General features: G+C 43.0%; 43 protein-coding genes, 3 tRNA genes, 3 rRNA genes and 4 pseudogenes (1 of these 53 running past the window's edge). 38 read left to right on the top strand and 15 right to left on the bottom strand.

All coding sequences use genetic code 11. From position 1 onward, the window contains the following. From gspD to ACRWSG_RS07375, 12 genes are all read left to right on the top strand, one after another. Nucleotides 1–1054: the 3' portion of a type II secretion system secretin GspD gene (gspD, locus tag ACRWSG_RS07430; RefSeq protein WP_054554840.1), read on the top strand. The gene continues 1010 nt to the left of window position 1, outside the view; the window shows 1054 of its 2064 coding nt (coding positions 1011–2064); its start codon lies off the left edge, out of view; it ends in the stop codon at nt 1052–1054. Beyond that, nucleotides 1047–2612, top strand: coding sequence for a type II secretion system ATPase GspE (gene gspE, locus ACRWSG_RS07425; RefSeq protein WP_054554841.1), 1566 nt, complete (start codon nt 1047–1049; stop codon nt 2610–2612). The genes gspD and gspE overlap by 8 nt, the downstream gene beginning before the upstream one ends. A 2-nt stretch (nt 2613–2614) precedes the next feature. Beyond that, a complete protein-coding gene (gene gspF / locus ACRWSG_RS07420) occupies nt 2615–3850 on the top strand; it encodes a type II secretion system inner membrane protein GspF (protein WP_054554842.1) in 1236 nt (411 codons plus the stop codon). Nucleotides 3851–3928: 78 nt separating this feature from the next. Beyond that, complete coding sequence (gspG, locus tag ACRWSG_RS07415) at nt 3929–4348, top strand: type II secretion system major pseudopilin GspG (protein ID WP_054554843.1); 420 nt, start codon at nt 3929–3931, stop codon at nt 4346–4348. Between the two features lie 55 nt (nt 4349–4403). Further along, the gene (locus tag ACRWSG_RS07410) at nt 4404–5003 is read left to right on the top strand and encodes a prepilin-type N-terminal cleavage/methylation domain-containing protein (RefSeq protein WP_054554844.1); all 600 of its coding nucleotides are present in this window, start codon (nt 4404–4406) and stop codon (nt 5001–5003) included. After that, nucleotides 5003–5377 carry a type II secretion system minor pseudopilin GspI gene (gene gspI, locus ACRWSG_RS07405; protein WP_462165988.1) on the top strand — a complete coding sequence of 125 codons (375 nt, stop codon included), beginning with the start codon at nt 5003–5005 and terminating at the stop codon, nt 5375–5377. The genes ACRWSG_RS07410 and gspI overlap by 1 nt, the downstream gene beginning before the upstream one ends. Beyond that, the gene (gspJ, locus tag ACRWSG_RS07400; protein WP_138601245.1) at nt 5377–6051 is read left to right on the top strand and encodes a type II secretion system minor pseudopilin GspJ; all 675 of its coding nucleotides are present in this window, start codon (nt 5377–5379) and stop codon (nt 6049–6051) included. Before gspI ends, gspJ begins: the two co-directional genes overlap by 1 nt. A gap of 11 nt (nt 6052–6062) precedes the next feature. Further along, nucleotides 6063–7049: a type II secretion system minor pseudopilin GspK gene (gene gspK / locus ACRWSG_RS07395; RefSeq protein ID WP_462166909.1), complete on the top strand. Its 987-nt coding sequence runs from the start codon at nt 6063–6065 to the stop codon at nt 7047–7049. Then, nucleotides 7046–8257 carry a type II secretion system protein GspL gene (gspL, locus tag ACRWSG_RS07390; protein WP_462165987.1) on the top strand — a complete coding sequence of 404 codons (1212 nt, stop codon included), beginning with the start codon at nt 7046–7048 and terminating at the stop codon, nt 8255–8257. Before gspK ends, gspL begins: the two co-directional genes overlap by 4 nt. Continuing rightward, nucleotides 8254–8727, top strand: a complete 474-nt coding sequence (gspM, locus tag ACRWSG_RS07385) for a type II secretion system protein GspM (RefSeq protein WP_462165986.1) — start codon at nt 8254–8256, stop codon at nt 8725–8727. Before gspL ends, gspM begins: the two co-directional genes overlap by 4 nt. Nucleotides 8728–8730: 3 nt before the next feature. After that, nucleotides 8731–9489: a type II secretion system protein N gene (locus ACRWSG_RS07380; protein ID WP_138601242.1), complete on the top strand. Its 759-nt coding sequence runs from the start codon at nt 8731–8733 to the stop codon at nt 9487–9489. A 19-nt stretch (nt 9490–9508) separates the two neighbouring features. Further along, nucleotides 9509–10123: a YecA/YgfB family protein gene (locus ACRWSG_RS07375; RefSeq protein ID WP_166339812.1), complete on the top strand. Its 615-nt coding sequence runs from the start codon at nt 9509–9511 to the stop codon at nt 10121–10123. Here the strand turns inward: ACRWSG_RS07375 and ACRWSG_RS07370 are convergent. Both ACRWSG_RS07370 and ACRWSG_RS07365 read right to left on the bottom strand, forming a co-directional pair. Next, nucleotides 10120–10323: a hypothetical protein gene (locus ACRWSG_RS07370; RefSeq protein WP_054554851.1), complete on the bottom strand. Its 204-nt coding sequence runs from the start codon at nt 10321–10323 to the stop codon at nt 10120–10122. The two genes, ACRWSG_RS07375 and ACRWSG_RS07370, sit on opposite strands and share 4 nt — an antisense overlap. Then, nucleotides 10323–10682: a hypothetical protein gene (locus ACRWSG_RS07365; RefSeq protein ID WP_054554852.1), complete on the bottom strand. Its 360-nt coding sequence runs from the start codon at nt 10680–10682 to the stop codon at nt 10323–10325. The genes ACRWSG_RS07370 and ACRWSG_RS07365 overlap by 1 nt, the downstream gene beginning before the upstream one ends. A gap of 278 nt (nt 10683–10960) precedes the next feature. On the opposite strand from ACRWSG_RS07365, the gene ccoG reads away from it, so the two are divergent. From ccoG to ACRWSG_RS07340, 5 genes are all read left to right on the top strand, one after another. Then, a complete protein-coding gene (ccoG, locus tag ACRWSG_RS07360) occupies nt 10961–12391 on the top strand; it encodes a cytochrome c oxidase accessory protein CcoG (RefSeq protein ID WP_462165985.1) in 1431 nt (476 codons plus the stop codon). Between the two features lie 65 nt (nt 12392–12456). Beyond that, nucleotides 12457–13431 (top strand): serine/threonine protein kinase, encoded by a 975-nt coding sequence (locus tag ACRWSG_RS07355; RefSeq protein WP_199529357.1) that lies wholly within the window; start codon nt 12457–12459, stop codon nt 13429–13431. Nucleotides 13432–13461: 30 nt separating this feature from the next. Continuing rightward, on the top strand, nt 13462–14085 hold the full coding sequence (locus ACRWSG_RS07350; RefSeq protein ID WP_339982972.1) for a thiol:disulfide interchange protein DsbA/DsbL: 624 nt from the start codon (nt 13462–13464) through the stop codon (nt 14083–14085). 18 nt (nt 14086–14103) lie between these two features. Continuing rightward, complete coding sequence (locus ACRWSG_RS07345; protein WP_138601230.1) at nt 14104–14742, top strand: thiol:disulfide interchange protein DsbA/DsbL; 639 nt, start codon at nt 14104–14106, stop codon at nt 14740–14742. Nucleotides 14743–14802: 60 nt separating this feature from the next. Beyond that, complete coding sequence (locus ACRWSG_RS07340; protein ID WP_462165983.1) at nt 14803–15255, top strand: 2-thiouracil desulfurase family protein; 453 nt, start codon at nt 14803–14805, stop codon at nt 15253–15255. A gap of 2 nt (nt 15256–15257) precedes the next feature. Here the strand turns inward: ACRWSG_RS07340 and trmA are convergent, their stop codons facing one another. Next, on the bottom strand, nt 15258–16355 hold the full coding sequence (gene trmA / locus ACRWSG_RS07335; RefSeq protein ID WP_138601224.1) for a tRNA (uridine(54)-C5)-methyltransferase TrmA: 1098 nt from the start codon (nt 16353–16355) through the stop codon (nt 15258–15260). Nucleotides 16356–16519: 164 nt separating this feature from the next. On the opposite strand from trmA, the gene ACRWSG_RS07330 reads away from it, so the two are divergent. Both ACRWSG_RS07330 and murI read left to right on the top strand, forming a co-directional pair. Further along, a complete protein-coding gene (locus ACRWSG_RS07330; RefSeq protein ID WP_235378215.1) occupies nt 16520–17638 on the top strand; it encodes a DUF5610 domain-containing protein in 1119 nt (372 codons plus the stop codon). Between the two features lie 66 nt (nt 17639–17704). Beyond that, the gene (gene murI, locus ACRWSG_RS07325) at nt 17705–18499 is read left to right on the top strand and encodes a glutamate racemase (RefSeq protein ID WP_462165981.1); all 795 of its coding nucleotides are present in this window, start codon (nt 17705–17707) and stop codon (nt 18497–18499) included. Here the strand turns inward: murI and ACRWSG_RS07320 are convergent. Continuing rightward, nucleotides 18462–18939 (bottom strand): annotated as a pseudogene (locus ACRWSG_RS07320) (RNA recognition motif domain-containing protein). The gene murI and the pseudogene ACRWSG_RS07320 sit on opposite strands and share 38 nt — an antisense overlap. 574 nt (nt 18940–19513) lie before the next feature. Here ACRWSG_RS07320 and ACRWSG_RS07315 point away from each other — a divergent pair. The 5 genes from ACRWSG_RS07315 (at nt 19514) to rrf (ending at nt 24809) form a co-directional block, all read left to right on the top strand. Further along, nucleotides 19514–21054 (top strand): 16S ribosomal RNA (locus ACRWSG_RS07315). 76 nt (nt 21055–21130) lie between these two features. After that, nucleotides 21131–21207 (top strand) — tRNA-Ile (locus tag ACRWSG_RS07310). A 111-nt stretch (nt 21208–21318) separates the two neighbouring features. After that, a tRNA-Ala gene (locus ACRWSG_RS07305) sits at nt 21319–21394 on the top strand. 290 nt (nt 21395–21684) lie between these two features. Beyond that, nucleotides 21685–24567, top strand: a 23S ribosomal RNA gene (locus ACRWSG_RS07300). A 127-nt stretch (nt 24568–24694) separates the two neighbouring features. Next, a 5S ribosomal RNA gene (gene rrf, locus ACRWSG_RS07295) occupies nt 24695–24809 on the top strand. The 16S, 23S and 5S rRNA genes sit together here with 2 tRNA genes alongside, the layout of an rRNA operon. 121 nt (nt 24810–24930) lie before the next feature. Here the strand turns inward: rrf and ACRWSG_RS07290 are convergent. The 9 genes and pseudogenes from ACRWSG_RS07290 to cysG all read right to left on the bottom strand — a co-directional run bounded on the left by ACRWSG_RS07290 (nt 24931) and on the right by cysG (nt 35128). After that, nucleotides 24931–25897, bottom strand: a protein-coding gene (locus ACRWSG_RS07290) for an IS630 family transposase (protein ID WP_442961853.1) whose coding sequence is annotated in 2 segments (ribosomal slippage) — nt 24931–25497 and nt 25499–25897 — 966 coding nt in all. Because the reading frame shifts where the segments join, the coding sequence is not laid out codon by codon here. 522 nt (nt 25898–26419) lie between these two features. Next, the gene (locus ACRWSG_RS07285) at nt 26420–27682 is read right to left on the bottom strand and encodes an aromatic amino acid transport family protein (protein ID WP_138618656.1); all 1263 of its coding nucleotides are present in this window, start codon (nt 27680–27682) and stop codon (nt 26420–26422) included. 153 nt (nt 27683–27835) lie between these two features. Further along, nucleotides 27836–28027 carry a hypothetical protein gene (locus tag ACRWSG_RS07280; RefSeq protein ID WP_138600937.1) on the bottom strand — a complete coding sequence of 64 codons (192 nt, stop codon included), beginning with the start codon at nt 28025–28027 and terminating at the stop codon, nt 27836–27838. A gap of 176 nt (nt 28028–28203) precedes the next feature. Continuing rightward, nucleotides 28204–28974, bottom strand: coding sequence for a 3'(2'),5'-bisphosphate nucleotidase CysQ (gene cysQ, locus ACRWSG_RS07275; protein WP_462165979.1), 771 nt, complete (start codon nt 28972–28974; stop codon nt 28204–28206). A gap of 3 nt (nt 28975–28977) precedes the next feature. After that, nucleotides 28978–29574, bottom strand: a complete 597-nt coding sequence (gene cysC, locus ACRWSG_RS07270; RefSeq protein ID WP_058586654.1) for an adenylyl-sulfate kinase — start codon at nt 29572–29574, stop codon at nt 28978–28980. Nucleotides 29575–29588: 14 nt separating this feature from the next. Then, on the bottom strand, nt 29589–31316 hold the full coding sequence (locus ACRWSG_RS07265; RefSeq protein ID WP_462165977.1) for an SLC13 family permease: 1728 nt from the start codon (nt 31314–31316) through the stop codon (nt 29589–29591). A 32-nt stretch (nt 31317–31348) separates the two neighbouring features. Continuing rightward, nucleotides 31349–32773 carry a sulfate adenylyltransferase subunit CysN gene (gene cysN / locus ACRWSG_RS07260; protein WP_462165976.1) on the bottom strand — a complete coding sequence of 475 codons (1425 nt, stop codon included), beginning with the start codon at nt 32771–32773 and terminating at the stop codon, nt 31349–31351. Then, nucleotides 32773–33672 (bottom strand): sulfate adenylyltransferase subunit CysD, encoded by a 900-nt coding sequence (gene cysD, locus ACRWSG_RS07255; protein WP_054554821.1) that lies wholly within the window; start codon nt 33670–33672, stop codon nt 32773–32775. Before cysD ends, cysN begins: the two co-directional genes overlap by 1 nt. 35 nt (nt 33673–33707) lie before the next feature. Further along, nucleotides 33708–35128, bottom strand: a pseudogene (gene cysG, locus ACRWSG_RS07250) (siroheme synthase CysG). 271 nt (nt 35129–35399) lie between these two features. Between cysG and deoC the strand changes: the two are divergent. Further along, entirely contained in the window at nt 35400–36143 is a 744-nt protein-coding gene (deoC, locus tag ACRWSG_RS07245) for a deoxyribose-phosphate aldolase (protein WP_462165975.1), read from the top strand. Then, a complete protein-coding gene (locus ACRWSG_RS07240) occupies nt 36133–36633 on the top strand; it encodes a hypothetical protein (RefSeq protein ID WP_462165974.1) in 501 nt (166 codons plus the stop codon). Before deoC ends, ACRWSG_RS07240 begins: the two co-directional genes overlap by 11 nt. 44 nt (nt 36634–36677) lie before the next feature. On the opposite strand, the gene ACRWSG_RS07235 is transcribed toward ACRWSG_RS07240, so the two are convergent. Together ACRWSG_RS07235 and ACRWSG_RS07230 are read right to left on the bottom strand one after the other, a co-directional pair. Continuing rightward, the gene (locus tag ACRWSG_RS07235; RefSeq protein ID WP_462165973.1) at nt 36678–37808 is read right to left on the bottom strand and encodes a CsgG/HfaB family protein; all 1131 of its coding nucleotides are present in this window, start codon (nt 37806–37808) and stop codon (nt 36678–36680) included. 125 nt (nt 37809–37933) lie between these two features. After that, nucleotides 37934–41818 carry a hybrid sensor histidine kinase/response regulator transcription factor gene (locus ACRWSG_RS07230; protein WP_462165972.1) on the bottom strand — a complete coding sequence of 1295 codons (3885 nt, stop codon included), beginning with the start codon at nt 41816–41818 and terminating at the stop codon, nt 37934–37936. Between the two features lie 216 nt (nt 41819–42034). Between ACRWSG_RS07230 and ACRWSG_RS07225 the strand changes: the two genes are divergently transcribed. The 12 genes and pseudogenes from ACRWSG_RS07225 to fusA all read left to right on the top strand — a co-directional run bounded on the left by ACRWSG_RS07225 (nt 42035) and on the right by fusA (nt 57638). After that, nucleotides 42035–42111, top strand: a tRNA-Trp gene (locus ACRWSG_RS07225). 132 nt (nt 42112–42243) lie between these two features. After that, on the top strand, nt 42244–42621 hold the full coding sequence (gene secE / locus ACRWSG_RS07220; protein ID WP_036971579.1) for a preprotein translocase subunit SecE: 378 nt from the start codon (nt 42244–42246) through the stop codon (nt 42619–42621). A 4-nt stretch (nt 42622–42625) separates the two neighbouring features. Continuing rightward, nucleotides 42626–43183, top strand: a complete 558-nt coding sequence (gene nusG, locus ACRWSG_RS07215) for a transcription termination/antitermination protein NusG (RefSeq protein ID WP_054554826.1) — start codon at nt 42626–42628, stop codon at nt 43181–43183. Between the two features lie 214 nt (nt 43184–43397). Beyond that, the gene (rplK, locus tag ACRWSG_RS07210; protein WP_462165970.1) at nt 43398–43826 is read left to right on the top strand and encodes a 50S ribosomal protein L11; all 429 of its coding nucleotides are present in this window, start codon (nt 43398–43400) and stop codon (nt 43824–43826) included. Nucleotides 43827–43830: 4 nt separating this feature from the next. Continuing rightward, nucleotides 43831–44535: a 50S ribosomal protein L1 gene (rplA, locus tag ACRWSG_RS07205; protein ID WP_054554828.1), complete on the top strand. Its 705-nt coding sequence runs from the start codon at nt 43831–43833 to the stop codon at nt 44533–44535. A gap of 319 nt (nt 44536–44854) precedes the next feature. Further along, entirely contained in the window at nt 44855–45349 is a 495-nt protein-coding gene (gene rplJ / locus ACRWSG_RS07200) for a 50S ribosomal protein L10 (protein WP_054554829.1), read from the top strand. An 81-nt stretch (nt 45350–45430) separates the two neighbouring features. Next, nucleotides 45431–45794: pseudogene (gene rplL, locus ACRWSG_RS07195) on the top strand (50S ribosomal protein L7/L12). A 272-nt stretch (nt 45795–46066) separates the two neighbouring features. Then, complete coding sequence (gene rpoB, locus ACRWSG_RS07190) at nt 46067–50092, top strand: DNA-directed RNA polymerase subunit beta (protein WP_462165969.1); 4026 nt, start codon at nt 46067–46069, stop codon at nt 50090–50092. Between the two features lie 97 nt (nt 50093–50189). Further along, nucleotides 50190–54361 (top strand): annotated as a pseudogene (rpoC, locus tag ACRWSG_RS07185) (DNA-directed RNA polymerase subunit beta'). 192 nt (nt 54362–54553) lie between these two features. Next, nucleotides 54554–54928, top strand: coding sequence for a 30S ribosomal protein S12 (rpsL, locus tag ACRWSG_RS07180; RefSeq protein ID WP_002958885.1), 375 nt, complete (start codon nt 54554–54556; stop codon nt 54926–54928). 97 nt (nt 54929–55025) lie between these two features. Continuing rightward, complete coding sequence (rpsG, locus tag ACRWSG_RS07175; RefSeq protein WP_054554834.1) at nt 55026–55496, top strand: 30S ribosomal protein S7; 471 nt, start codon at nt 55026–55028, stop codon at nt 55494–55496. Nucleotides 55497–55523: 27 nt separating this feature from the next. Then, nucleotides 55524–57638: an elongation factor G gene (fusA, locus tag ACRWSG_RS07170; RefSeq protein WP_462165968.1), complete on the top strand. Its 2115-nt coding sequence runs from the start codon at nt 55524–55526 to the stop codon at nt 57636–57638. Nucleotides 57639–57671: the final 33 nt, after the last annotated feature.

Raw genomic sequence — 57671 nt, 5'->3', positions numbered from 1 at the left:
GCGCTCGCTTGAGCAAGTAATTGAGCGTCTTGATGTGCGTCGTGCGCAAGTTTTAGTTGAAGCTATCATTGTTGAAGTTTTAGAAGCTGATGGTATCAACTTAGGCTTACAGTGGATTTCAGAGCAAGGCGGAATGATGCAGTTTAACAACGGCACAACAGTACCAGTTGGTTCGTTAGCCGTTGCAGCTGAGCAAGCACGCGATAAAACGATTGAAGGTACGGTTGTAGGTACCGAAACTGGTACAGTCACCAAGACTTCTGAAACACAAGAAGGTGACTTAACGGCACTTGCCTCATTACTAGGTGGTATCAATGGTTTAGCCATGGGGATTGTTAAAAACGATTGGGGTGCAATTATCCAAGCTGTTTCAACCGATACAAACTCTAATATTCTTGCTACGCCGTCTGTGACAACTATGGATAATGAAGAAGCATCGATGATTGTAGGTCAAGAGGTACCTATTATCACAGGTTCGCAAACAGGCTCAAATAATGCGAATCCATTCCAAACAGTTGAACGTCAAGAAGTAGGTGTAAAACTTAAAGTGACACCACAAATCAATGACGGTTCAGCAGTTCAGTTAACGATTGAGCAAGAAGTGTCAAGTGTGAGTGGTGCTACTGCGGTTGATATCTCAGTAAACAAACGTGCCATTAAAACCACGGTTATGGCTGATGATGGTGGTATGGTTGTACTGGGCGGCTTGATTGATGAAGATGTGCAAGAAAGTGTCTCTAAGGTGCCATTATTAGGTGATATCCCAGTACTTGGCCATTTATTCCGCTCAACCAGCACCAGTAAGCGTAAACGTAACCTGATTGTATTTATTCGCCCGACCATTGTACGTGATGGCATCAGCATGAATAAATTAAGCCACTCAAAATATAACTTTATCCGTGGCGAACAACACAAACAAAAAGAAGATGGTATTGATTTAATGCCATTAGAAGATGCGCCAATTCTTCCAGAGTGGGATGATGCCTTAGTATTACCACCAACTTACGAAGAATATCTAAAACAACAAAACGCGAATGAGCGCAACGATGACTAATGCAATTTCTGAAATCAATGACGAGCTAGCATCAGACGTATCAGCTAATCATGATGAGCTGCTAACAAGTGATGATCTTGTTAGCTTGCCAACTAAGCGGTTGCCATTTTCGTATGCGCGTCGCACAGGTGTGCTGTTGGGTAAAGATCAAGACAACTGGACAGTTTATTACCGCGGTGAGTTGGATGTTAACGCTTTACTTGAGGTGCGTCGTATTGCGGGTCATGGTTTTTCGCTAGAACAATTACCTGATGATAAATTTGAGCTGTTGCTTGAGGCTTCTTATCAGCGTGATAGTTCTGAAACACAGCAAATGATGGAAGATATCGGCAACGAGGTTGATTTATTCTCGCTTGCAGATGAGTTACCGCAAACTGAAGATCTCCTTGCTGGTGATGATGATGCGCCAATCATCAAGCTGATAAACGCGATGCTCAGCGAAGCAATTAAAGAAGGTGCTTCAGATATTCATATCGAAACCTTTGAGCAAGAGCTGGTAATCCGCTTCAGGGTTGATGGCGTATTAAAAGAAGTTTTAAAGCCGAACCGTAAACTCGCTTCACTGTTGGTGTCGCGTATTAAGGTTATGGCAAAGCTAGATATTGCTGAAAAGCGTATTCCGCAAGATGGTCGTATTAGTTTGCGTATTGCAGGTCGTGCCGTAGATGTGCGTGTATCGACTATGCCATCAAGCTTTGGTGAGCGTGTCGTGCTACGTCTACTTGATAAAAACAACGCACGCCTGAACCTAGAAGATTTAGGTATGACTGAGCGTAACCGTGAATTGTTTGCTGATTTAATCAGTAAGCCGCACGGTATTATCTTAGTAACCGGTCCCACGGGTTCTGGTAAAAGTACCACCTTGTATGCGGGTATGAGCCAAATTAATTCACGGGACCGTAATATTCTTACCGTTGAAGATCCAATTGAGTACGAGATCCCAGGCATTGGTCAAACTCAGGTTAATACCAAAGTTGATATGACCTTTGCACGTGGCTTACGTGCTATTCTTCGTCAAGACCCTGACGTAGTGATGGTGGGTGAGATCCGTGACCTTGAAACAGCACAAATTGGTGTGCAAGCGTCATTAACCGGTCACTTGGTGATGTCAACACTGCATACTAACACGGCTGCTGGTGCTATCACGCGTATGGAAGACATGGGCGTAGAGCCTTTCTTACTGTCATCATCGTTACTCGGTGTATTGTCACAACGCTTAGTGCGTACTTTGTGTAATAGCTGTAAAGAAGGTCACATTGCTGATGAGCGCGAGTGTCAGTTACTAGGTGTTAATCCTGCTGAGCCGCCAACAATTTATCGTGCAGTTGGTTGTGAAGAGTGTAACTTTAATGGTTATCGCGGTCGTACGGGTATTCATGAATTGCTGGTTGTTGATGAAACAATTCGTGAAATGATCCACAGCGGTAAAGGCGAACAAAGTGTTGAAAAGTATATTCGTAAACATAGCCCAAGTATTCGCCAAGATGGTTGTAATCGCGTGCTTGCAGGTCGCACTACCTTAGAAGAAGTCTTGCGTGTAACACGTGAGGAAGGTTAATCATGGCAGCATTTGAATACCGTGCCCTCGACGGCAGAGGTAAAGAGAAAAAAGGCATTCTTGAAGCCGATACGGTAAAGCAAATCCGCCAAACTTTGCGCGATCAAGGTTTAATGCCTTTAGAGGTCGTTGCTGCTGCAGAAGGTGAAAAGCAAGCTACTGGGGCAAAGGGCTCTTTATTTGGGAGTTTCTTTAAACCAAAAATTTCGACTTCAGATTTAGCATTAATCACCCGTCAGCTTGCAACCTTAATCCAGTCAGCATTACCTGTTGAAGGGGCTGTCATGGCGGTGGCTGAGCAATGTGAAAAGCCGCGTTTAAAGCGCATGCTTATGGCCGTGCGCTCAAAGGTTGTTGAAGGTTATACCTTAGCTGATGGCATGAGCGAGTTTCCGCATGTCTTTGATGATTTGTATCGTGCTATGGTGGCAGCTGGTGAAAAATCGGGTCACCTAGACCAAGTTTTAAATCGTTTAGCAGATTACACGGAACAACGTCAGCATATGCGTAGTCAAATCACACAGGCGATGGTGTATCCAACCATTCTTGTGGTATTTGCTATTGCGATTGTCTCTGTATTATTAGGTACCGTGGTACCAAAAATCTTGAAGACCTTCGAAAAATCAAAACAAGTATTACCCTGGACTACCGAGTGGGTGATGGCCGCCAGTAATTTTGTGCAAAACTACTGGTTTATTAGTTTAGTCATTATAACCGTGTTAGCTGTGGCCATTAAGCAAGCGCTTAAACAGCCGCATATTCGTTACTGGTATGACGAAAAAGTGCTGCATTTACCGGGCATTGGTAAGGTAGCTCGCGGTGTTAATACGGCGCGTTTTGCCCGAACTTTAAGTATTTTATCGTCAAGCTCAGTGCCGCTACTTGAAGGAATGCGTATCTCAGGTGGTGTACTGGCTAACGAAAAAATGAAAAAGTCAGTGCAAGATGCTGCAACACGTGTAAGTGAAGGGGCGAGTCTTCGTGCTTCACTTCAGCAAACCAAGCTTTTTCCACCTATGATGCTACACATGATAGCCAGTGGTGAAAAATCAGGTGAACTTGAGCAAATGCTGGAACGTGCTGCAAATAACCAAGATCGTGAGTTTGAGAGCATGGTAAACGTGTCTCTGAAACTATTAGAGCCCGCGATGATTGCTTCAATGGCGGTAATTGTATTGTTTATTGTTATGGCAATACTACAGCCGATTATGGCAATGAATAAGGCTGTAGGTCTTTAAATTAGGGAACACTAGAGCAATTAGCAGCTAACACTGCAGCTCTATAATAAATTTTTGAAGAAAGTTAGAGGTATTTTTGTGAACAAACAGTCAGGTTTCTCATTACTAGAAGTCATGGTAGTACTGGTTATCATCGGTATGATCATGTCAATTGTGGCGCCAAATATCATGGGTCAGCAAGAAGAAGCTGCAATCGATAAAGCACACCTAGATATTCAACAAATTGAAGATGCGTTAAGCCTATACAAGCTTAAAAACAAAGCGTATCCAACCACAGAGCAAGGCTTAGAAGCGCTAGTGAATAAAACAAGCATTGAGCCAATTCCAAAGCGTTTTCCTGATGGCGGTTTCCTTGAGAAGTTACCAGAAGATCCATGGGGTAACCCTTACCAACTAATCAGCCCAGGAGAAATCGGTAAAATTGATATCTTCTCAATGGGTCCTGATGGTGAAGCAGGTACTGATGATGATATCGGTAACTGGGATGAAGAAAAGTAATAATGCCTAAATTCAGCCAACTGAATAAAGCTTATACACAGCAAGGCTTACTATTATGGTAAGCCTTGGTCGTTTGCGTTTGGCTGGCCGTGCTAAGCACGCGAAGGGTTTTAGCCTCATCGAAATATTAATGGTGCTCGTGGTGATAGGTTTTGTCACCAAAATGGTTGCCTACAGTTTTGATGGTGGTGCTGAAGAAGAACTCGAAAAACAAGCGCTCAGATTACATACCACGATTAATATGGCGTCTGAGTTTGCGATTTTAAATCAGGTTGAGCTGGGCTTTCATCTTGACCAAGATACATTTGAATTTTTAGTTTTTGACGGTGATAAGTGGGTTACTTTTGACCGTGAAAAATTGTTTGCCCCAATTAAGGTTGATGAGCGCTTTGAACTCACTCTTAACCTTGATGATTTAGCCTGGGCACAAGATAACTTACTAGAGCAGTCCAACTGGCGTGAATTAATGAGCGGTGGTGACGAAGACAGCTTACTTGAGCTGCAAAAGCTCAAAATACCGCAAGTCCTTATTTTATCTTCTGGCGAAGTCAGTGCGTTTCAATTGATTTACGAGCTTAAAGATGAGCGTGAACCACAATATTTTATCGAAGGCGAATTTATGGCCCCGGTAAAGTTTCGTATGGAGCCTGAGTAATGAATAAGTCAGCAGGTTTTACCTTACTCGAAGTGATGGTTGCCTTGGCTATTTGTGCAATGACCGGTATTGCCGCAATGCAGGCAACCGGTGAGCACATTAATCACCTATCGTCGATTGAAGAACAAACTTATGCTTCTTGGGTTGCCGAGAACGTAATGGTTGAGCAGCGCGCTAAAGGCGATAAATGGACAGGCAAAAGTGGCGTCAAAGGCACTGAAACACTCGCTGGTTTTGAATGGTACTGGCGTCAGGATGTGGTTCCTACTGCTGATAAAACCTTTGTAAAGGTCACCATTAACGTATTCGCCGATGAAAAGCTTGAATACCCAGTGTATGAGCTTTCTACTTATTTGAATAAAGGTGATAAGTAGTGAAGCAACGCGGTTTTACCTTACTTGAAGTAATTGTCGCCATGGGCATTTTAGCCTTTGTGGTGTTATCGACCCATCAAATACTGGATTCGACAACCAAAGCAAAAGAAGCCTCAGACGAAACGATTGCTGAGTTAAATGGTTATCAAACCTTATTTCGTTTGATGGACCAAGATTTTAGTCAAATGACTAAACGTCAGGTTCGAAACGAAGCCGGTGATTTTCAAGACACGTATGTTTTGGCTGGTCGTTATATTCTTGATAGCCAATACGATGGTATTGGGTTTGTTCGTGATGGTTGGATTAACCCGATTAATCTATTACCGCGCTCTGAACTGCAAGCGGTTGGTTATCGCGTGATAGATGATAATCTTGAACGAGTGTATCGGGTGTATGTTGATCAACTAGATAACATGGAGCCGCGCTCACAAGTTATTTTAGAAGATATTGAAGATCTGAAGTTTGAATTTTTAGATGACAAAGACGAGTGGCAAGAGCAGTGGCAAATTAAAGCGCTGCCAAAAGCGGTTGCAGTCACTATTCAAAAAATAGAACAGGAGCCAATTCGTCGCGTGTTTTTGGTGCCAGGTGAGGGCAAAGTAACTACTCAAACAAATAATAGTAATAACGGCGCTAATGGTAATAACAATAATAATAGCGGAACGGGTGGCTAGTCATGACTACAATGAATCGCTCCAAAGGTGCGGCGCTTGTTATTGTGCTATTTATTGTGGCGCTGGCTGCGATGTTAGCCGTTGAGATGAGTGCTAATTTAATGGTGCAAGTGCAGCGTAGTAGCAATATTCAAAACCATCAACAGGCTAAATGGTATGCCTTTGCAGCTGAAGAGCTGGCAATTAAAGCACTAAAACAAACTAAAAAAGATGATCCTGATAAAACGCATTTAGAGCAAATTTGGGCGCAGCAGGGCGGGGTTCCTTATCCTGTTGATAATGGTGCCTTAAGTGGCACGATTACAGATTTACAAGCATGTTTAAACTTAAATGCATTGCATGTAAAGCCCGATCCGCAGACGGATCCAAATAATAAAACGAACCCAGCACATAAGGCATTGTTGGCATTATTAGAAAACATTGAGAATTTACCAACGGATGAATCAGAAGAAGCCATGACCGATAGTGTGTTTGATTGGTTAGATGAAGATAGTATTACCTATCGCTCGGGTGCAGAAGAAGATGAGTATTTATCTCGACAATACCCATATATGACGGCAAATAGTTACTTTGCTTCGACCTCTGAACTTCGTTTGGTAAAAGGTTTTAACCCACTCGTTATGGAGAAACTCTTACCATTTGTGTGTGTTATTCCTGGCAGTGAGTTGCTGCAAATAAACGTTAATACACTACCTGCAGAAAGTGCGATTTTATTAAGCTCGCTTATTGATGGCTTAAGCCTTTCAGGCGCTGAAGCGGTATTATCATCACGTCCTCAAGATGGATATGATGATTTAGAAGCTTTTTTTGAAGAGGTTAACCAACAAGGCGCACAAAACGTGAAAGCCGTTGAAAATCTATTCAGTATCAACAGTGAATATTTTAAACTACAAACGCAGGCTGAATTTGCAGAGCTGCGTTTTTCGATGACCACCTTACTCCATGCCACTAATGGTACAGTAACGATACTGGCGCGAAAATTTGGAGGCGTACAGTGACAGAGATATTGTTGATCCGTACGGGTCAAACGTTAAAAGACAGCCTTAACTGGCTAATTTACTCACCAATAGAACAAGAAATAATTGCTAGCGGCGAAATTGCCAATGCAACACAACTTGGTGAGCTAACAGAAAAAGCACAATCACGGGAAGTAGTCGCACTTTTACCAAGCGATCAGGTACAACTTAAAACAGTTACCCTACCAACTAAGTGGAACCGTAAGTTAGAGCAAGCACTTCCTTACATGCTAGAAGAAGAAATAGCCTGTGATGTTGATGACTTGTTCATAGCGATTGCTGAGCCAACACTTGTTGATGAAAAGCACGCTATTAACATCGCGATGACCGATCGTGAATGGTTTGAGCAATGGCTAGCTGAGTTTAATGAGCATGGCATCGAAGTATATAAAATACTGCCGGATGCTTTATTGTTACCTGATGTTGATGACAACACTCAGTTACGCGCTATTGAGCTTAATGGCCAGTGGCTATGTAAACAGGGTAATTGGCATATTGCCGCTGTAGAGCCGAACTGGCTTGCTGGCTATTTAACAGCATTAGGTAACCCTGATGTTGCACACTTTAGCCCTGCAACGGCTTTTCCTGACACAGTTAACCTTAGTGCTCAAACGCAGCAATACGATTTACCTTTAGCCTTATTTGCTAAGCAGTTACCTGAAGTGAAATTCAACCTTCGCCAAGGTGTTTATCAGCTTAAGAAAAAATCAGCGATTTGGTGGGGCTATTGGCAAAAAGCAGCTATTGCAGCAGGTGTTGCACTAGTTTGCAGTGTGGGTGTTAAGTCGCTTGAGCTTTATAAGTTAAATAACCAGCTTGAAGCCGCAAAAGCAGAAGTGGTTGCTAATTATCAGCGTGCTTTTCCAAATAAAAAAGTGCGACCTCAGCTTATCCGTAGTCAAATTCGCAGCGAACTTGCATTGATAGAAGGTGGCAGCACTGCTGGCTTCTTAGATTTGACTAACGATCTTGTCTCGATTTTTAGTGAAGTAAACGACTTCACACCAGAAACGCTTCGCTATGATCAAGGTCGTAACGAATTACGTATTCGCGCGCGCGGCAAAGATTTCCAGTCATTCAGTAAAGTAAAAGCAATTTTAGAACAGCGTGGCTTAACCGTAAATCAAGGCTCGCTGAACAATGATGGTGATTATGTCGTTGGTGAAATTAAGTTACGAGGTGCGGCATGAAAAACCAAATAATCAATTATTGGCGCTCGTTAAAAGAGCAAGAGCAGCAACTTGTAATGGTTGCAGGTGGTGTGTTTGTTATTTTTGTGCTGGTTATGGGGGTCTTTCGTCCACTTAACGCTGCTATCGAAAAAGCAGAGCAAGACACAATAAAACAGCAAGAGCTGTTGGCGTTGGTTGATGAAAGTATTGTTAAACTTAAAGCGAGTGGTAATGCACGTAATACGAGCAGCCGTAGCTTAAGCCAAATCGTTAATAGCACCCGTAATCGTTATCAAATTATCATTAGCAAAATGCAGCCAAATGACAATTCACTTCGTTTAACCATTGACTCTGTTGAGTTTAATAACCTTGTTGAATGGTTAGATGAACTGGTTAATTCACATGGCGTGCTAATCGAAAATTTAGATTTAAGTAAAGATGACAAATCAGGCTTTGTGCGTGTAAGTCGTTTGGTACTAGAGAAGTAAACGATGAAAAGAGTTATTTTATTAATCACAGTGTTTGTGATGTGTTTTTTGGTGTTTACGCTGGTAAAAACACCCGCTGCCGTTGCACTTGATTTAGCCAAGCCACATTTACCAAAGCAATTACAATTAGGTAAAGCCAGTGGCACGCTATGGGACGGGCGCATTATGCAGGTACGTTTTGATGGTGAGCAATTAAACAATGTGCGTTGGCAATTGTCGGGGTGGTCACTGTTTACAGGTAAATTAGTGGGTACGGTACGTTTTGGTGATCCTCGTGATAAAGCGGATATTTCAGGCCATGCTGATTTTTCTTACGGTTTATTTAACCAAGCGGTTACTGTGAAAAAGACCACTTTACGCTTAACAGTTGAACGTGCCATGCAACGTTTACAACTACCTTTGCCGATTAGTGCGCAAGGTCGTGTGATTGTAGATTTAGATGAGTACAGTTCAGGCGAGCCTTATTGTGAAAGTCTAAGCGGCGAAATTGCGAGCCCGAACATTGATGTGAAAGGAATGAATAACTGGTTTAGCATTGGTCCTTTAAGTGGCCGTTTAAGCTGTAAATCCGGTGATGTAGCAGTACTTGTAGACCCTGAAAACCGTTTAGGGCTTGAAGCTGATGCAGTATTAAAAGCGAACCTAGACTTTAAAGTAGCTGGTTATATTAAACCTGAAGCAAGCTTACCGAAAGAAGTGCATGATGCTGCGAAGTTTCTTGGTCGTCCTGATAACGAAGGTCGTTATCCGCTTAACTTTTAAATTGGATTAATTGAATAGTATGCAATTACCTGAGTTTTCAAAGCAGCAAAGCGAGCTTTTAAGTCAGTTTTTAGCGCAGCATCAAGATGCGCTTAGCTTGGCGCAAACCCAAGGTTATTTATTTGCGGTGATCTGTGCTCCTGAGCCGCTTGATGTTCACCAGTGGTTAGAAGAAGTTGCACCTGGTTCTGATGGGCAAATGGATGAGCAAGTGCTGTTTGCATTTATGGCTTTATATCAACAGATCAGCGAACAAGTATTCGAGACGGGTTTTGCATTACCTGTGAGCCTACAGCTGAGCTCGCAAGGGCAACAATACCTAGATATTCAAGAATGTCAGCATTGGAGCCAAGGTTTTATGCATGGTGCGCAAGGTTACGTTAACAAGCTATTAAGCGCGCCACAGTTAGCTGATGAGTTAAAAGAAGCCTTGGCTACAGCTCTGCAAAGCTTAGGCTTTTTTACCCTTGAAGCGAGTGAAATTGCAGCCCTTGCAACTGATAATGGTTTATCTGAAGGGCAACTATGCCAGCAGCAATATGAAGTAATGAATGAATTCGCCGCTGGCTTTGCAGAGTTAATTGAAGTCGTTGCTGTAAATAGCCAACTATATAATGATGAGAGCTGGAACTAACCCAGCTCGAGTAGGATGTTTGTGCAACCTTTGGCACAGCATACAACGCCTTTACCTGGCTGATCAGTTTTCAAATCTAAGGTGAGGGCGCCTTTACACTCTTCGCAGTATAAGGTTTGACCCTTGCCCAGCTTCTTTAGCATATTACGTTGTTTAGCAAACGAGTCGCTGGTTTTTTTGTTTAAAGCAGAAAAGTCCATTACTTGTTTAGCCTTTCTTCAAGCGCATTCGAAACAATACTACAAACACGATTCAAGCGTTCGCCATAAAAGTACAAGTTAATATCTTTTTCACGGCAATAATGAAGGTGAAAGAGTTGTAGTTTATCGTCGGTAGTGAATGTGTCTTCAATATACTCAAGCTCTGAGTTTGATAAATTAAGTTGTGACTTAATATTATTTTTAGCCATATTAGCGGCAGGACTTCGGTTTACCTTACTAGCATCAGAAATCATACCGACTCCCTCACCTAGTAACCTGTCCCTAGGTTCTTTGATCAAAGGATGATCAATTGTGAAAAGTGCTAAAATTATAAGCACTAAGATGAGAAATTTTTTCATAGTCCAATAAACTTTGATCTGAATGAATAGGTGGTAGCTGCAAGTTTAATAAAATGGTTGTTTTAAAAGCAAGCAGATACGATTAAATAGTTAAAAGTTCGTATATGAAATCTAACCCTGAAATTTTCCATAGATTGAGTATAATGCAATATATAGATTTAAAGTTTCAGAAATCTTTGAACGTAATGAGATGTATTCTGATTTGCTTATTGGCACAGAAACCTCTTACTGCAAACATATGTTTGAGTATTATTTCCTAGTGGCGTTGAGGAATTTTAATGGATAATCAGATTAAGGTTAAAAATATCCCAACGGAAGTAAAAATCCAGAAACCGGAAAATGCTTCCCTCGATGATAGATTTAATCCACGTAACCGTATTTATGTTCGAGCTGTAACGGGTTTACACCAATTGTTAAGGCAGCGAATTGGTTTTATCGGCATGCTTGCGTTCATGCTACTACCTTGGATCAACTTCCATGACCAGCAAGCTGTACTGTTCGATTTGGTAGGGCAAAAGTTTAACATTTTTGGTTTAACGCTTTGGCCACAAGATCTGACTATCCTTGCTTTCATTTTAATGTTGGCGGCGTTTGCGTTGTTCTTAGTAACTACTTTCTATGGACGGGTTTGGTGTGGTTATACTTGCCCACAAACTGTTTGGACTTTCATTTTTATTTGGTTTGAAGAAAAGTTTGAAGGTACAGCTAATCAGCGAAAGAAACTAGATCAACGCCCGATGGACTTTGATAAGTTTTGGCGAAAAAGCGCCAAGCACGGTAGCTGGTGGTTATTCTCACTTTATACAGCGTTTACTTTTGTTGGTTATTTTACGCCTATCCGCCAGTTGCTACCTGATCTTTTTACCCTTGATGCAACAGCGTATTCGTATATTTGTTTAGCCGTATTTGCAGTCTGTACTTATGGTAATGCGGGTTGGATGCGCGAAATCATGTGTTTACACATTTGTCCTTATTCTCGCTTTCAATCAGCTATGTTCGATAAAGATACCTTTACCGTGAGCTATGATGAGGCACGTGGTGAGAGCCGCGGCCCACGTTCACGCAAGCAAGATCCAAAAGAGCTTGGCTTAGGTGATTGTATCGACTGTAACTTATGTGTGCAGGTGTGCCCAACGGGGATCGATATTCGTAACGGCTTACAATATGAGTGTATTAACTGTGGTGCATGTATCGATGCGTGTGATGGGGTGATGGATAAAATGAATTACCCACGCGGACTTATTTCCTACACCACAGAACGCAACTTAGAAACGCCAGACAACAAAACACACGCACTGCGCCCTAAGTTAATTGGTTATTTAGTTATCTTAGTGGTGTTAACAGGGGCGCTGGTGGCAAATATTGCGATGCGTAAACCGATGGAGTTGGATATCATCCGTGACCGTAATCAGCTATACCGTGTTGACTTTAATGGCCTAGTTGAAAACACCTATACACTAAAAGTAATTAACAAAGCTCAGCATCAGCAAACCTTTAATATTCGTGTTGAAGGGCTTGATAACTTTGAGTACATTGGCAAACAAACTTTCACAGTACCTTCTGGCGAGTCTTATAACGTGCCACTGTCATTGGTTGTTGATCCATATGATTTGAAAAAGCCGATGACGAAGTTTGAGTTCGTACTTTCTATCGATGGTGAGCCTGATGTGCAGATTTCACAGCCGAGTAACTTCTTTAAGGCGCGATAATTAAGTACACTGAGCGAATGAATAAAAAGCGGGATTTTCCCGCTTTTTTTATATGATGAGGCATTATGAGTAAATTTAGTTTTGTAGACCTTACACCCGATTCAATTTTAGATGCGGTTGAAAGTATCGGTGTTTATGCTGAATCAGGGCTGCTGGCATTAAATAGCTACGAGAACCGTGTTTATCAATTTAAAGCAGAAGATGGCCATCGTTATGTTGTTAAGTTTTACCGTCCAGAGCGCTGGAGTAAGGCGCAAATCTTAGAAGAGCATGCATTTGCATTTGAACTCGCTGAGGCCGAAGTGCCAGTTGTTGCACCTGTAATTATCGAAGGGCAAAGCTTATTTGAGCATGATGGTTATTTGTTTACGTTATTCCCAAGTGTGGGCGGGCGTATTTTTGAAGTTGATAATTTAGATCAACTCGATGTACTTGGCCGCTTAATTGGGCGAATGCACCAAGTAGCAAAAGCAAAGCCATTTGAACATAGACCTGTGATCAGCTGTGAAGAATATCTTAAGACAGCTAAAGTTCAGTTACAGGCAAGTAACTTGGTGCCAATGGCATTAGAGAACGCCTTTTATACTATTTTAGATTTGGTGATCAAAGAAACCACACAGCAGTATAAAAATGTTGAAACTATTCGTCTGCACGGTGACTGTCATGCCGGCAATATACTGTGGTCTGGTGATGCATTAATGTTTGTTGATTTAGACGACAGTCGACAAGGACCTGCAATTCAAGATCTTTGGATGATGCTCAGTGGCGATCGTAACAATCAACTGTTACAGTTAGACACTTTAGTCGCAGCGTACGAAGAATTTAGCGATTTTGATCACAGCCAATTAAAGCTGATTGAACCACTTAGAGCGATGCGAATGGTGCATTACATGGGCTGGTTGGCGAAAAGGTGGGATGATCCTGCGTTCCCGCGGAACTTTTCATGGTTTGCTGAAGACAAATACTGGGAGCAGCAAATACTAGCGTTAAAAGAACAGCTTGCAGCGCTACAAGAAGCACCATTAAAATTATTACCATAAATTTTTAAAGTTAATAAAGTCGAGAGAACAATGTTTAAAAAATTAAAGTTAAGTCTACTCATTTTATGTTTACCTTTTGCGGCCTTTGCTGCTGATTTTGAAGCAGGTAATCAATACGAAGTATTAAAAGTTGAGAAAAGTGCAACACCTCAAGTAACCGAGTTCTTTTCATTTTATTGCCCACACTGTTTTCAGTTTGAACCAGTTGCAAAAGCATTAACGGCAAGTCTTCCTGAAGGGACTGAATTTGTAAAAAGTCATGTTAACTTTTTAGGCGGTGTGTCTAAGCAAACTCAAAGTAACTTAAGCTATGCCTACTTAATTGCTAAGCAACATGGCAAAGCAGAACAAGTAGCTGATCAAATCTTTAACAGCATCCATAGACAACGTGCCTTACTTAAAGACATGAAAGACGTTAAAGCACTACTTGCAACTAATGGTATTAGTAATGAAGTGTTTGATTCTGAAATTGCAAGCATGCCAGTGATTAGCGCTGAAAAAGCGATGCAAGATAAGCAGCAAAAATATTCAGACATGGGCGCCTTAACAGGTGTACCAACTTTTATCGTCAATGATAAATACAAAATTAATTTAAATACCATCAAGAGCCAGCAGATGCTTGATGAATTAGTCGAATTTTTATTAAAACAATAATTTTGGAGTAAAGAAGTAATGATCAAGTTAGTAAAAGCTGTATTAATGGCTGCCACGCTAGGTTTAGCGGCAAATGCCTCAGCTGCTCAATATGAAGAAGGTAAGCATTATGAAACGATTGATGCACGCGCTTCTAAAAAGCCAGAAGTAAAAGAGTTCTTCTCATTCTACTGCCCACACTGTAATAACTTCGAGCCAGTTGTGAAAGAGCTTAAAACACTTCTTAAAGATGGCGTTAAATTCAAAAAGAGCCATGTTGATTTTTCAGGTCCTCGTGACCCAGAAATTCAAACCATCTTAGCGCAAGGTTATGCGACGGCTAATGTGTTACCACAGAAAGACGCGTTAGTAGCCGCTGTGTTTAATCATATTCACGGTAAGCGTGCTCGTATTAACGAACTAGCTGATATGAAAGACATCTTCGTTTCACAAGGTGTATCGGCTGAAGATTTTGATAAGTACTACAACAGCTTTTCTGTACGTACTATGGCGTCTAAAATGAAACGCGACCAAGAATACTACCAACAAAAAGGTGCTTTAAAAGGCGTTCCAACTTTTATTGTTAATGGTAAATATCGCTTAATCTTAGGTGCGGACTCAGGTATCAGTGATGCAAAGAGCATGGCAGATTTAATTAACTACCTAGCTGATAAATAAGCTAATTAGTTAAATTTAATTCAAAGCTCCGTTCGCGGAGCTTTTTTATTGGTAAAGCAAATGCAAAAACTATTAGTTTCAAGCTGTTTGTTAGGAAACCCTGTTCGTTATGACGGGCAATCGCAAAACTTACTCCATCCTGGTTTAGAAACTCTTAAACAGCAAGAAAGGCTCGTTGCATTCTGCCCTGAAGTAGCTGGTGGCTTACCTACACCAAAACCGCCTGCAGAAATCAAAGTGGGTAGAGTACTTACCAAAGATGCGCAAGATGTCACAGTGCAGTTTGCTTATGGCGCAGAACAAGCACTTAAACTTTGCAAAAAACAGGGCATTCGCTATGCGTTGTTAAAAGAATCAAGCCCGTCATGTGGTCGCAATACTATTTACGATGGTAGTCATTCAGGAAAGAAAATTTCAGGGATGGGGTTAACTGCAAGGCTGTTAACTGACAATGGTATAGCTGTATTCAGCGAGCAGCAGTTGCCAGCGCTATTTGCTGCGCTGGCAGAGTGATTTTATTTACGTTGTAAAAACACACCTGATTCAATGTGATGGGTGTAAGGGAATTGATCAAAAATTGCAAAACGTTTTACTTCATGGGTTTTGCATAAATGATCAAGGTCACGTTCTAGGGTATCGGGATTACACGAGATATAAATAATGTTGTCGTAGTTCGCAACTAGGTCACAAGTTAGCGTGTCCATTCCAGCACGTGGTGGATCCACCAAGATTGTTTGGCAGTTATAGCTTTTCAGGTCTATGCCATCTAAACGAGAGAAGGTACGTTCGCCTTTCATTGCTTGAGTGAACTCTTCACTCGACATACGAATGATATCTAAGTTCTCAACCTTGTTTTGTGCAATATTGTATTGTGCTGAGTAAACCGATGATTTTGATATCTCAGTGGCTAATACCCGGTCGAATGAACCCGCAAGAGCAATCGAAAAGTTACCATTTCCACAATATAACTCTAGTAAGTCATTATTGAGGGGTTGGCAAAGCGCTTGTGCCCACTCTAGCATCTTGATGTTTACTTTCGCATTCGGTTGCGTAAAGCTATTTTCGACTTGCTGATAAATAAGCTCTTTACCGTTTACGTTTAAACGCTCGATAACGTAATCATTACCAATCACTTCTTTTTGCTTACGAGCACGGCCAATAAAATCAATCTTAAACTGTGTGCTCAGTTTTGCTTTAAGCTCTTTAATTGCTTGTAGCCACTGCTCATCTAGTTGTTTGTGATACAACAAGCTAACAAGGATCTCGCCACTTAAGCTTGAAAGGTAATCGATTTGAAACAGCTTACGGCGCAGAACTTCATTGTCTTTTAAGTTTTCGATCATCGCTTGCATCACTTCACCCACTAAAGGTGCTGCAGGATCAAACTCATCTACGCGGATCTTTTCTTTAGTTTGTTGATCAAACATGATGTGAAACAGGTCTTCACCTTCATGCCAAACACGAAACTCTGCACGTTGGCGGTAATGAATAGGATCAGAGCCGAACACTTCTAATTTTTCGACCCCAAAACGTCGAAACTGTGAGGTGATGCGCTGCTCTTTCTCACTCAATTGTGCATCATATTGAGTTGTATCAATTTTTATAACCGCCATGGCTGATTACCTTTTATCTCTTAGCTTTATAACGGCGCTATTGTAGGGAGCGCTGAGGATTTGTCTAGTTTTGTTATTTATTTTAGTGTCGTTTTTTTATACAAAAAACTTAAGTTCTTTGGTTTTTGGCCGATAATGAGTTAACCATAACATGGAGTCGGATCATGAAAATTGGCAACCTAGGCTATATGCCTAATACAAATGTGAATAAATACAATGGCAAGCAGGCATTGCAACAGCCTACCATTCAAAATCGTCAAGATAGTTATCAACAACGCGGTCGTGAGCTCGCGGCAAAAGTTCTTGATGATAAACTTGCTGAGGCACTTGGTTTACCTAAAGCCGAAGAGAAAAAAGATAAACCCTTGTTCGACTTTGAAGAGATCGTGAAAAACGTACTCGACTTTGTTGGCGGTGCACTTCGTAAAGCAAAAGCTGATGGTGCTGATGATGAAAAACTCAAAGGCATGCTAGGTGATGCACGTAAAGGTGTGCAAATGGGCATCGACGATGCGTATGATGAGCTTAAAGAGTCAGGTATTCTTAACGATGACATCGAAGAGGGCATCGAAAAGTCTAAAGAAGGTATCTTTAAAGGTATTGATGAATTAGAAGAAGACTTGTTCAATCCTAAACCTAATGCGGTTTCAGTAAGCCAGGCTCAATACATCAGTTTAAGTAATAACGCGGAGTACACTTTCACCACCGCTGAAGGTGACGAAGTAAGTATTAGCTTTGCTGATGCATACGAAAGTAAGTCTGCAAGCAGCTATAGCAAAAATGGCGACAACGAAGCCTTTGTCAGTGAGTCTTCGCAATCACGTGATTTATCATTCTCGATGTCGGTCAATGGTGATTTAAATGAGCAAGAGCAGCAAGCTATCAATGAATTGATGGAAGACTTGCAGAGTGTTAGCGAAACATTCTTCTCTGGTTCATTAGAAGAAGCCTTTGAACAAGCTAAAGAGCTGAACTTAGGTAACGAGCAACTAGTCGGCTTTACCATGGATCTGAAACAAACCAAAACAGTAGCAGCGATTAAAGGGTATGAAGAATATAAACCTGCTCCTGAAAAAGAAGTTGCTGAGAAAATAGCGCCATTTAATGACGATTTGAAACAGGCGTTTAATAAAGCGGGCGATATTGGTTTGCAAAATGAACTGGCTGGCATCTTACAATGGTTAAACCAAGATAAAGAAGAAGTCAGTAAGCTGGTGGATTATACCAAAGCAATGTTCGAACAAATGAATAAGCTACGCTCGTCAACAGAAGAAGAGGCATAGTCCTTTCTTTCTTTTTATAAAGCTGCATGGCAAACTGCTGATCTTTGATGATCCGAGGTAAGCAGTTTGTCAGTTCATATAATGGTGTTTGATTCTGGTATAGGTGGAACAACCGTACTTGAACAGATCCAAGTATTGATCCCAGATGCTGATTATAGTTATTTTATGGACAATGCTTTATTGCCCTATGGCGCGCAAAGTCAGCAAACGATCATAGCCCGCCTTTTAGCGCTACTACAGTTTATCGAGACAGCAAACTTACAGGTTGATATTCTAGTTATTGCGTGTAATACCGCCTCTACCTCTGCCTTAGAAACTATTCGTCAGCACACAAGTATAGAAGTTGTCGGGGTAGTACCTGCAATAAAACCTGCTTGCGCTATAAGTAACAGCAAACATATTGGTTTACTGGCAACACCATCAACCATCAAGAGTCGCTATACTGCAAATTTAATTAGTACTCATAGCCAAGACACACAAGTCAGCTTATATGGCTCAACTGAGCTGGTAGAAATTGCAGAAACACTATTTCATACGCAGAAAATCAATAAAGCGAAGCTTGAGAAAGTATTGAGTAATTTAGCGATAGCAGAAGATATAGATGTACTGGTACTTGGCTGTACACACTTTCCATTACTAGCCAGCGCGATTAGTGACTACTATAAACAACAGATCTTCCTTATTGACTCAGGCAAAGCGATTGCTAAGCGCGTTGAAAGTTTAATTGCTCTACGAGGCTTTACTCTTACTACAGATAAAAAAAAGCCGCTGCACTATTATGCAACGGCTCCTATTGGTCATTCGCAATTAAGCGTTGAGCTTATTACGCTGACTGATCAGATCCCTCACGAAAGCTGTTAGCTTCGTTCTCTTGTTTTTGTTTTGCCTCACGCACTTTTAAAGTACGTTGTTGGAATTCGCTATCATTTAATTGATTGATTGCTTTATCTGCATCAGCTTCAGCCATTTCAACAAAACCAAAGCCACGACGTTTACCTGTATTTTTATCTTTTAATAAACGTACATTGAAAACTTTGCCTTGTTCTTCGAATAAAGCACGAACAACACCTTCATTAGCACGATAAGGTAGGTTGCCAACATAAAGTGTTTTTGTTTTTACTTGACTCCTCACTTGACGCTGATGAAAGTGCTGCAATAACCAAAGCACCAATTAATAAGCCTGCACCAAATAGCAATGCTGGGTCTAAAGCTAAGCTTGCAAGTGCGAACTTAACAACCACAAAACCTAAAACAGCAAGAATAACGGAGAAAAGAAAAGATTTTTGATCGGGTAATTTCATTTTGATCTACCAATAAACAAGAAATAAACATTAATTTAACATTGTGAACTTGCTATCTTAACGAGTTAAATGAACATAGCAATGAAATTTGCATTAAATTATGAATATTGGCTTAAAAAACAGCCATAATAACGACCGTTTTTGCTGTTTTCGGTAAATTTAGTTCGCTTTTTGAGCGAACAGTAAAAAGATCGAAAAAAAGTGTTGATCTGTTTTTGGATCTCCCTATAATGCGACCCCACTGACACGGCGGGCAGCAACGAAAGACGCTGAACAACGTAGCAGAGAGTTAAGTGAAACTTCGGTTTCAAATAATCGAAAGAAAGTTTGAAATTAAGTATTGACTCGAAAAATTAAGGATGTATTATACGCATCCCTAGCGACAACGTCGCAACGTTCTTTAACAATATAAAGCAATCATCTGTGTGGGCACTCGTACAGATTGAGTTCTAACAGCGAAGCTTGGTTTACTAAGTGGAGCAAACAAATTTAGAGTCTCAATTTCTTATGAGTGACTATATAGTCAATTTATACAGAATTCATTGAGCACGAAACTTCGGTTTCAAAAAACTTTTAATTGAAGAGTTTGATCATGGCTCAGATTGAACGCTGGCGGCAGGCCTAACACATGCAAGTCGAGCGGTAACAGAGAGTAGCTTGCTACTCTGCTGACGAGCGGCGGACGGGTGAGTAATGCTTGGGAATATGCCTTATGGTGGGGGACAACAGTTGGAAACGACTGCTAATACCGCATGATGTCTACGGACCAAAGTGGGGGACCTTCGGGCCTCACGCCATAAGATTAGCCCAAGTGGGATTAGCTAGTTGGTGAGGTAATGGCTCACCAAGGCGACGATCCCTAGCTGGTTTGAGAGGATGATCAGCCACACTGGGACTGAGACACGGCCCAGACTCCTACGGGAGGCAGCAGTGGGGAATATTGCACAATGGGCGCAAGCCTGATGCAGCCATGCCGCGTGTGTGAAGAAGGCCTTCGGGTTGTAAAGCACTTTCAGTAAGGAGGAAAGGTTAAGTGTTAATAGCACTTAGCTGTGACGTTACTTACAGAAGAAGCACCGGCTAACTCCGTGCCAGCAGCCGCGGTAATACGGAGGGTGCGAGCGTTAATCGGAATTACTGGGCGTAAAGCGTACGCAGGCGGTTTGTTAAGCGAGATGTGAAAGCCCCGGGCTCAACCTGGGAACTGCATTTCGAACTGGCAAACTAGAGTGTGATAGAGGGTGGTAGAATTTCAGGTGTAGCGGTGAAATGCGTAGAGATCTGAAGGAATACCGATGGCGAAGGCAGCCACCTGGGTCAACACTGACGCTCATGTACGAAAGCGTGGGGAGCAAACAGGATTAGATACCCTGGTAGTCCACGCCGTAAACGATGTCTACTAGAAGCTCGGGTCTTCGGACTTGTTTTTCAAAGTTAACGCATTAAGTAGACCGCCTGGGGAGTACGGCCGCAAGGTTAAAACTCAAATGAATTGACGGGGGCCCGCACAAGCGGTGGAGCATGTGGTTTAATTCGATGCAACGCGAAGAACCTTACCTACACTTGACATACAGAGAACTTACCAGAGATGGTTTGGTGCCTTCGGGAGCTCTGATACAGGTGCTGCATGGCTGTCGTCAGCTCGTGTTGTGAGATGTTGGGTTAAGTCCCGCAACGAGCGCAACCCCTATCCTTAGTTGCCAGCGATTCGGTCGGGAACTCTAAGGAGACTGCCGGTGATAAACCGGAGGAAGGTGGGGACGACGTCAAGTCATCATGGCCCTTACGTGTAGGGCTACACACGTGCTACAATGGCGCATACAGAGTGCTGCGAACCTGCGAGGGTAAGCGAATCACTTAAAGTGCGTCGTAGTCCGGATTGGAGTCTGCAACTCGACTCCATGAAGTCGGAATCGCTAGTAATCGCGTATCAGAATGACGCGGTGAATACGTTCCCGGGCCTTGTACACACCGCCCGTCACACCATGGGAGTGGGTTGCTCCAGAAGTGGATAGTCTAACCTTCGGGAGGACGTTCACCACGGAGTGATTCATGACTGGGGTGAAGTCGTAACAAGGTAGCCCTAGGGGAACCTGGGGCTGGATCACCTCCTTATACGATTTAGAACTTATTTGTTCGTAGTGTCCACACAGATGATTGTTAATTGTAAAGAGAACAACACTTATTGTTTGGGTCTGTAGCTCAGTTGGTTAGAGCGCACCCCTGATAAGGGTGAGGTCGGTAGTTCAAATCTACTCAGACCCACCACTTCTTCTTGATACTGAGTTGTAAGCTTCGTCGTTTAGTGAACTAAACGTCCTCAACTTACGCCTTGTCTCAATCGAAGTGGCTAATAAAACAGTAAGTACCAGCATATGTGGGGCTATAGCTCAGCTGGGAGAGCGCCTGCCTTGCACGCAGGAGGTCAGCAGTTCGATCCTGCTTAGCTCCACCACTTTTACTCCTTAAAAATAAACATTCTTAATCAGGTAATAAACTGCTTGAGAATAGAGTGTGTTTAATTTTGAGAAGTTTATTCTCTTGCTCTTTAAAAATTTGGAAAGCTGATATTAAAATTCTTATAGATAACATTGTTATTTATAAAGAGTTTTCAAAAGTAAAAAATATGCCAGTTAATCAGCAATGATTAATCGGTATCTACTTTAGTATTCTCATCATTATTTGATGAATTAACTTCTGGCGAAGTTAACAGCTGTCACTAACAAAGACCCGTTTGGGTTGTATGGTTAAGTGACTAAGCGTACACGGTGGATGCCTTGGCAGTTGGAGGCGATGAAGGACGTATTAACTTGCGATAAGCCTAGTCAAGCTAGTAAAAAGCGCTTGAGACTAGGATTTCCGAATGGGGAAACCCACCTGCTTGCAGGTATCTTGCACTGAATACATAGGTGTAAGAGGCGAACGCGGAGAACTGAAACATCTAAGTACCCGTAGGAACAGAAATCAACCGAGATTCCGGAAGTAGCGGCGAGCGAAACCGGACCAGCCCTTAAGCTTATTATGTGTTAGTGGAACATTCTGGAAAGTTTGACGATACAGGGTGATAGTCCCGTACACGAAAATGCATCTTAAGTGAAATCGAGTAGGTCGGAGCACGTGAAACTTTGACTGAATATAGGTGGACCATCATCTAAGGCTAAATACTCCCAACTGACCGATAGTGAACCAGTACCGTGAGGGAAAGGCGAAAAGAACCCCTGTGAGGGGAGTGAAATAGAACCTGAAACCGTGTACGTACAAGCAGTAGGAGCCCTTCGAGGGTGACTGCGTACCTTTTGTATAATGGGTCAGCGACTTATATTTTGTAGCGAGGTTAACCGATTAGGGTAGCCGTAGGGAAACCGAGTCTTAACTGGGCGTATAGTTGCAAGGTATAGACCCGAAACCCGGTGATCTAGCCATGGGCAGGTTGAAGGTTGAGTAACATCAACTGGAGGACCGAACCCACTAACGTTGAAAAGTTAGGGGATGACCTGTGGCTAGGAGTGAAAGGCTAATCAAACCGGGAGATAGCTGGTTCTCCCCGAAATCTATTTAGGTAGAGCCTCGGACGAATACTTACGGGGGTAGAGCACTGTTAAGGCTAGGGGGTCATCCCGACTTACCAACCCTTTGCAAACTCCGAATACCGTAAAGTACTATCCGGGAGACACACGGCGGGTGCTAACGTCCGTCGTGAAGAGGGAAACAACCCAGACCGCCAGCTAAGGTCCCAAAGTCATAGTTAAGTGGGAAACGATGTGGAAAGGCCCAGACAGCCAGGAGGTTGGCTTAGAAGCAGCCATCCTTTAAAGAAAGCGTAATAGCTCACTGGTCGAGTCGGTCTGCGCGGAAGATGTAACGGGGCTAAACTATGCACCGAAGCTGCGGATTCAAACTTTGTTTGAGTGGTAGGGGAGCGTTCTGTAAGCCGTTGAAGGTGAACCGGGAGGTTTGCTGGAGGTATCAGAAGTGCGAATGCTGACATGAGTAACGATAATGCGGGTGAAAAACCCGCACGCCGGAAGACCAAGGGTTCCTATCCCATGTTAATCAGGGTAGGGTAAGTCGACCCCTAAGGCGAGGCCGAAAGGCGTAGTCGATGGGAAACGGGTTAATATTCCCGTACTTGGTATAATTGCGATGGGGGGACGGAGCAGGCTAAACAAGCATGGCGTTGGTTGTCCATGTGAAAGTGAGTAGGTTGGTGACTTAGGAAAATCCGGGTTGCTAAGACTGAGACACGAGACGAGCACCCAAGGGTGTGAAGTTGTTGATGCCATACTTCCAGGAAAAGCCTCTAAGCTTCAGATTATACCGAATCGTACCCCAAACCGACACAGGTGGTCAGGTAGAGAATACTAAGGCGCTTGAGAGAACTCGGGTGAAGGAACTAGGCAAAATTGTACCGTAACTTCGGGAGAAGGTACGCTCCTATCTGTGATGAGACTTGCTCTCTAAGCGGACGGGAGCCGCAGTGACCAGGTGGCTGGGACTGTTTATTAAAAACACAGCACTGTGCAAAATCGCAAGATGACGTATACGGTGTGACACCTGCCCGGTGCCGGAAGGTTAATTGATGGGGTTAGTTTTCGGACGAAGCTCTTGATCGAAGCCCCGGTAAACGGCGGCCGTAACTATAACGGTCCTAAGGTAGCGAAATTCCTTGTCGGGTAAGTTCCGACCTGCACGAATGGTGTAACCATGGCCACGCTGTCTCCACCCGAGACTCAGTGAAATTGAAATCGCAGTGAAGATGCTGTGTACCCGCGGCTAGACGGAAAGACCCCGTGAACCTTTACTACAGCTTGGCACTGAACATTGACCCTACATGTGTAGGATAGGTGGGAGGCTTTGAAGCAGAAACGCTAGTTTTTGTGGAGCCGTCCTTGAAATACCACCCTTGTAGTGTTGATGTTCTAACGTTGGCCCCTAATCGGGGTTACGGACAGTGCCTGGTGGGTAGTTTGACTGGGGCGGTCTCCTCCCAAAGAGTAACGGAGGAGCACGAAGGTTGGCTAAGTACGGTCGGACATCGTACGGTTAGTGTAATGGTAGAAGCCAGCTTAACTGCGAGACAGACACGTCGAGCAGGTACGAAAGTAGGTCATAGTGATCCGGTGGTTCTGAATGGAAGGGCCATCGCTCAACGGATAAAAGGTACTCCGGGGATAACAGGCTGATACCGCCCAAGAGTTCATATCGACGGCGGTGTTTGGCACCTCGATGTCGGCTCATCACATCCTGGGGCTGAAGTCGGTCCCAAGGGTATGGCTGTTCGCCATTTAAAGTGGTACGCGAGCTGGGTTTAGAACGTCGTGAGACAGTTCGGTCCCTATCTGCCGTGGGCGTTTGAGAATTGAGAGGGGTTGCTCCTAGTACGAGAGGACCGGAGTGAACGAACCGCTGGTGTTCGGGTTGTCATGCCAATGGCACTGCCCGGTAGCTACGTTCGGAACTGATAAGCGCTGAAAGCATCTAAGCGCGAAGCAGGCCTCGAGATGAGTTCTCACTAGACTTTTAAAGTCTCTGAAGGGCCGTTGAAGACTACAACGTTAATAGGCAGGATGTGGAAGTGGTGTGAGCCATTAAGCTAACCTGTACTAATTACCCGTGAGGCTTAACCATACAACGCCAAACGCGTTTTATGACAGCGTAACGAACAGAAGTTAAGTTACTAAAGTAGACATTTTACTTAATATCAGAATTCCAGATTTATTAATTTGCTCAGATGAGCGAATTAAAACCCAATTTGCTTGGTGACAATAGCGTTTTGGACCCACCTGACCCCATGCCGAACTCAGTAGTGAAACGAAACAGCGCCGATGATAGTGTAGCAGCTGCTATGTGAAAGTAGGTCATCGCCAGGCTCCAAATAAGAGAAAGCCCGATTCGAAAGAGTCGGGCTTTTTTGCGTTTGGAGCTGTCAGCCAGGTAGGTTGGGTAGAGCGGAGCGAAACCCAACGTGAGTTATACCATTCCGCATAAAGATTAAATCAATTTAATCCATTCCCGATTGCACATTTTCTTCACTCGATCCGGGATTGAAATAAAGTGATTCCATGCCTTTGAAACTTCATCGACAATTTCGTCATAGCCCGAAAACACTCTATTGGATAAACAATGCTGTCGTATCCAGCTCCATACTTGCTCTATTGGATTTAGCTCTGGTGAATAAGGTGGGAGCTTTATCAGGGTTAGGTTTTTAAATTCTGCAGCTGTATCGTATGTGTGCCAGCCTGCGCCATCTATTATCACGACAGCGTGTCTTCCAACAGGTGTCGCGTGTGATATCTGGCGCATATGCTGCGTCATTGCTTCTTTATTTACGAATGGGCTAACTAACGCTTCTGTTTGGCCTGTCGCTGGACATACCGCGCCAAATAAGTATCCATAGTCAAATTGCTGTTGTTTTACAATCCGTGGCCGAGTGCCTGTTTCAGCCCAAATGCGCGTAGTCGGATTTTGCTGGCCAAATCGTGCTTCGTCCTGAAACCATACGTCGATCCGATCAAGAGGAAGGTGTCCTGGTGTGTGAAGGATCGTTTCCAGCTGGAAGTTTTTTAAAAGCCTCTTGGCTCTGTAATGATTGTTTTGGGTGTTTAGAGCGGCTTGTGATCCAACTAAAGCCAAGTTGCTTTAGAATTTTATAGACATGATTTAAGTGGTAATGAACACCAAATTCAGTGTGAATGTAATGCACAATGTCTTCACCGGTAAGGCGGCCACCACGTAGTTCTGTGTTCGTGCGCTTTATAAATTCAGACAGTTGTTCAAGTTGCCGCTGTTGCAGCCTTGATGGACGTCCTTGAATAGGCTTATTGTCTAAACCATCAAGCCCATACTCTAGGTAACTAGAAACCCATTTATTCACACTACTTCTTGCAGTGTTTAGACGTTTTGCAATATCGGTTCGGCTATTACCCTCATAAAATAAAGACACTGCGAGCAATCGCATGCGTTTTCGTGCGTTTGGTTCTTTTCGAGAAAGCGCTAAAAGCTGTTCAGATATGTTTGAATTCAATGTTATTAGCCGGTGATTTTATATAGCCTATATTAGATCAGATATTTAAGCGGAATGGTATTAGCGAGTTACAAGTTAGCAAGGATAAAGTTGAACTGCGGGGTTGTTTAGTACAGAGTCATTCTAAGCTCACCCTGTTCATTCTCCAGGTAGGTTGGGTAGAGCGGAGCGAAACCCAACATAATCCATATGACCCTCTTCATAACCCATGGTTAAAAATTCTTAAAATCTCTACTGGTCTAACAGGTTAGCGATCTCTAAAACGGCTTATTTCACCTTGCGCTAATTCGTCTTTTATTAATGAACTTTACCTCTGCATTGTGCATGACGAATTACCACGCTGTTTGGTTTCGCTGCGCTCTACCCAACCTACGCCACGCCTTCCAACTTTCCAGTTGCTAACAAAAAAGCCCAGCCGATTTCCCGGCTGGGCTTCTATATCTAGCAATGATGGGATTACTTAATCATGCTGTAGATAAGCGCAAATACGGCTAGAGAGCCAACTGTTAATACGAACAGTGTGCTTAAGCGGTTTCTGTATTTGTGTAAGCTAGGTACTTTATAAACGGCAATCATTGGCATGATGAAAAGGATCATGGCGATGATAGGGCCTGACAGCTGATCCATCATGTCTAAAATACTTGGGTTGATCACCGAGCAATACCAAATAGCAAAGAACATGATAACAGTGCCAATCTTATCAACGAGTTTAGGGTTCATATGGGCTTGCTTACTAACAAGGCCGTTGAAGCTTTCACGGGCACCTAAGAAGTGACCTAAGAATGAAGACGTAATCGCGATAAAGGCTACTAATGGCCCTAAGGTAGCAATAAACGAGTTATCTGTAATATTGGCAAGGAATGACAAGATAGACACGTTATCAGCTTTTGCTTGTATCATTTGTTCAGTAGATAGTGACAGCACACACGAGAATACAAACAGTAAAACAAACACGATTAATAGTAGGCTAGTACGCTTTAGAATTGCTTCTGACTTCATTTTAGCATTGTTGCCATAGTGAGCACGTTGTACATGCACAAAGCTTGAGATCGCAGCTGCGTGGCTAAATGAGAATACAATGATAGGTATTGATAACCAAAGTGTTTTCATAAAGCCTGAAAACTCAGGGACAGACACATCTGGCATTTGCCAGCTTGGGATCAGGTAAATCGATAAGAAAAACAAGATAGCGACGAGAGGATAAACAAGGATTGCAAAAGCACGTAACATCAGTGCTTCGCCACCAAGCATTAAACTGATCATACCGCCAACGAGTACACCAGATAACAGTACGCGTGGTGGTGATTCCATACCTAGTTGATTAACGATAAAGCTATCAACAGTGTTGGTTAATCCAACACCGTAAATAAGTAAGATAGGGAAGATAGAGAGAAAATACAGTAAAGAGATTAAGCGCCCGGCGTTAATGCCAAAGTGTTCTTCTACTACATCGGTAAAGTCTGCTTCAGGCTGTTTTGATGATAAAACAAATCGGGCTAAGCCTCTGTGAGCTAAGTAAGTCATCGGAAAGGCAAGACACGCCATGATAATCAAAGGCCAAAATCCGCCGATACCGATATTAATTGGTAAGAATAAAATCCCTGCACCGACTGCGGTGCCAAATAAACTTAATACCCATTGGGTGTCATGAAGATTCCATTTTGAGTTACTACTTGTTGTCGATGCATCATACGGCATAGCATCTTGATGTGTGTTCATTAGCACTCCACTATTAGAATAATAATTGTCGCGCAGCATATAGAAAAGCGACTTAGAATGCATGTTTTAGCGTTGTATTTAAATAACTATGCTGTAAGGAGAGACTTACAAAAGAAGAAAGTTGGGCTTATTTATAAAGCCCAGTTGTGGTATTTATTCTGCTGCTGCAAGTGCGCGAGCTTTAATATCTGCGGCAAATGCTAAACCTTTCTTAAAACGTGCCTCAGCTGCAGTGATTTCACTTTCATCGCCATTAGCGGCAAGCACTCCTTGTGAAAGGGCTTTATAAAGTGCGCTAATTTGGGCCTCGTAGCCAGATTCAATTGCTTTTTCAACAGTCGTCATGGTTATTCCTTTATGAGTTTGAGAGAGCAAAATACTATAGGAACAAGGACTTATTGGCTAGATGATTGTGGTCATAAAGTAGGGAATATGAAATTTTGATATTTATTTTGCGATGACAGGGGAGACGCTGGGTTTCGCTACGCTCTACCCAGCCTACGGTATTTAACGGAATGCTTTTAGTCCTGTAATGCCGATACGACAAAATACGGATTCAGATACTCTTCTTTACTGTTATACAGTAGTGGGCTGCCATCGAGTTTGCTAACCGTTGCGCCTGCTATTTCGGCAATCGCATGACCTGCTCCGGTATCCCACTCACAGGTTGAATTTAGGCGTGGGTATATATCAGCACTACCTTCGGCAACAAGACAAAGTTTTAGCGAGCTGCCCTTTGAAACCATTTCTACATCTTCAAACTGTTTTACAAATTCAGCTAGATCAGGAGAAGGGTGTGAACGGCTGCCGACAACACGGATAAGCCCTTTATTTGGTTTACGGGTTACCTTAAGTTCAATGCGCTCATCACCTTTATCTTTAAAGGCACCAATTGCCTCAGCAGCAATATACGACACACCTAATGCCGGTGCATCGACAACAGCTAATACTGGTTTACCTTTTTCAATCAAGGCAATGTTCACTGTAAACTCGCCATTCTTTTTAATGAACTCTTTGGTGCCATCAATTGGGTCTACTAACCAGTAGCGTTGCCAAGTTTGACGGATATCCCAGCTAATATCAGCGCTTTCTTCGCTTAGAATTGGTACATCAGGGGTGAGATGTTGTAAGCCATTCACAATCACTTTGTGAGCTGCTAGGTCGGCGTCGGTCACTGGGCTTTCATCAGCTTTGTACTCAACATTAAAGTCCTTTTCGTAAATCCCCATTATTGCACTGCCGGCTTGGCGTGCGAGGAGTAAGATTTCTTCTAGCAGTTCCGTTTGATTCATGACTTAACCTATAATTTGCTGTTGTTTTAAATACGCTACCAGCTCTTGCACCGATTGGTCTAGGGTGTTTTTACTGGTATCGATTTTAATTTCTGGCGATGTAGGGATTTGATAGTCTGAGTCGATACCAGTGAAGTGCTTAATTTCACCTGCGCGCGCTTTTTTATACAGCCCTTTAGGGTCGCGTGTTTCACACACGTCGAGCGGGGTATCTAAAAATACTTCAATAAACTCACCATCCTCTACTAAGTTTCTTACCATATCGCGTTCGCTTTGAAATGGCGAAATAAATGCGGTTAATACCACAAGACCGGCATCGACCATTAGCTTTGCCGTTTCACCAACGCGGCGAATGTTTTCCACGCGGTCTTCATCTGTAAAGCCAAGATCTTTACACAAGCCATGACGCACATTGTCGCCATCGAGTAGGTAGGTGTGAACACCTAATTGGTTTAATGCGCTTTCTAGTGCGTTTGCAACAGTGCTTTTGCCTGAGCCTGAAAAACCTGTGAACCATAAAATGGTTGGCTTATGCTTTTTTTGCTCACTACGCTGTGATTTGCTAATGGCGTAATTATGCCAAACGATATTTTCATCCATTGTCTTTACTCTCGTTATTGAAATGGGAATACCAGCGGTATGAGTGTTAAAACCGTAATCGAGTAAATAATCGATAAAGGTAAACCCATGGCAATGTAATCTTTAAGGCGGTAATTTCCCGCGCTGTAAACCATCAAGTTAGTTTGATAACCAAATGGCGAAATGAAGCTCGCTGATGCACCAAATGCGACAGCCATAATAAAAGGCAACGGTGATACATCAAAACCAACGGCGAGTGCATACGCTACCGGAAATGAAAGCGCGGCAGCGGCGTTATTGGTAATAAGTTCGGTAAACAAAACCGTCATCAAGAATATTGCGATAAATGCGCCGTAAGGTCCAAAATCACCTAATACGTATAACATGGCTGATGAAATTTCACCGGCAAGGCCTGTGCCTATCATGAGTTTGGCAAGGCCAATAGCACTACCCACTACTGCGAGTAACTCAATTGGAAAACGACGTTTTACTTCACTTAGCTTGATTGTACCCGTTAGCATTAAACCGATAAGAAGAACGAGTAGACCTTTCACTAAGGGAACGAGGCCGACAATACTTAACCCCAATACGGCTGCAAAACTTGCTAACACAATATTTGATTGCTTAGGTTTTAAATGGGTTTGTAAATCAAGGCCTGAAATATAAACGAACTCACGTTTTAAATTAGGTAGCGAGTAAAACTCTTTGCCAGGCGCTAGGATCAGCGAGTCACCAGCTTGCAACTGAACTTTACCCAAACCACCTTGTAAACGGTCATGGCCGCGGCGAATAGCAATAACGGCAGCATGAAATTGTTCACGAAAGCGAACTTCTTTAATTGTTTTACCAATGTATTTTGAAGAATGGCTAACAACAACTTCAACTAAGTGCTCAACGTCTTTCTCATGTTTGTCGTGCACAACTTTTAAGCCGTCAAATTGGGTGAGCAGAGGTACTGACTTTATATCACCTACAAAAAGTAGTACGTCACCTTCTTTGATAACTTGTTTTGGGGTAACCGCACAGATACGTTTATCACCACGAATTATTTCGGCTAAGAACAAGTCTTTTAATTCACGAAGGCCATTTTCCTCAACACTTTTACCAATGAGTTTTGAGCCTGCTTCTACTTCACCTTCTAGGTAAAAGGGCACTACTTCTTGGTCGTTTTTACCGTTATCTGGTAAATACTTGAGCATCACTAAAATGGTGATAAGGCCAACGCTCAGTGCGCCTAAGCCAATCAAGGTAAAATCAAAAAAGCCAAGCGGCTCCATGCCCGCTTCAACGGCAAAGCCATTAACAATTAAATTGGTTGAGGTGCCAATCAGGGTGATCGTGCCACCTAAAATGGCGGTGTATGATAAAGGCAATAAAAGTTTAGACGGTGAATGTGTTGGGCTTTCTTTTATCGCACTGATCAGCGATGCCACTACCGCAGTATTATTGGTAAATGATGATAAAAAGGCGGTTGATAAACCAAGCTTGGTCACCGAACTTGTCAGGCTGCCTTTCGAAAGAGACTGAGCAAGCTTTTGCACTAACGTGGTTTTTTCTACAGCTATCGAAACGAGTACAAGTAAAATAAGGGTAATTAAAGAAGGGTTTGCATAGTTAATTAGCATATCTTCAAGGCTTATTAGCCCTGCTAAATAACTAATACCAATGGCGCCGACAAATAACCATGCAGGTTTTAGTCGAGTGCCAAAAAGGCACCCCACTAATACCAGCATAATGCCTGTTAATACCAGCTGTTGATACATGCTTTTTACTTCCTATAACAGGCGAATAGTGGTTATTTAAGCTTAGTTATATCAAGCGCTTGCCAATGAGGGAAGTGCTTGCGTACTAAAGCGTTAAATTCAACTTCAAAGTCGCTAAAGCTACTTTGTTGTTCTTCAGTGCTAAGTAATTGCTCAATCATACCTGCCGCAACGGTTAGGTTTGATAAGCGGTCAATTAGGATAAACGCACCTGTTTCATGGTTGTTGTGGTACTCATCAGCCAAAATTGTTTCTGTAAGCTCTAAGGTTACAATTGCAATTTCGTTAAGTTGTAATGAATCAGCTTGACCATGCTCAAGGGTATTTACATCAATCGTGTAATCGATTTTTCTTACCACTGCCGAGGTATTTTTGCTGCCTAACTTAAAGTTATAGCTTTTACCTAATACTAACGGTGCTTCATGCATCCATACTAGTTTAGCTTGAATACGGTTTGTTACAGCAGCTTTTGAAGCGGCTGGTACAATTACATCGCCACGGCTGATATCAATTTCGTCGTTTAACGTTAAAGTGATTGCTTGGCCTGCTTCAGCGGTATCTAAGTTGCCATCGAAAGTGACAATCTCTTTGATGCTTGAGCTTTTACCTGATGGTAATACTTTTACAGCATCACCCACGCTGAACTTGCCAGACGTTAGAGTGCCTTGGAAGCCACGGAAGTCTAAGTTAGGGCGTACCACATATTGCACCGGAAGACGCGCTTCAAAACCGTTATCAATTTCAGCCGCTGGTGAGTCTTCAAGTAACTCAAGCAGTGGTTTATCTGTGTAATAAGGTGTGTGCTCTGAGCGTGTAACTACGTTGTCACCTTTTAGCGCTGACATAGGCACAAACTTGATATTAGTAACGTTTAGTTGATCTGCAAACTTAAGGTAGTCGGCTTTGATTTTTTCGTATACGGTTTCATCGAAATCGACGATATCCATCTTGTTGATAGCAACAACAAACTGCTTAATACCTAATGAGTCACAGATAAAGCTATGACGCTTAGTTTGTACTTGTACGCCGTAACGCGCGTCAACTAAGATAATCGCCACATCACTGGTTGATGCGCCGGTTACCATGTTGCGAGTGTACTGCTCATGTCCTGGCGTATCAGCAATAATGAACTTACGTTTTGCTGTTGAGAAGTAACGATAAGCAACGTCAATGGTAATACCTTGCTCACGTTCAGCTTGCAGACCATCTACAAGAAGTGCTAAATCAAGCTCTTCACCGGCATTACCGACTTTTTCATTGTCTTTATGCAGGGCTGCAAGTTGGTCTTCATAAATTTGGTGACTGTCATGTAAAAGGCGGCCAATCAGCGTTGATTTACCGTCATCCACACTACCACAGGTCAGCATGCGTAAAAGGCTTTTGTCTTGTTGACGTGCAAGGTAGGCGTCGATGCCTAACTCTCTTACTTCATTAATCGTGTCGTTTGTTTTAGACATTAGAAATAGCCCTCACGTTTTTTCTTTTCCATTGAACCAGCAGAGTCGTGATCAATCACGCGGCCTTCACGCTCAGAAGAGGTTGAAAGCAGCATTTCTTCGATAATTTCAGTTAAGGTACCTGCTGTTGATTCCACAGCACCCGTTAGCGGGTAACAACCAAGAGTACGAAAACGTACCGACTTCATTTGCGGTACTTCGCCTTCTTCTAATGGCATACGCTCATCATCAACCATGATTAGCGTGCCGTTACGCTCAACGACTGGGCGTTCTTTGGCAAGGTAAAGTGGAACCATTTCAATGTTTTCTTGGTAGATATACTGCCAAATATCCAGCTCAGTCCAGTTAGATAACGGGAATACACGAATGCTTTCACCCGGATTAACTTGGCTGTTGTAGGTATTCCAAAGCTCTGGACGTTGGTTTTTTGGATCCCATCTGTGGTGTTTATCACGGAATGAATAAACACGCTCTTTAGCTCGTGATTTCTCTTCGTCACGACGAGCACCACCAAATGCAGCATCAAAGCCGTATTTATCTAACGCTTGCTTTAAGCCTTGCGTTTTCATGATGTCGGTGTGCTTTGCTGAGCCGTGTACAAATGGATTGATATCAATCTCTAACCCTTCAGGGTTTTTGTGGACGATTAAATCAAAGCCATACTCTTTAGCTAGGCGGTCACGAAACGCGATCATTTCCTTAAACTTCCAGTTGGTGTCAACGTGTAAAAGTGGAAATGGGATCTTTGCTGGATAAAACGCTTTACGCGCTAAGTGTAATAACACAGATGAATCTTTACCGATTGAGTAAAGCATCACCGGGTTTTCAAACTCAGCAGCAACTTCGCGCATGATTTTGATACTTTCAGCTTCTAATTGCTGAAGGTGTGTTAAAGCCATTGTTAGTCGTCCTACTAAAATGATTAAAAGTTAAATTAAGCTACGCCAGTAATTGGCTGGGCAAAGCTGCTGGTTTGTTCTGTTTGACCAAACCATGCAAGCTGATGGTGCAATGATGCAACTTCACCAATAATTAATAGGGCGGGTGAAATAATGCTATGGCGCGAAATCAAGTCGGCCAGCTCACCTAATTGCCCTGTTACCACACGTTGTTCTTTACGTGTGCCATTTTCGATAATGGCAACCGGTGTATCTGCACCGCGGCCATGTTTTAATAGTTGTGCTTGAATATGTGGTGATTTAATCACGCCCATATAAATCGCTAAGGTCTGATTTGGCTTGGCGAGTGACTGCCAATCTAATTCTTGACCATCTTTTTTACAGTGACCTGTTACAAACTGAATGGCTTGCGCATGATCTCTGTGAGTAAGTGGAATACCGGCATAAGCGCTACAGCCTGCAGCAGCAGTAATACCCGGTACGATTTGGTAACGTACCTTATTCGCGGCAAGAACTTGTACTTCTTCACCACCACGACCATAAATAAACGGATCGCCACCTTTAATACGGCATACTTTTTTGCCTTGCTTGGCAAAATCGACCAACATCTGATTGGTATCTTCTTGCGCTACGCTGTGATCGCCTAAACGTTTGCCTACGCAAACTAGGTCTGCATCACGGCGTACTAAATCCATAATTTCATCAGAAACCAAATAATCATATACCACCACATCAGCTTGTTGCATTAACTGTAGTGCTTTTAGTGTTAATAGCTCTGGGTCACCTGATATGCACCAACAACATACACTTCGCCTTCAGGCTCTGGCTTTGCATCTAACAGTTGCTCTAACTGCGCTGTTGCAGCGCCGGTATTACCCGCTTGCACTTTACTTACAACTGATGAATCAAATACGCCTTCCCAAAACTGGCGACGATCGGCAAAGTGTTTAAAGCGTTGTTTTACTTTGTCACGAAAGCTACCAACTAATGTAGCGAGTGGACCAATATGCTGTGGAATAAGCGTTTCGAGTTTTTCGCGTAAACGACGTGCTAATACTGGCGCTGTGCCTGCGCTTGAAATTGCAATAGTGATTGGATCACGGTCAACAATTGATGGAAAAATAAAGCTGCACTTAGGTTGATCATCCACCACGTTAACGAAAATATTGCGCGCATTCGCAAGTTCGAACACGTCTTTGTTAACGCTGTCTATATCAGTTGCAGCGATCACCAGCATTTGTTGATCTAAATATTGTTCTTTGAATATATCAGTGATCAGGTTTACTTCGTTTTGCTTAGCAAGAGCAAGTAGCTCATCACAAAATTCAGGGGCGACTAGCGTCACATGAGCGCGCGCTTTTAAAAATGCACGGCATTTGCGTAACGCAACATCTCCACCGCCGACTACCAGCACAGGTTTGTCGTCTAATTTGGTAAAGATTGGTAAATATTGCACTTTGTTCTCACCCCTAAAACACATCAAGAAACTGCTTATTGCAGGCAAGCAGAATATAGTGCTCTAAAAAAAGTAAAAAATAATTAAAACCAAGTTTATATAACTAAAAGTTATACCAGGTGGTTTGTTTTGGCTTAAGACTTAGTTAACAAGGGATTGCGGCGAGTTACAAGTAAATAAGCAGCCTTATGGTGATTAGTTATGATTTATAGCCGAATGATAAAAATTTGCTACTATAGGTCACTAATATGGCAACACAACTATAAGAACTATGACTAAAATGCAAACAAGCGCTGCCCAAGCGGTGGCACTGATGGACTTAACAACTCTGAATGACAGCGACACAACACAAACCATTAATAACTTGGTTGCCAGTATTGAGCCAACGTTAGGCATTCCTGCAGCGGTTTGTGTGTATAGCCAGTTTGTTAGCGATGCAAAGCTTGCTCTCGCTGAGCGCGAACTACAGCAAGTCAAAGTGGCTACAGTTACTAACTTTCCTAGTGGGGAGCAATCGTTAGAGCAAGTGTTAAATGAAACCCTGTTTGCCATTGAGCGCGGCGCTGATGAAATTGATTTAGTGATCCCTTATAAAGCGCTAATTGCCGGTGATGAGCGCAAAGTTTTAGAGTATGTCAAAGCGTCAAAAGAGGCATGTGGCACTCAAGCGCAGCTTAAAGTCATTATCGAAAGTGGCGAATTAAGCGATGACCTCATTGTAACAGCAACAAAGCTGGCAATTGATGGCGGCGCTGACTTTGTTAAAACCAGTACCGGTAAAGTGGCTGTTAATGCAACGCTAGCTGCAACAGACATCATGTTAAGCACTATAAAAGCGAGTCGCAAAAAGGTTGGTTTTAAGGCGGCAGGCGGGGTCAGAACAGTCACCGATGCTGCTGAGTATTTAGCCCTAGCTGAGTCAATTATGGGTGAAGCGTATTTACAACCTGAGCTATTTCGTTTTGGCGCTTCTGGGTTATTAAAAGATGTGTATGCAACATTAAATGAATCGTGAAAGTGAACAAGAAAAAATAGCGCTCGAGCATGGTGCAGCAAAATTGTTTTTGCGCTGTTACGAAAAGCAGTTTGGCGTAAGTATGCGCAATATTTGGCATAACACGCCGAGCAAACCAGACGTGAGTTGTTACAAAGGTGATGAACGGCTTGATATTGAAGTTGCACATTTATATGCCAGCGAAACAGAGGCAATGGCGGTGTTAGGTCGATCGCTGTCTATCTCAATGCAACGAGATCTTGCTGAAATGGCTTTAGCACCGAGTAACGAGCGTTTGCACTGTGCTTTACATCGCTTGCTGGCACAAAAAGCTAAGAAACACTACGAGTCTACTCAGCCTTGGTTATTAATTCGAAATGCCAGTACTATATGGCATCTTGATGATTTTAAGTCAGTACTTACTCACCTTGATGTGCCTAAGCATCATCCATTTCAACAAATTTGGTTGTTATGTGATTTTTATCGTGGTGAGTTATTACAAATTTTATAACTAAGGTTTTAAACAGCCAGTGCTGGCACTGGCTGTTAGTTTGCTTAGTTAAATTTAAACATACTGCCAAAGCTTTCTAAACTTGATTTGTTCGTTTTGGCAATACACCCTGAATCATCAAGAGACTTTTTAGTTGTCTCATCAGCAAGGCCTGTCACTTTCAGCTTTTTTTCTTGCTGATACTCAGTGAGCGCAATCACCGTTGCTTCATCGTACTCTACGTCTTCTATTTCATATTCTTCGTAGTGAGGCTGCCTTTTCAAATAACCCAAACAAACCAAGTTCAGTCGTGACATCGCTAAGTCTGTTTTTTCGTAGTAAGGCATTCTGTGAGTTGGAACACTAACCGATGCAACTGGCTTTTTAGCGGGTGCTGCTGCGGTTACTTTTAGTGGTGCAGGGGCTGTATGGCCAGCTGCAATGGTGTTATCACTATTATAGCGATAATAAGTTGTTGGCACTTTTGATTCTAAAAACTCAACAGCTTTTACGATCACTTCGCGCAATGCTTTTTCTTTTGGTGTATTTGACCAGCTACTTAAGTTACCACCAACGAGTGCGCCACCAAAATTGGTTGCTGCTGATGTAAAGTCAAAATCTTTACTACCACCCTCAACACTGGTAGCGGCTAGAATACGAGAAGTACGCGTATCGATTAATCGTAAATCAATCGCCATGTGCGAACTTGAAAAACCCGCCGATACCGAGCTAAATACATCACCGATAAAGCCACCACTGCCGACACGAGTGCCTGAGTTGTCATCATCAAACTCTGTGACTGCGGCAACCACAACAATTTCGGCTCCCTCTATTTCACCATACGCAGCACCAGAAGCTGCACTCACACGGCCTGACACAGCAAGGTCTTGTTCTGATAATACGGCATCAAGTGCTTGTCGCTCTAAAACAATGAACCGATTGGTGCTAACTAATGCGGTTGTAAGTTGATCGGCCATACCTTCACCAATTTCTTTACGCCACCAACGTGAATCGTTTGATTTATCAGTAAAGCGGGCAACAGCGATCCGAGCTTTTGGGCCATTGTATTGCTGCTGTGCAACTTCGTTTATATCTGGGCTATTGGTATTGCTGGTGGTTGTCGAAGTACTCTGGCATGCAGTCAGTGCCGCAGCAAGTAACGTAATCGAAATTGCTTTGTGTGTTTTGGTGAGCATATGACTTTCCTTAACTTATATCTCATGCAGTAAATAACGCCGCACTATGGGCTTTGTTGTTATTGACGTTTGTATGGATAAGCTATAAAAATCAGTGTTTTATTAATAGCACTCAGGCGAAAACTTTATTCACTGACGCGAAATTCGGCATGTTTTTGATGTTTTTCTCGATACTGTTTTGGTGATAAGCCAACATAGCTCTTAAAGCTTCGGGCAAAATAGCTTTGTGAACTAAAACCTGCTTGCTCTGCGACTTGACCAATTGCTAGTTCGCTATCGATTAGCTGTTTTTTTGCAAACTCTAAGCGAGTATTGCGTAAATAATCAGAAGGTGTTTGTGAGTACAAGGCTTTCATTTTTAGTTGCAGAGCTCGAGAGCTTAAACATAACGCAGAGGCTAGCTGCTCAACCGAGAAGCTTTCATCTTGGTAGTGTGCTTGTACTGTCTGCTTAAGCTTTTCAGTGAAGGAATAATCTTTATTTTGTACTGTTACAGCGGCTGTATCACTATTCAGAGGAGCTGCCAGTTGTGCTGTTAGGTGTTGGTTTAAAATATGTCTTAGATTAAGCAGTCCTTTTACTCTGCTAACTAGTAGAGTAGGTTCAAAAGGTTTACTCAAAAAATCATCAGCTAATAAATCCAGCCCTTTTAAGCGGCTGTGGGTATCTGCTTTAGCAGAAAGTAATAATACCGGAATGTGGCTGGTGGCTGGGTTTGAACGCAGTGCTGCTAATAATTGATAACCATCCATATTTGGCATCATCACATCACTAATAATGAGCTCAGGTAAGTTTGACTGGCAAAGGTCGAGAGCTTGCTGACCATCAGTTGCACAGATACAGTTAAACTCTTTATTAAATAAAGAAAGGAGTAGCTCTGCCATTTCCTCATTATCTTCAACAATCAGCAGTGTTGGTTGTGAGGTATGAACTTGCATAGCGCTACTGGCTTGATTATCAGCACTTTCAATCATAGGTAATGACACAGTAAAGCAGCTACCTTCAGCGATTTTACTGCTTACACTGATAGAACCACCGTATTGTTCAACGAGTTGTTTTACTAAGCTCATGCCAATACCACTTCCTGCTTCTGACGATGTTAAGCGAGTAAAGCGCTGAAAAATCGACTGCTGATGCTCACTGGCAATACCCACACCGGTATCAGTAATTTTAAACTTTAACGCTTGTTGTACTTCACTAAGGTGAATATCGACTGTGCCACCTGCAGGGGTGTACTTAAGAGCGTTGCTTATCAGATTACTAAAAATCGAGTGAGCATGTTCAGGAGCAAGGTTAATCTTAAGTGCTGTAGTGGTGGTGTCAGTGAAGCTAAATTGCAGCTGTTTTTGCTCATACAGAGGCCTGAAATCCGCCACTAAATCTGTTAAAAATGGCGTAATAGAATAGGGGCTGACAGTGTAAATTGCCGTGCTTGGGCGTTGACTCAATTGTAAAAGTTGATTGATTAGCTCTAGTAAGCGTTGGCAGTTTCGTTTAATACTGGCTAGTTGCGTTTGAGCTTTTGGATCGGCATTGCTTCGCTGCAACTGACTGATAGGAGCGAGTATTAAGCTAAGTGGTGTTTTGAGTTCGTGGCTAATGTTATCTAAAAACTGGTCTTTTAATTTGTTTAGCTCAATTTCGGTTTGCTTCTCTTGCTCTGCTAGTTTGCGCTTGTACAAGGCATTTAACACAAGCCAAGTCAGTGCTAAAGCAAACACAAAGTAAATACAGTAGGCTAGTTTAGTTTGCCACCAAGGAGGCACAACAGTAAGTTCTAACAGCTGTGTACTGTCACTCCATTGACCATATTGATCTTTTGCTTTTAGCAATAACTGGTAGTGACCAGCAGGCAGCTGTGGATAGTTAATTTGTCTAAGGGATGCATCGGTATATAAAAATTGCTCATCAAAGCCAGCTAGCTTGTAGCCATATTGATAATGTTTTGGAGTCGCACCATTTTTTAATGCACTAAATTTAAAGCCGATAACCCCAGCAGATTGTGCAAACGAGAATGTCTGAGTTGCACTAGCAAGGGTATTGGTTTGCTTATCAAAATGATTACTTTTAATTGTTTGGTTATTAAGTAATAACTCAGTTAACACTGGCGTAGGGGGTGTGTGCGATAAGGTTAGTTGCTCAGGGTAAAAATGATTGTAGCCATTAATACCACCAAAAAATAACTCGCCATCGTCAGCTTGAAAGCTCGCACCTAATATAAATGATTGATGCTGAATGCCGTCTTCTGGTAGAAACTGCTGCATTTGCTGCGTGCTGGGGTTATAACGAGTGAGTCCGCCATTGGTTGCAAGCCAAAGCATGTCTTGTTTATCGGCAAGAATGTCAAAAATGTTGTCATTAGCTAAACCTTGTTGTTCAGTAATCTGTTTCACTGTGAGGGTATGCTTGTTGACTTGATTCAAGCCTTGCATGGTGCCAACCCAAATGCTGTCGTCATTCAGCAATAAAGAGGTGACCATGTTATGGCTAAGCCCTGCCTCACCAGAGCTTTGTTCATCTAATAAACTAAATTGCTCTGTTGATATATCGAGTTTATTGAGTCCTGCTCGGGTACCAATCCACAGTGCATGCTCTTTATTATCATAAGCCAAAGTAAATACGGTGTTGTTGGCAAGGCTATTTTGCGTATCACTGTGTTTATAGTGAGTTACTTTGGCAGAGGCTGGCTCGAAACGGGTTAGACTTTGGTTACTACCAAGCCAAAGCGCACCTGTTTTGTCGCTGGTAATTGCGTAAACACGGTCACTGGCTAGCTGGTGGCTTTGCATGGTGAAAGCTGTAAACTCATCAAGGCTGTCTTGATACTTTATTAAGCCGCCTCCGTACGTACCTATCCACAACTGCTGGTTAGCGTCTTCGTGTAGGGCAAATATATTGTTATTGGTTAGGGCGTCTTTAAAGTGCTGATAACCAGAGGTTGTTTTGCGATTGAGTCCATCACGGGTACCAACCCAGACCTCACCATTGGCTCTTTTAACTATTGAACGGACAAAGTTATGACTTAACGAATTTGCTTGAGAGGTTTTTAATTGATGAGAGAACTGTTGCTGCTTAGGATCATAGCGGTGCACACCATAGCCGTCTGTGCCCAGCCAAATAATACCTTGCGAGTCTTGATAAAGAGAAAGCAAATAGTCGCTGCTTAAGCCATTGTGGTTTTGTTTGTCATGACGATGTTGAGTGAATCGCTCTTGTAAGTCAGCACCTGCAGGTAAAAGGTATAGACCTTGCCCGTAGCTTGTAAGCCAAAGGTTTTGCTGTTGGTCAACGAGGCTGTCTGTTACCCAGATTCCATTAAACTGTTCGATTTTTTCACTACTTTGCGTTGCTAAATTTAATATATAAAGACCTTTTTTAGCGCCAATAAGCAGCTTTTCGTCATTAAGCAATTTGAGATGCCAGAGCGGCACGGAAATCTGAGCATGCTGAGTAAATTGCTCAGTGCTTGAGTTAAATGAAATAAGCCCTTTATCTGTGGCAAGCCAAATTAGTTCATCGGTAATAACAATGTCTCGAACCAGTGGCTGCGCTGATTCATAGTGAAAGTGTGTAAAGCTATTATTTGATACATCAAAACGGGTTAATTTACCGTGTTCGTGGCCAAGCCACATAACATCGTCTTTAGCTAACGCCATAGACCAAATTTTATCTTCACTTAGGCTTTCATTATGGTGTGTAGAAAACACCTCAAACAGACCGGTTTTAGGGTTGAGTCTATTAAGCCCTTTGCTTGCAGTCGAAAACCATAGCTGGTTTTTACTATCTCTAACACAGCCTGTAATCCAATTCCCTGAAATGCTTTTATCATCGCTGTTAGCTTTAAAACGCTTAAATTCATAACCATCAAAGCGATTTAAGCCACCTTGTGTGGCAAACCATAAAAAACCTTGTTGGTCAGTGATGCTGCAAGTGATTGAATTTTGGCTCAGGCCCTGCTGACTATTAAAAGTGCTAAGGTGTAAAGAACGGGCACTACTCTGATTAGCCATCAACAAAATGAGGCATAACAATACAATATTAAAAGGGGATTTTAATAGCAGCACACTGATCCATGTTGTTTTATGTTCCTGTAATGGGTTTATGATAAACTGCTTTTTAATCAATGTTAATATTGATTTTTAAACGAACTGATGAGATTTTAACTAATGGGTATCTTTTACTCTTGTGTTAATGAATTGCGTAAGTATAATAGGCATCCACTTTGCAGGGGCGTAGTTCCAATTGGTAGAACAGCGGTCTCCAAAACCGACGGTTGGGAGTTCGAATCTCTCCGCCCCTGCCACTTTTTACACAATGTGTGCTAAGTCTGAAATTAAAAATCGGTTTAAACAAGTCAGTTTTTAAGTTTAGATTTTAATGGATTAACCCTGCCAGAGCGCAGGGTTGTTGTGTCTGTAGTTAAGGTAAAAATATTATGAGCACGAATGTAGAAACACCATCAAGTGCGATGGATTCAGTAAAGTGGATTGTAGCAATTGCGCTACTAGCAGGCGCAGTCGTTGGTAACCACATGTATGCAGACCAATCTGTATTATTACGTGCTATTGGTGTAGTGGTTGCTGTTGCAGCTGGTTTAGGCATTGCCTCACTAACTGAAAAAGGTCGTACTTTTCTTGCGTTTGCAAAAGAAGCACGTATCGAAGTACGTAAAGTTGTGTGGCCAACTCGCCAAGAAACAACACATACGACATTAATTGTAATGGTTGCAACTGTGATTATGGCGCTTATCCTTTGGGGATTAGATGGCATTTTATTCCGCGCAGTAGGCTTTTTAACTGGATTGGAGATCTAATCCCATGTCGGATGAGAAGAACGAAAAGAAACTACGTTGGTACGTAGTACAAGCTTTCTCTGGTTACGAGAAGCGTGTAGCACAAACTATTCTTGAGCACATCAAGATCGAAGGTTTGGAAGATAGTTTTGGTGAAGTATTAGTACCAACTGAAGAAGTTGTTGAGATGCGCGCTGGCCAAAAGCGTAAGTCTGAGCGTAAATTCTTCCCAGGTTACGTACTAGTTCAAATGGACATGAACGATGCAAGCTGGCACCTAGTGAACAGCACTGCTCGTGTTATGGGCTTCATTGGTGGTACGTCTGATCGTCCAGCACCAATTAGCCAAAAAGAAGCTGACCGCATCTTAAACCGTCTTCAAGAGAACTCTGAAGCACCTAAGCCAGCTACATTATTCGAGCCAGGCGAAGTTGTTCGTGTTATCGATGGTCCATTTGCTGACTTCAGCGGTGTTGTTGAAGAAGTTGATTACGAGAAGAGCCGCGTGAAAGTGTCTGTTCTTATCTTCGGTCGTTCGACACCTGTTGACCTTGAATTTGGTCAAGTTGAGCAAGACAAGTAAGTAAAAAATTAAAGCTGCCAAAATCGTTTAATATTTTGGCAATAAGCTTGAAAAAGGCCGCTGATTAACTTATAATCAGCGGCCTTTTTGTGTTAGGGCAAGTTACAACTTGTTTTATCACTAAAAAGTGAGAACCAATTTTTAAACTGGGAAGCCGTTAGAGTACGCGTCCTCGCGCGCACAAGGCTATGACCCACCAAATGAGGTATTTATTATGGCTAAAAAAGTTGAAGCTATTATCAAGCTACAAGTTGCCGCTGGTATGGCTAACCCTAGTCCTCCAGTAGGTCCAGCACTAGGTCAACACGGTGTAAACATCATGGAATTCTGTAAAGCGTTCAACGCACGTACAGAATCTATCGAAAAAGGCGCTCCAGTTCCTGTAGTGATCTCTGTTTACGGTGACCGTTCTTTCACGTTCGACATGAAAACTCCACCGGCTGCTTACTTACTTAAGAAAGCTGCAGGCATCAAATCAGGTTCTGGCCATCCTAACACTGAAAAAGTGGGTACAGTAACTCGTGCTCAACTTGAAGAAATCGTTGAGACAAAACGACCTGACCTTACAGCGGCTGATATGGACGCTGCAGTTCGCACTATCGCAGGTTCTGCGCGTGCGATGGGCTTGAACGTAGAGGACTAAGATAATGGCAAAATTAACTAAACGTATGCGTACTATCCGCGAAAAAGTGGATGTAACTAAAGATTACGAAATCAACGAAGCAGTTGCTCTTTTAAAAGAGTTAGCGACAGCTAAATTCGTAGAAAGTGTTGACGTTGCTGTTAACCTTGGTATCGATGCTCGTAAATCTGACCAAAACGTACGTGGTGCAACTGTACTACCTAACGGTACTGGTCGTGAAGTTCGTGTTGCTGTATTCACACAAGGCGCTAACGCAGATGCTGCGAAAGAAGCTGGTGCTGAATTAGTGGGCATGGAAGATCTTGCTGATCTAGTTAAGAAAGGCGAGATGAACTTTGACGTTGTTGTTGCATCTCCAGACGCTATGCGTGTTGTTGGTCAACTAGGTCAAATCTTAGGTCCACGTGGTCTAATGCCAAACCCTAAAACTGGTACTGTAACGCCTAACGTTGCAGAAGCAGTTAAAAACGCGAAAGCAGGTCAAGTTCGTTACCGTAACGACAAGAACGGTATCATCCATACTACTATCGGTAAGGTTGATTTCACTGCTGAGCAACTTCAACAAAACCTTGAAGCTCTTATTGTTGCGCTTAAGAAGGCTAAACCTTCTCAAGCAAAAGGTACTTACGTGAAGAAAGTAACTATCTCTACAACAATGGGCGCAGGTGTTGCTGTTGACCAAAACTCTCTAAGCACAGTTGTTGCTTAATTAAGAGTTTACATGGCGCGAAATTTGAACTATAATTTTGCGCCATTTTGTTGAGAAAGTTAATTTCAAAACAAGTAAAGAATTCGGGTTGAAGTCCATAATTTCGTAATGCCTTCGGGTAAAAACGATAAATTGGACTTCCGTCCAAGACCGTAGGCGGCTTCGGCCTTAATATTTTACCTACGTAGACGGTGTGAATCCCCAGATAGATTTTTCCTAATCTTCTGGCTCTCGCCGTAAAAAGCATCTCCATCTTAGATGGGGAAGAGTAGAACAGGGAAGCCAATTTCGGCAACCCATTAAACCAGGAGTAACACCCATGGCTTTAAATCTTCAAGGCAAAAAAGCAATTGTTGCTGAAGTCAACGAAGCAGCCACTGGTGCTCTTTCTGCAGTTGTTGCAGATTCTCGTGGTGTAACAGTTGGTGCTATCACTGCCCTTCGTAAAGAAGCTCGTGAAGCTGGTGTATGGATGAAAGTTGTTCGTAACACTTTAGCTAAACGTGCTGTTGAAGGTACAGATTTTGAGTGCCTTTCTGACTCACTTGTAGGTCCAAGCTTAATCGCTTTCTCTTCAGAGCACCCAGGTGCTGCTGCGCGTATCTTCAAAGATTTCGCGAAGAAGAACGAGAAATTCGAAGTTAAGACGGCTGCATTTGAAGGTAACGTAGTAGACGCAGCTATGCTAGCAACTCTACCTACTTACGACGAAGCTGTTGCACGCTTAATGAGCGCTATGAAAGAAGCGTCTGCAGGTAAATTGTGTAAAACAATTGAAGCAGTACGTGTACAGAAAGAAGAGCAAGCTGCTTAATTTTAAGCTGTTTTTTTGTTCACTTTCGGTGTAATATTTTTTTTGGGCTATATTTAGTCCGTAATAATTAGGAAATTTGTAATGTCTGTAACTAAAGACCAAATCCTTGATGCTATTGCTGAAATGTCAGTAATGGACGTTGTTGCTCTAGTTGAAGCAATGGAAGAAAAATTCGGCGTAACTGCAGCTGCTGCTGTTGTTGCTGGTCCTGCTGCTGAAGCAGCTGAAGAAAAGACTGAGTTCGACGTAATCCTTACTGGCGCTGGCGCTAACAAGGTTGCAGCTATCAAAGCTGTACGTGGTGCTACTGGTCTTGGCGTTTAAAGAAGCTAAAGCACTTGTTGAAGCTGCTCCTGCACCTATCAAAGAAGGTGTATCTAAAGAAGAAGCTGAAGCACTTGCAAAAGACCTTACTGAAGCTGGTGCTGAAGTTGAGGTTAAGTAATCTAGCTTACGCTAGGTTCGCTGCCTGAGTAATCAGGCAAGGGCTGGTGATTATTTAATCACCGGCCTTTTTGCGCTATAGAGCGATGCAATCCTGTAACGCAAATAAAATCTAATTTTCTCTTTACTTTCAAGTTGTTACCTATTTTGGTATTGGAAGTGTCAGAGCAAAATAGAACAACAATTTAATGTTGTACATCTTGGCTTAGATGCCAGTTAAGTCTGTTCTTACAAGAACAGGTCGGGTCAAAGATTAGCAAGCTGAGGAACCCCATGGCTTACTCTTATTCTGAAAAGAAACGTATCCGTAAGGATTTTGGTAAACGTCCACAAGTTTTGGATATACCTTTCTTACTGTCGACGCAGTTAGAATCGTTTAAAAAATTCTTAGTCCCTGACGCTGATGGCGATCACGGTTTGGAAGCTGCTTTCCGTTCTGTGTTTCCTATCAAAAGCTACTCGGGAAATTCTGAGCTTCAATACGTAAGTTATCGTATTGGTGAGCCAGTATTCGATGTAAAAGAATGTCAAATTCGCGGTGTGACTTATTCTGCTCCACTTCGCGTAAAATTGCGTCTTGTGGTGATGGACAAAGAAGCACCAGGCACAGTTAAAGACATTAAAGAGCAAGAAGTTTACATGGGCGAAATTCCGCTCATGACTGATACCGGTACCTTTGTTATCAATGGTACAGAGCGTGTTATCGTTTCTCAGCTACACCGTAGCCCTGGTGTATTCTTTGATAACGACCGCGGTAAAACTCACTCGTCAGGTAAAGTACTTTATAACGCGCGTGTAATTCCTTACCGTGGTTCATGGTTAGACTTCGAGTTTGATGCAAAAGATAACCTTTATGTACGTATTGACCGTCGTCGTAAATTACCGGCGTCAATCATCCTACGTGCACTTGAGTACTCAACGGATGAAATCCTAGAGATATTCTTCGATACAACTGCGTTTGAAGTTGCTGACGGTAAAGTTCTTATGGAACTTGTTCCTTCACGCTTACGTGGTGAAACTGCCGCTTTTGATATCAAAGGCGAAGACGGTGAAGTCCTTGTTGAAGCGGGTCGTCGTATTACTGCGCGTCACATCAAGAACATCGAGAAAAAAGGTATTAACCAATTAGAAGTACCGCATGAGTACATCATTGGTCGTGTTGTAGCTAAAAACTATGTTGATGAGTCAACGGGTGAGATCATCGCAAACGCGAATGACGAGCTATCACTTGAGCTAATGGCTGAATTGGTTAAAGCAGGTCACACTAAGATTGATACACTATATATCAACGAAGTGGACAGCGGCGCCTACATGTCAGATACATTACGTATCGACACAACAAGCAACCGTTTAGAAGCATTAGTAGAAATTTATCGCATGATGCGCCCAGGCGAGCCACCGACGAAAGACGCGGCTGAAGCCTTATTTGATAACTTGTTCTTCTCTGACGAGCGTTACGATTTATCAACAGTTGGTCGTATGAAGTTCAATAGCCGTGTAGGTTATGACTCAGATACTGGCCCTGGCACATTATCGAAAGAAGACATCGTAGCTGTTATGAAAGTGCTTATCGCTATTCGTAACGGTGTTGGCGATGTTGATGATATCGACCACTTAGGCAACCGTCGTATCCGTAGTGTTGGCGAAATGGCTGAGAACCAATTCCGCGTTGGTCTAGTACGTGTTGAGCGTGCTGTACGTGAGCGTTTAAGCTTAGGTGACCTTGACGCTGTAATGCCACAAGATCTTATTAACGCTAAGCCTATTTCGGCTGCGGTTAAAGAGTTCTTTGGTTCATCTCAGTTATCACAGTTCATGGACCAAAATAACCCGCTTTCAGAAGTAACGCACAAGCGTCGTATTTCTGCATTAGGCCCGGGTGGTTTAACACGTGAACGTGCTGGCTTCGAGGTTCGAGACGTTCACGTAACTCACTATGGTCGTGTATGTCCAATCGAAACGCCTGAGGGTCCAAACATCGGTCTAATTAACTCATTGTCTACGTACGCACGTACAAATGACTATGGTTTCTTAGAAACACCTTACCGTAAAGTGGTAAACGGTGTAGTTACTGATGAAGTAGATTACTTATCAGCCATTGAAGAAGGTCAGTTTGTTATCGCTCAGGCGAACTCAAACTTGAACGAAAACAATGAGTTTGTTGATGAACTAATTCCATGTCGTCACAAAGGTGAATCAACCTTTATGGGCAAAATGGACCAGCAATATATGGACGTATCACCACAACAGGTGATCTCTGTAGCGGCAGCACTTATCCCGTTCCTAGAACACGATGATGCTAACCGTGCATTGATGGGTTCAAACATGCAACGTCAAGCCGTACCAACACTAATCGCGGACAAACCGCTGGTAGGTACAGGTATCGAGCTGACACTAGCGAAAGATTCTGGTGTAACTATCGTTGCTAAGCGTGGTGGTGAAGTAATGTATGCGGATGCAAGCCGCATCGTTGTAAATGTACATGAAGATGAGCGTATTCCAGGTGAAGCGGGCATCGATATTTACAACCTTACTAAATACACTCGCTCAAACCAAAATACATGTATTAACCAAAAACCAACTTGTATGGTTGGTGAGCCGGTAACACGTGGTGACGTATTAGCAGATGGTCCTTCGACTGACTTAGGTGACTTAGCACTTGGTCAAAACCTTCGCGTGGCATTCATGCCATGGAACGGTTATAACTTCGAGGATTCAATCCTACTATCTGAGCGTGTAGTTCAAGAAGATCGTCTAACGACTATCCACATTCAAGAACTACAATGTATCGCACGTGATACTAAATTAGGTCCTGAAGAGATCACAGCAGATATCCCTAACGTAGGTGAGTCTGCACTAGGCAAGCTTGATGAATCAGGCGTTGTTTATATCGGTGCTGAAGTTAAAGGCGGCGATATCCTAGTAGGTAAAGTGACTCCGAAAGGCGAAACGCAATTAACACCAGAAGAAAAGCTACTACGTGCTATCTTCGGTGAGAAAGCGTCAGACGTTAAAGACAGCTCTTTACGCGTACCAAACTCTGTAACTGGTACTGTAATCGACGTACAAGTTTTCACCCGTGACGGTGTTGAAAAAGATAAGCGTGCGTTAGAAGTTGAAGACATGCAGCTTCGCGAAGCGAAGAAAGACTTCAACGAAGAGTTCCGTATCTTAGAAGCAGGTGTATTAGACCGTGCTCGTAAGTTACTTGTTGACGCAGGTCTGAACGCAGATTCAATTGCATCACTAAATGCTGAAAAGCTGCTTACTCAAAGCCTTGCTGAAGAAGACAAGCAAGCTGAACTTGAGCAGCTAGCTGCCCAGTACGATGAGCTTAAAGCTGAATACGATAAGAAGTTTGAAAACAAACGTCGTAAGATCACTCAAGGTGATGACTTAGCACCAGGCGTACTTAAGATTGTTAAAGTATACCTAGCTGTTAAACGTCGTATCCAACCAGGTGATAAGATGGCGGGTCGTCACGGTAACAAAGGTGTTATCTCGACTATCGTACCAGTAGAAGATATGCCATACGATGACAAAGGTCGTACGGTAGACATCGTTCTGAACCCGCTAGGTGTACCATCACGTATGAACATCGGTCAGATCCTAGAAACACACATGGGTCTTGCTGCACGTGGTGTGGGTGAGCGTTTAGAAGAAATGATGAAAGAGCAGCGTGAACTGCACGAAATCCGTAGCTTCGTTAAGAAAGTTTACGAATTAGGTGATTGTCGTCAGAAAGTTGATATCGACTCGTTCTCTGATGATGAAGTTCGTCGCTTAGCTGATAACTTGAAAGGTGGTTTACCGATCGCAACTCCAGCCTTTGATGGTGCTCGTGAAAGCGAAATCAAAGACTTACTAGAGCTTGGTGGTTATCCAAGAAGCGGTCAAGTTACACTTTATGATGACCGTACTGGCGATCAGTTCGAACGTCAAGTAACTGTTGGTTACATGTACATGCTGAAACTTAACCACTTGGTTGATGACAAGATGCACGCACGTTCAACTGGTTCTTACAGCCTTGTTACTCAGCAGCCGCTGGGTGGTAAAGCTCAGTTCGGTGGCCAGCGTTTCGGTGAGATGGAGGTGTGGGCACTAGAAGCTTACGGTGCTGCATATACTCTACAAGAAATGCTAACAGTGAAATCGGATGACGTGAACGGTCGTACTAAGATGTATAAGAACATCGTAGATGGTAACCATAAGATGGAACCAGGTATGCCAGAATCGTTCAACGTATTGTTGAAAGAAATCCGCTCACTGGGTATCAACATCGAGTTGGAAGAAAATTAAGCCATTTAGGTGCGGCGTAAGCCGCACCTGTTAGGCCGAATAGAATGTAGGGGCGATTGGTTCGCCCTCAAGATTAACCTCCGACAGGAGAGCTAAGGTGAAAGACTTACTTAAGTTTCTGAAGCAACAAAATAAGACCGAAGAATTCGATGCAATTCGCATTGGTCTTGCTTCGCCAGATATGGTTCGTTCATGGTCATACGGTGAAGTAAAGAAACCTGAGACAATCAACTACCGTACTTTCAAGCCTGAGCGCGACGGCTTATTCTGTGCCCGTATTTTCGGCCCAGTGAAAGATTATGAGTGTTTATGTGGTAAATATAAGCGCCTTAAGCACCGTGGTGTTATTTGTGAAAAGTGTGGCGTTGAAGTAACGCTTACTAAAGTGCGTCGTGACCGTATGGGTCACATTGAGCTTGCGAGCCCAGTTGCGCACATTTGGTTCTTAAAATCATTACCGTCACGTATTGGCTTAATGCTAGACATGACACTTCGTGACATCGAGCGCGTACTTTACTTCGAATCATTCGTAGTAACTGAGCCTGGTATGACAACGCTTGAGCGTGGTCAGCTTTTAGGTGAAGAAGAGTACCTAGATGCACTTGAAGAGCACGGTGATGAGTTTGAAGCGAAGATGGGTGCAGAAGCAGTATTAGACTTGCTTCGTGAACTTGATCTTGGCCAATTAATTGCTGAAATGCGCGAAGAGTTACCAACAATTAACTCTGAAACTAAGCGTAAGAAGATCACTAAACGTCTTAAATTAATGGAATCTTTCCACCAATCAGGTAACAACCCTGAGTGGATGATCATGACAGTACTTCCAGTACTTCCGCCTGATCTACGTCCATTAGTACCACTAGACGGTGGTCGTTTTGCGACTTCTGATCTGAATGACCTTTACCGTCGTGTTATTAACCGTAATAACCGTCTTAAGCGTCTATTAGATCTAGCAGCACCTGACATTATCGTACGCAACGAAAAACGTATGTTACAAGAAGCGGTTGATGCGCTACTTGATAACGGTCGTCGCGGTCGTGCGATCACAGGTTCTAACAAACGTCCTCTTAAATCGCTTGCTGATATGATCAAAGGTAAGCAAGGTCGTTTCCGTCAGAACTTACTTGGTAAACGTGTAGATTACTCTGTCGTTCTGTAATCACAGTAGGTCCTACGCTTAAACTACACCAGTGTGGTCTTCCTAAGAAGATGGCACTTGAGCTATTCAAACCATTTATCTACGGCAAATTAGAGCGTCGCGGCATGGCTACGACTATCAAAGCTGCTAAGAAGATGGTTGAGCGTGAAGTGGCAGAAGTATGGGATGTATTAGACGAAGTAATTCGTGAACATCCAGTATTACTTAACCGTGCACCAACACTTCACCGTTTGGGTATCCAAGCGTTCGAACCTGTGCTTATCGAAGGTAAAGCGATCCATTTACACCCATTAGTTTGTGCGGCGTACAACGCTGACTTCGATGGTGACCAAATGGCGGTACACGTACCGTTAACGCTTGAAGCACAGTTAGAAGCACGTGCTCTAATGATGTCTACAAACAACATCCTATCTCCAGCGAATGGTGAGCCAATCATCGTTCCTTCACAGGACGTTGTATTAGGTCTTTACTACATGACTCGTGATCGCATCAATGCGAAAGGCGAAGGTACTGTATTTAAAGATCCTAAAGAAGCTGAAAAAGCATACCGCAGTGGTAATGCTGAGCTACATGCGCGCGTAAAAGTACGTATTAGCGAAACAGTTGACAATGAAGAAGGTGAAGCAGTTGAGCAAGTATCTATTGTTGAAACAACAGTAGGTCGTGCAATTCTTTCACTAATCCTACCTAAAGGCATGCCGTTTGAGTTAATCAACCAAGCCCTAGGTAAGAAACAAATTTCTGGCTTATTAAACGAGTGTTACCGTCGTCTAGGTCTTAAAGATACCGTTATCTTTGCTGACCAAGTAATGTACACAGGTTTCCACTACGCAATGAAGTCAGGTGTTTCAATCGGTATCGATGACTTAGTTATCCCACCGGTTAAAGCAGAAATCATTGAATCAGCGGAAGCTGAAGTAACTGAAATCAACCAACAATTCCAATCAGGTCTTGTAACGGCTGGTGAAAAGTACAACAAAGTTATCGATATCTGGTCACGTGTAAATGAAAACTTATCACGTGAGATGATGGCGAACTTATCAAAAGACACTGTAATCAACGCGAAAGGCGAAGAAGAAGAGCAATCTTCATTTAACTCAGTGTTTATGATGGCAGACTCAGGTGCACGTGGTAGCGCCGCTCAGATCCGTCAGTTAGCGGGTATGCGTGGTCTAATGGCACGTCCAGATGGTTCAATCATCGAGACACCAATCACGGCTAACTTCCGTGAAGGTCTAAACGTACTACAGTACTTCATCTCAACGCACGGTGCGCGTAAAGGTCTTGCCGATACAGCACTTAAAACAGCAAACTCGGGTTACTTAACGCGTCGTCTAGTAGACGTTGCACAAGACTTAGTAATCAACGAAGACGACTGTGGCACAGAAGATGGCTTAACAATGAAACCGCTTATCGAAGGTGGTGACGTTGTAGAAGCACTTCGTGAACGTGTACTAGGTCGTGTTGTTGCTGAAGATGTATTAATTCCAAATACTAACGAAGTACTTGTTGAGCGTAACGTTATGCTTGACGAAAAACTGTGTGACCTTTTAGAAGAGCACTCAGTGGATGAAGTACGCGTTCGTTCAGTAATCACTTGTGATAATGACTTTGGTGTATGTGCTAAGTGTTACGGTCGTGACCTTGCGCGTGGCCACATCATCAACCCAGGTGAGTCAGTAGGTGTTATCGCGGCACAATCAATCGGTGAGCCGGGTACACAGCTTACGATGCGTACCTTCCACATCGGTGGTGCGGCATCTCGAGCGTCTGCTGAAAACAGTGTACAAGTTAAAACTAACGGTACATTGAAGTTACACAATGCGAAGTACGTATTAAACACAGACGGTAAGATTGTTATCACGTCTCGTTCAACAGAGATCACTATCATCGATAGCTTTGGTCGTGAGAAAGAGCGTTATAAAGTACCTTACGGTGCGGTGTTAGCAGTACAAGATAATGCAGAAGTTCAAGGTAACGACATCGTTGCTACTTGGGACCCGCATAGTCACCCAATCGTTCTTGAGCACAAGTCAAAAATCTCATTCAGCGACATTGATGACTCAAATACCGAAGCACAAACAGACGAGTTAACTGGTTTAACACGTGTGGTTGTTAAAGACTTAGGTAAAGCGAATGCGAAAGAACCTAAACTAATCATCGAAAGCGATGAGCGTGGTCTGCAAGAAACACGTCTTCCTTCATTCACAACGATTGAAGTAACAGACGGTGCAACTGCAAACCCAGGTGACGTACTAGCACGTATTCCGCAAGAAGGTTCGAAGACTCGTGATATCACGGGTGGTCTACCTCGCGTAGCTGACTTATTCGAAGCACGTAAGCCGAAAGATCCTGCAATCCTTGCAGAAATCACCGGTACTATCAGCTTCGGTAAAGAAACTAAAGGTAAGAAGCGTCTTGTAATCACTCCTGCTGAGGGTGACGCATACGAAGAGATGATCCCTAAATGGCGTCAACTTAACGTGTTCGAAGGTGAGCAAGTGTCTAAAGGTGAGGTTATCGCCGATGGTCCTGAGTCACCACATGACATCTTACGCCTACGTGGTGTAACTCATGTAGCTAACTACATCGTTAACGAAGTGCAAGAGGTTTACCGCTTGCAAGGCGTTAAGATCAATGACAAGCACATTGAGACAATTATTCGTCAGATGCTACGTAAATGTATCATCCTTGACGGCGGTGACACTGAGTTCTTAGCCGGTGAACAAGTTGAAGTAGCACGCGTTAATATTTCTAACCGTGAACTTGAGAAACAAGGCAAGATCCCAGCGAAGTTTGAAATCCAGTTAATGGGTATCACTAAAGCGTCACTTGCAACAGAATCTTTCATTTCTGCAGCATCTTTCCAGGAGACAACTCGTGTCCTAACTGAAGCCGCTGTAAATGGTAAGAGCGATGAGCTTCGTGGTCTGAAAGAGAACGTAATCGTGGGTCGTCTGATCCCAGCTGGTACAGGCTTTGCGTATCACCAAGACCGTTTAAACCGTCGCAAGCAAGGTGAAATCGTTGAAGAGCAAACAGTAAGCGCTGAAGAGGCAACTCAAGCACTTACTGACGCACTAAACGCAGATATCTCTGGAAACCAATAATCTCAGCTTAATCAATAGATTAAGAAATCGTAAGGCAGTTATCTTCTGCCTTACGATGAGTTAAGGTTGACAGGTTAAACTTTGCTCATTAAAATTCCGCCACCCATTTGCCTGCACGTTTTGTAACGAGCATGTAAACAGGGCGGATTTTTTATTTTTTCAGTAGTAATTTTAATTTCAGGAGCTATTTAAATGGCAACTATTAACCAGCTAGTGCGTAAGCCACGTCGTAGCAAAGTTACTAAAAGTAACTCAGCTGCACTTAAAGCTTGTCCGCAAAAGCGTGGTGTATGTACTCGTGTATATACAACTACACCTAAGAAACCAAACTCTGCATTACGTAAAGTAGCGCGTGTTCGTTTAACTAACGGTTTCGAAGTAACATCTTACATTGGTGGTGAAGGCCACAACTTACAAGAGCACAGTGTAATCCTAATCCGTGGTGGTCGTGTTAAAGACTTACCAGGTGTGCGTTTCCACACTGTACGTGGTGCACTTGACTGTGCAGGCGTTAGCGACCGTCGTCAAGCTCGTTCTAAATACGGTGCTAAACGCCCTAAGGGCTAATGGTTCTCCGTTAGTAAGGCCAAGCACTAAATTTTTAAATTAATTGTTTTGGGTATTGACTCTAAAAGAGCAAACCTGAAGATACCGGAGATACAAAATGCCTAGAAGACGCGTAATAGGTCAACGTAAAATTCTTCCAGATCCTAAGTTCGGATCGGAACTTCTTGCTAAATTCGTTAACGTAGTAATGTTAGACGGCAAGAAATCTACTGCTGAAAAAATCGTTTATGGTGCGTTAGACGTGGCTGCTGAGAAATCAGGCAAGTCGCACCTTGAAATCTTTGAAGCTGCACTTGAAAACGTTCGCCCACAGGTAGAGGTTAAATCTCGCCGTGTTGGTGGTTCAACGTACCAAGTACCAGTTGAAGTACGTCCAGTACGTCGCAACGCATTAGGTATGCGTTGGTTAGTAGACGCTGCACGTAAGCGTGGCGAAAAATCTATGGGCTTACGTTTAGCTCAAGAAATCGTTGACGCTGCTGACAACAAAGGCACTGCGGTTAAGAAACGTGAAGACGTTCACCGTATGGCTGAAGCGAATAAAGCATTCGCTCATTACCGTTGGTAATCTGCCCTTAACCTTTAAGAGGATCATATGGCACGTACAACTCCACTTGAGCGCTATCGCAATATCGGTATTTGCGCTCACGTAGATGCAGGTAAAACCACCACAACAGAACGTGTTCTGTTCTACACGGGTCTTTCTCATAAGATCGGTGAAGTACATGATGGTGCTGCAACTATGGATTGGATGGAGCAGGAACAAGAGCGTGGTATCACAATCACTTCTGCTGCAACAACGTGTTTCTGGAAAGGGATGGACGCTCAATTTGACGACCATCGCATCAATATCATTGATACGCCAGGACACGTAGATTTCACTATCGAAGTAGAGCGTTCTTTACGCGTACTAGATGGTGCGGTAGTTGTTCTTTGTGCTTCATCTGGTGTACAGCCGCAAACTGAGACAGTTTGGCGTCAGGCGAACAAATACGAAGTTCCTCGCATGATCTTCGTAAACAAAATGGATCGCACTGGAGCTGACTTCTTAACAGTTGTGGACCAGGTGAAATCTCGTCTTGGAGCAACGCCTGTTCCAATTCAGCTACCAATTGGTGCTGAAGACGACTTTAAAGGTGTTATTGACCTTATTAAGATGAAAGCCATTAACTGGAATGCCGAAGATCAAGGCATGACTTTCTCTTATGATGTCATTCCGGCAGAGCTTCTGGAGCTTGCAGAAGAATGGCGTTCTCACATGGTTGAGAGCGCTGCTGAAGCATCAGAAGAACTAATGGACAAATATCTAGAAGGTGAAGACCTGACCGAAGCTGAAATTAAAGCAGCTTTACGTCAGCGCACATTAGCAAACGAAATTGTTCCAATGACGTGTGGTAGTGCATTTAAGAATAAGGGTGTTCAAGCTGTGCTTGATGCTGTTATCGAATATATGCCTGCGCCAACACAAGTGAAACAAATCCAAGGTATCGTTGAAGATGGTACTGAGGAAGAACGTCCTGCTGATGACAACGCACCGTTTGCCGCACTTGCTTTTAAGATTGCGACAGACCCGTTCGTTGGCACCTTGACCTTCTTCCGTGTTTACTCTGGTACTGTTAAACAGGGTGATGCGGTATACAATCCAGTTAAAAGTAAGCGTGAGCGACTTGGTCGTATCGTTCAGATGCATTCAAACTCACGTGAAGAGATCAAAGTAGTCTACGCAGGCGACATCGCAGCGGCTATTGGTCTTAAAGACGTAACAACAGGTGAGACACTGTGTGATCCGAACTCAATCATTACGCTTGAGCGTATGGAGTTCCCAGAGCCAGTTATCTCTGTTGCGGTTGAGCCTCGCACAGTCGCTGACCAAGATAAGATGGGTATCGCGTTAGGTAAACTAGCGGCAGAAGATCCGTCTTTCAGAGTACAAACTGACGAAGAATCAGGCCAGACTATTATTTCTGGTATGGGTGAACTTCACCTTGATATCATTGTCGACCGTATGAAACGTGAATTCAGTGTTGAATGTAACGTTGGTAAGCCGCAGGTAGCATACCGTGAAGCTATCCGTTCAGCTGTTGAAGTTGAAGGGAAGTTCGTACGTCAATCAGGTGGTCGTGGTCAATATGGTCACGTCTGGCTTAAACTTGAACCGATGGATATTTCGGAAGATGATGCGCCAACTTACGAATTCGTTAACGAAATCGTTGGTGGTTCAGTTCCTAAAGAATACATCCCTGCGGTAGACAAAGGCATCCAAGAGCAAATGGCTCAAGGTGTGCTTGCTGGCTACCCATTACTTGGCGTTAAAGCGACTTTATATGATGGTTCATTCCATGATGTAGACTCGAATGAAATGGCATTTAAGATTGCAGGTTCAATGGCGATGAAGAAAGGTGCGCTTGAAGCAAACCCAGCTCTTCTAGAACCAGTAATGAAGGTTGAAGTTATCACTCCTGAAGAAAACATGGGTGATGTAGTTGGTGACTTAAACCGTCGCCGCGGCATGATCGAAGGCATGGAAGAAGCATTCGGTGGTCTTAAGCAAATTAATGCGCAAGTACCACTTTCTGAAATGTTTGGTTATGCAACTGATCTGCGATCTGCAACACAAGGCCGTGCATCTTACTCTATGGAGTTTTTGAAGTATGCAGAAGCCGCTAAAAACGTTGCAGATGCAATAATTGCAGCTCGCGCTGTTATATGATTTAGCTTGTCTGGCCCAATAGTGGGTCAGGCG

It is taken from the genome of Pseudoalteromonas sp. GB43 (assembly GCF_054923805.1).
This window is presented reverse-complemented; position numbering and strand designations above follow the sequence as displayed.

Bases quoted from the DNA above. Each gene is read 5' to 3' on its own strand.
- ACRWSG_RS07235 (WP_462165973.1), bottom strand. From the start codon at position 37,808: ATGCTCACCAAAACACACAAAGCAATTTCGATTACGTTACTTGCTGCG.
- rplK (WP_462165970.1), top strand. From the start codon at position 43,398: ATGGCTAAAAAAGTTGAAGCTATTATCAAGCTACAAGTTGCCGCTGGT.
- ccoG (WP_462165985.1), top strand. From the start codon at position 10,961: ATGGATAATCAGATTAAGGTTAAAAATATCCCAACGGAAGTAAAAATC.
- ACRWSG_RS07285 (WP_138618656.1), bottom strand. From the start codon at position 27,682: ATGAACACACATCAAGATGCTATGCCGTATGATGCATCGACAACAAGT.
- ACRWSG_RS07280 (WP_138600937.1), bottom strand. From the start codon at position 28,027: ATGACGACTGTTGAAAAAGCAATTGAATCTGGCTACGAGGCCCAAATT.
- cysD (WP_054554821.1), bottom strand. From the start codon at position 33,672: ATGGCTTTAACACACCTTCAGCAATTAGAAGCTGAAAGTATCAAAATC.
- cysN (WP_462165976.1), bottom strand. From the start codon at position 32,773: ATGTCTAAAACAAACGACACGATTAATGAAGTAAGAGAGTTAGGCATC.
- ACRWSG_RS07365 (WP_054554852.1), bottom strand. From the start codon at position 10,682: ATGAAAAAATTTCTCATCTTAGTGCTTATAATTTTAGCACTTTTCACA.
- rpoB (WP_462165969.1), top strand. From the start codon at position 46,067: ATGGCTTACTCTTATTCTGAAAAGAAACGTATCCGTAAGGATTTTGGT.
- trmA (WP_138601224.1), bottom strand. From the start codon at position 16,355: ATGGCGGTTATAAAAATTGATACAACTCAATATGATGCACAATTGAGT.
- ACRWSG_RS07240 (WP_462165974.1), top strand. From the start codon at position 36,133: ATGAATCGTGAAAGTGAACAAGAAAAAATAGCGCTCGAGCATGGTGCA.
- ACRWSG_RS07345 (WP_138601230.1), top strand. From the start codon at position 14,104: ATGATCAAGTTAGTAAAAGCTGTATTAATGGCTGCCACGCTAGGTTTA.
- ACRWSG_RS07230 (WP_462165972.1), bottom strand. From the start codon at position 41,818: ATGGCTAATCAGAGTAGTGCCCGTTCTTTACACCTTAGCACTTTTAAT.
- gspI (WP_462165988.1), top strand. From the start codon at position 5,003: ATGAATAAGTCAGCAGGTTTTACCTTACTCGAAGTGATGGTTGCCTTG.
- rplJ (WP_054554829.1), top strand. From the start codon at position 44,855: ATGGCTTTAAATCTTCAAGGCAAAAAAGCAATTGTTGCTGAAGTCAAC.
- gspF (WP_054554842.1), top strand. From the start codon at position 2,615: ATGGCAGCATTTGAATACCGTGCCCTCGACGGCAGAGGTAAAGAGAAA.
- secE (WP_036971579.1), top strand. From the start codon at position 42,244: ATGAGCACGAATGTAGAAACACCATCAAGTGCGATGGATTCAGTAAAG.
- rpsG (WP_054554834.1), top strand. From the start codon at position 55,026: ATGCCTAGAAGACGCGTAATAGGTCAACGTAAAATTCTTCCAGATCCT.
- gspE (WP_054554841.1), top strand. From the start codon at position 1,047: ATGACTAATGCAATTTCTGAAATCAATGACGAGCTAGCATCAGACGTA.
- ACRWSG_RS07265 (WP_462165977.1), bottom strand. From the start codon at position 31,316: ATGTATCAACAGCTGGTATTAACAGGCATTATGCTGGTATTAGTGGGG.
- gspK (WP_462166909.1), top strand. From the start codon at position 6,063: ATGAATCGCTCCAAAGGTGCGGCGCTTGTTATTGTGCTATTTATTGTG.
- rplA (WP_054554828.1), top strand. From the start codon at position 43,831: ATGGCAAAATTAACTAAACGTATGCGTACTATCCGCGAAAAAGTGGAT.
- cysQ (WP_462165979.1), bottom strand. From the start codon at position 28,974: ATGAATCAAACGGAACTGCTAGAAGAAATCTTACTCCTCGCACGCCAA.
- ACRWSG_RS07340 (WP_462165983.1), top strand. From the start codon at position 14,803: ATGCAAAAACTATTAGTTTCAAGCTGTTTGTTAGGAAACCCTGTTCGT.
- ACRWSG_RS07350 (WP_339982972.1), top strand. From the start codon at position 13,462: ATGTTTAAAAAATTAAAGTTAAGTCTACTCATTTTATGTTTACCTTTT.
- ACRWSG_RS07330 (WP_235378215.1), top strand. From the start codon at position 16,520: ATGAAAATTGGCAACCTAGGCTATATGCCTAATACAAATGTGAATAAA.
- ACRWSG_RS07375 (WP_166339812.1), top strand. From the start codon at position 9,509: ATGCAATTACCTGAGTTTTCAAAGCAGCAAAGCGAGCTTTTAAGTCAG.
- cysC (WP_058586654.1), bottom strand. From the start codon at position 29,574: ATGGATGAAAATATCGTTTGGCATAATTACGCCATTAGCAAATCACAG.
- ACRWSG_RS07380 (WP_138601242.1), top strand. From the start codon at position 8,731: ATGAAAAGAGTTATTTTATTAATCACAGTGTTTGTGATGTGTTTTTTG.
- deoC (WP_462165975.1), top strand. From the start codon at position 35,400: ATGACTAAAATGCAAACAAGCGCTGCCCAAGCGGTGGCACTGATGGAC.
- fusA (WP_462165968.1), top strand. From the start codon at position 55,524: ATGGCACGTACAACTCCACTTGAGCGCTATCGCAATATCGGTATTTGC.
- nusG (WP_054554826.1), top strand. From the start codon at position 42,626: ATGTCGGATGAGAAGAACGAAAAGAAACTACGTTGGTACGTAGTACAA.
- rpsL (WP_002958885.1), top strand. From the start codon at position 54,554: ATGGCAACTATTAACCAGCTAGTGCGTAAGCCACGTCGTAGCAAAGTT.
- gspM (WP_462165986.1), top strand. From the start codon at position 8,254: ATGAAAAACCAAATAATCAATTATTGGCGCTCGTTAAAAGAGCAAGAG.
- ACRWSG_RS07355 (WP_199529357.1), top strand. From the start codon at position 12,457: ATGAGTAAATTTAGTTTTGTAGACCTTACACCCGATTCAATTTTAGAT.
- ACRWSG_RS07370 (WP_054554851.1), bottom strand. From the start codon at position 10,323: ATGGACTTTTCTGCTTTAAACAAAAAAACCAGCGACTCGTTTGCTAAA.
- ACRWSG_RS07410 (WP_054554844.1), top strand. From the start codon at position 4,404: ATGGTAAGCCTTGGTCGTTTGCGTTTGGCTGGCCGTGCTAAGCACGCG.